The sequence below is a fragment of the Enterobacter sp. KBR-315C3_2022 genome, assembly GCF_041399425.1.
Classification (GTDB): Bacteria; Pseudomonadota; Gammaproteobacteria; order Enterobacterales; family Enterobacteriaceae; genus Enterobacter.
The window spans coordinates 1-57,671 of sequence record NZ_JBGKEB010000024.1 but is presented as its reverse complement, the minus strand read 5'-3'; the positions used below and the strand labels follow the sequence as shown (position 1 = coordinate 57,671).

Annotated in this window: 44 protein-coding genes (1 of these 44 running past the window's edge); 17 read left to right on the top strand and 27 right to left on the bottom strand. The window is 57.9% G+C overall.

Annotated features, from left to right (window positions below; translation table 11 throughout):
* The 15 genes from cpsG to AB8804_RS19665 all read right to left on the bottom strand — a co-directional run.
* Positions 1-1,112 carry the 5' portion of a colanic acid biosynthesis phosphomannomutase CpsG gene (cpsG, locus tag AB8804_RS19735; protein WP_371189527.1) on the bottom strand. It extends 259 nt beyond the left edge of the window, so the window shows 1,112 of its 1,371 coding nt (coding positions 1-1,112); the start codon lies at positions 1,110-1,112; its stop codon lies off the left edge, out of view.
* Positions 1,113-1,223: 111 nt separating this feature from the next.
* Entirely contained in the window at positions 1,224-2,660 is a 1,437-nt protein-coding gene (gene cpsB, locus AB8804_RS19730; protein ID WP_371189523.1) for a mannose-1-phosphate guanyltransferase, read from the bottom strand.
* A gap of 3 nt (positions 2,661-2,663) precedes the next feature.
* Positions 2,664-3,887 (bottom strand): colanic acid biosynthesis fucosyltransferase WcaI, encoded by a 1,224-nt coding sequence (gene wcaI, locus AB8804_RS19725; protein WP_371189521.1) that lies wholly within the window; start codon positions 3,885-3,887, stop codon positions 2,664-2,666.
* Positions 3,884-4,363, bottom strand: coding sequence for a GDP-mannose mannosyl hydrolase (locus AB8804_RS19720; RefSeq protein WP_371189519.1), 480 nt, complete (start codon positions 4,361-4,363; stop codon positions 3,884-3,886). The genes wcaI and AB8804_RS19720 overlap by 4 nt, the downstream gene beginning before the upstream one ends.
* Positions 4,364-4,365: 2 nt before the next feature.
* Entirely contained in the window at positions 4,366-5,331 is a 966-nt protein-coding gene (locus AB8804_RS19715; RefSeq protein WP_371189517.1) for a GDP-L-fucose synthase family protein, read from the bottom strand.
* A gap of 2 nt (positions 5,332-5,333) precedes the next feature.
* Positions 5,334-6,455: a GDP-mannose 4,6-dehydratase gene (gene gmd / locus AB8804_RS19710; RefSeq protein WP_297121775.1), complete on the bottom strand. Its 1,122-nt coding sequence runs from the start codon at positions 6,453-6,455 to the stop codon at positions 5,334-5,336.
* A 21-nt stretch (positions 6,456-6,476) separates the two neighbouring features.
* A complete protein-coding gene (gene wcaF / locus AB8804_RS19705) occupies positions 6,477-7,031 on the bottom strand; it encodes a colanic acid biosynthesis acetyltransferase WcaF (protein WP_371189511.1) in 555 nt (184 codons plus the stop codon).
* Positions 7,032-7,047: 16 nt separating this feature from the next.
* Positions 7,048-7,794, bottom strand: a complete 747-nt coding sequence (gene wcaE / locus AB8804_RS19700; RefSeq protein WP_371189506.1) for a colanic acid biosynthesis glycosyltransferase WcaE — start codon at positions 7,792-7,794, stop codon at positions 7,048-7,050.
* Positions 7,795-7,810: 16 nt separating this feature from the next.
* A complete protein-coding gene (gene wcaD, locus AB8804_RS19695) occupies positions 7,811-9,031 on the bottom strand; it encodes a colanic acid polymerase WcaD (protein WP_371189502.1) in 1,221 nt (406 codons plus the stop codon).
* Complete coding sequence (wcaC, locus tag AB8804_RS19690) at positions 9,006-10,223, bottom strand: colanic acid biosynthesis glycosyltransferase WcaC (protein ID WP_371189498.1); 1,218 nt, start codon at positions 10,221-10,223, stop codon at positions 9,006-9,008. The genes wcaD and wcaC overlap by 26 nt, the downstream gene beginning before the upstream one ends.
* Positions 10,220-10,711 (bottom strand): colanic acid biosynthesis acetyltransferase WcaB, encoded by a 492-nt coding sequence (gene wcaB / locus AB8804_RS19685; protein WP_371189493.1) that lies wholly within the window; start codon positions 10,709-10,711, stop codon positions 10,220-10,222. Before wcaB ends, wcaC begins: the two co-directional genes overlap by 4 nt.
* Complete coding sequence (gene wcaA / locus AB8804_RS19680) at positions 10,711-11,553, bottom strand: colanic acid biosynthesis glycosyltransferase WcaA (protein ID WP_371189488.1); 843 nt, start codon at positions 11,551-11,553, stop codon at positions 10,711-10,713. The genes wcaB and wcaA overlap by 1 nt, the downstream gene beginning before the upstream one ends.
* 172 nt (positions 11,554-11,725) lie before the next feature.
* Positions 11,726-13,888, bottom strand: coding sequence for a tyrosine-protein kinase Wzc (gene wzc, locus AB8804_RS19675; protein ID WP_371189484.1), 2,163 nt, complete (start codon positions 13,886-13,888; stop codon positions 11,726-11,728).
* A gap of 2 nt (positions 13,889-13,890) precedes the next feature.
* A complete protein-coding gene (wzb, locus tag AB8804_RS19670; RefSeq protein ID WP_371189480.1) occupies positions 13,891-14,334 on the bottom strand; it encodes a low molecular weight protein-tyrosine-phosphatase Wzb in 444 nt (147 codons plus the stop codon).
* Between the two features lie 6 nt (positions 14,335-14,340).
* Complete coding sequence (locus tag AB8804_RS19665) at positions 14,341-15,480, bottom strand: polysaccharide export protein (protein WP_371189475.1); 1,140 nt, start codon at positions 15,478-15,480, stop codon at positions 14,341-14,343.
* Between the two features lie 693 nt (positions 15,481-16,173).
* On the opposite strand from AB8804_RS19665, the gene AB8804_RS19660 reads away from it, so the two are divergent.
* Complete coding sequence (locus AB8804_RS19660) at positions 16,174-17,757, top strand: TerC family protein (protein ID WP_371189470.1); 1,584 nt, start codon at positions 16,174-16,176, stop codon at positions 17,755-17,757.
* 112 nt (positions 17,758-17,869) lie between these two features.
* Here the strand turns inward: AB8804_RS19660 and asmA are convergent, their stop codons facing one another.
* The 3 genes from asmA to udk form a co-directional block, all read right to left on the bottom strand.
* Positions 17,870-19,720, bottom strand: coding sequence for an outer membrane assembly protein AsmA (gene asmA, locus AB8804_RS19655; protein ID WP_371189466.1), 1,851 nt, complete (start codon positions 19,718-19,720; stop codon positions 17,870-17,872).
* A gap of 22 nt (positions 19,721-19,742) precedes the next feature.
* Positions 19,743-20,324, bottom strand: coding sequence for a dCTP deaminase (gene dcd / locus AB8804_RS19650; RefSeq protein WP_112010441.1), 582 nt, complete (start codon positions 20,322-20,324; stop codon positions 19,743-19,745).
* Positions 20,325-20,415: 91 nt separating this feature from the next.
* On the bottom strand, positions 20,416-21,057 hold the full coding sequence (gene udk, locus AB8804_RS19645) for a uridine kinase (protein WP_112010440.1): 642 nt from the start codon (positions 21,055-21,057) through the stop codon (positions 20,416-20,418).
* A gap of 343 nt (positions 21,058-21,400) precedes the next feature.
* Between udk and AB8804_RS19640 the strand changes: the two genes are divergently transcribed.
* On the top strand, positions 21,401-24,730 hold the full coding sequence (locus AB8804_RS19640; RefSeq protein ID WP_371189458.1) for a diguanylate cyclase: 3,330 nt from the start codon (positions 21,401-21,403) through the stop codon (positions 24,728-24,730).
* On the opposite strand, the gene alkA is transcribed toward AB8804_RS19640, so the two are convergent.
* Entirely contained in the window at positions 24,727-25,566 is an 840-nt protein-coding gene (gene alkA / locus AB8804_RS19635; protein ID WP_371189455.1) for a DNA-3-methyladenine glycosylase 2, read from the bottom strand. The genes AB8804_RS19640 and alkA overlap by 4 nt on opposite strands.
* 130 nt (positions 25,567-25,696) lie before the next feature.
* Between alkA and yegD the strand changes: the two genes are divergently transcribed.
* A complete protein-coding gene (gene yegD / locus AB8804_RS19630) occupies positions 25,697-27,052 on the top strand; it encodes a molecular chaperone (RefSeq protein WP_371189450.1) in 1,356 nt (451 codons plus the stop codon).
* A 29-nt stretch (positions 27,053-27,081) separates the two neighbouring features.
* On the opposite strand, the gene AB8804_RS19625 is transcribed toward yegD, so the two are convergent.
* The 8 genes from AB8804_RS19625 to AB8804_RS19590 form a co-directional block, all read right to left on the bottom strand.
* Positions 27,082-28,554 carry an EAL domain-containing protein gene (locus AB8804_RS19625; RefSeq protein WP_371189446.1) on the bottom strand — a complete coding sequence of 491 codons (1,473 nt, stop codon included), beginning with the start codon at positions 28,552-28,554 and terminating at the stop codon, positions 27,082-27,084.
* A gap of 305 nt (positions 28,555-28,859) precedes the next feature.
* Complete coding sequence (locus tag AB8804_RS19620; RefSeq protein ID WP_371189442.1) at positions 28,860-29,390, bottom strand: hypothetical protein; 531 nt, start codon at positions 29,388-29,390, stop codon at positions 28,860-28,862.
* Positions 29,365-30,093, bottom strand: coding sequence for a transcriptional regulator (locus AB8804_RS19615; protein WP_371189438.1), 729 nt, complete (start codon positions 30,091-30,093; stop codon positions 29,365-29,367). The genes AB8804_RS19620 and AB8804_RS19615 overlap by 26 nt, the downstream gene beginning before the upstream one ends.
* A gap of 87 nt (positions 30,094-30,180) precedes the next feature.
* Positions 30,181-30,885 (bottom strand): molecular chaperone, encoded by a 705-nt coding sequence (locus AB8804_RS19610; protein WP_371189434.1) that lies wholly within the window; start codon positions 30,883-30,885, stop codon positions 30,181-30,183.
* The gene (locus AB8804_RS19605; protein ID WP_371189430.1) at positions 30,882-32,489 is read right to left on the bottom strand and encodes a fimbrial protein; all 1,608 of its coding nucleotides are present in this window, start codon (positions 32,487-32,489) and stop codon (positions 30,882-30,884) included. Before AB8804_RS19605 ends, AB8804_RS19610 begins: the two co-directional genes overlap by 4 nt.
* Positions 32,490-32,499: 10 nt before the next feature.
* The gene (locus tag AB8804_RS19600; RefSeq protein ID WP_371189425.1) at positions 32,500-34,992 is read right to left on the bottom strand and encodes a TcfC E-set like domain-containing protein; all 2,493 of its coding nucleotides are present in this window, start codon (positions 34,990-34,992) and stop codon (positions 32,500-32,502) included.
* 53 nt (positions 34,993-35,045) lie between these two features.
* The gene (locus tag AB8804_RS19595; protein WP_371189422.1) at positions 35,046-35,723 is read right to left on the bottom strand and encodes a hypothetical protein; all 678 of its coding nucleotides are present in this window, start codon (positions 35,721-35,723) and stop codon (positions 35,046-35,048) included.
* A gap of 49 nt (positions 35,724-35,772) precedes the next feature.
* Positions 35,773-36,360 (bottom strand): common pilus major fimbrillin subunit EcpA, encoded by a 588-nt coding sequence (locus AB8804_RS19590; protein WP_371189418.1) that lies wholly within the window; start codon positions 36,358-36,360, stop codon positions 35,773-35,775.
* Positions 36,361-37,079: 719 nt separating this feature from the next.
* On the opposite strand from AB8804_RS19590, the gene AB8804_RS19585 reads away from it, so the two are divergent.
* The 14 genes from AB8804_RS19585 to yegS all read left to right on the top strand — a co-directional run bounded on the left by AB8804_RS19585 (position 37,080) and on the right by yegS (position 57,299).
* Complete coding sequence (locus AB8804_RS19585) at positions 37,080-38,309, top strand: MdtA/MuxA family multidrug efflux RND transporter periplasmic adaptor subunit (protein ID WP_371189414.1); 1,230 nt, start codon at positions 37,080-37,082, stop codon at positions 38,307-38,309.
* Positions 38,309-41,431 carry an MdtB/MuxB family multidrug efflux RND transporter permease subunit gene (locus tag AB8804_RS19580; protein WP_371189410.1) on the top strand — a complete coding sequence of 1,041 codons (3,123 nt, stop codon included), beginning with the start codon at positions 38,309-38,311 and terminating at the stop codon, positions 41,429-41,431. The genes AB8804_RS19585 and AB8804_RS19580 overlap by 1 nt, the downstream gene beginning before the upstream one ends.
* Entirely contained in the window at positions 41,432-44,509 is a 3,078-nt protein-coding gene (gene mdtC, locus AB8804_RS19575) for a multidrug efflux RND transporter permease subunit MdtC (protein WP_371189407.1), read from the top strand.
* Positions 44,510-45,925, top strand: coding sequence for an MFS transporter (locus AB8804_RS19570; protein ID WP_371189403.1), 1,416 nt, complete (start codon positions 44,510-44,512; stop codon positions 45,923-45,925).
* A complete protein-coding gene (gene baeS, locus AB8804_RS19565) occupies positions 45,922-47,325 on the top strand; it encodes a two-component system sensor histidine kinase BaeS (RefSeq protein WP_371189399.1) in 1,404 nt (467 codons plus the stop codon). The genes AB8804_RS19570 and baeS overlap by 4 nt, the downstream gene beginning before the upstream one ends.
* A complete protein-coding gene (gene baeR / locus AB8804_RS19560; RefSeq protein ID WP_371189394.1) occupies positions 47,322-48,044 on the top strand; it encodes a two-component system response regulator BaeR in 723 nt (240 codons plus the stop codon). The genes baeS and baeR overlap by 4 nt, the downstream gene beginning before the upstream one ends.
* A gap of 122 nt (positions 48,045-48,166) precedes the next feature.
* Positions 48,167-48,724, top strand: a complete 558-nt coding sequence (locus tag AB8804_RS19555) for a tyrosine-type DNA invertase (protein WP_371189389.1) — start codon at positions 48,167-48,169, stop codon at positions 48,722-48,724.
* 375 nt (positions 48,725-49,099) lie between these two features.
* Complete coding sequence (locus AB8804_RS19550; RefSeq protein WP_297121839.1) at positions 49,100-49,621, top strand: fimbrial protein; 522 nt, start codon at positions 49,100-49,102, stop codon at positions 49,619-49,621.
* Positions 49,622-49,673: 52 nt separating this feature from the next.
* Positions 49,674-50,351: a molecular chaperone gene (locus AB8804_RS19545; protein WP_371189382.1), complete on the top strand. Its 678-nt coding sequence runs from the start codon at positions 49,674-49,676 to the stop codon at positions 50,349-50,351.
* 11 nt (positions 50,352-50,362) lie between these two features.
* Positions 50,363-52,858, top strand: a complete 2,496-nt coding sequence (locus tag AB8804_RS19540; protein ID WP_371189378.1) for a fimbria/pilus outer membrane usher protein — start codon at positions 50,363-50,365, stop codon at positions 52,856-52,858.
* Positions 52,858-53,865 carry a fimbrial protein gene (locus AB8804_RS19535; RefSeq protein ID WP_371189373.1) on the top strand — a complete coding sequence of 336 codons (1,008 nt, stop codon included), beginning with the start codon at positions 52,858-52,860 and terminating at the stop codon, positions 53,863-53,865. Before AB8804_RS19540 ends, AB8804_RS19535 begins: the two co-directional genes overlap by 1 nt.
* Positions 53,866-54,060: 195 nt before the next feature.
* A complete protein-coding gene (locus AB8804_RS19530; RefSeq protein ID WP_371189369.1) occupies positions 54,061-54,663 on the top strand; it encodes a tyrosine-type DNA invertase in 603 nt (200 codons plus the stop codon).
* Positions 54,664-54,789: 126 nt separating this feature from the next.
* Positions 54,790-56,151 carry a tRNA 5-hydroxyuridine modification protein YegQ gene (gene yegQ, locus AB8804_RS19525; RefSeq protein ID WP_371189364.1) on the top strand — a complete coding sequence of 454 codons (1,362 nt, stop codon included), beginning with the start codon at positions 54,790-54,792 and terminating at the stop codon, positions 56,149-56,151.
* A gap of 248 nt (positions 56,152-56,399) precedes the next feature.
* Positions 56,400-57,299: a lipid kinase YegS gene (yegS, locus tag AB8804_RS19520; protein ID WP_371189360.1), complete on the top strand. Its 900-nt coding sequence runs from the start codon at positions 56,400-56,402 to the stop codon at positions 57,297-57,299.
* Positions 57,300-57,671 lie beyond the last annotated feature (372 nt).

Genomic DNA, 57,671 nt, shown 5'->3' with positions numbered 1-57,671 from the left:
GCCATGCGGTCGCGCACCAGTTCGCCCAGGGTCTGGCCCTTCAGGCACAGCAGCTCGGTCACCAGCAGCCACGGGATCATCCCGCTGTCGCAGTAGGCAAAGTCACGGAAGTAGTGGTGGGCGCTCATCTCGCCGCCGTAGATGGCGTCTTCTTCGTGCATGCGCTCTTTGATGAAGGCGTGGCCGGTTTTCGACATCACCGGCTCGCCGCCCGCGGCGCTCACCACGTCAACGGTGTTCCAGGAGAGACGCGGATCGTGAATGATCTTCGCGCCCGGGTTCTTCTCGAGGAACGCCTCCGCCAGCAGGCCGACGATGTAGTAGCCCTCGATGAACTGCCCTTTCTCGTCGAACAGGAAGCAGCGGTCGAAATCGCCGTCAAAGGCGATGCCCATGTCCGCGCCGTGCTCAATCACCGCGTTACGGGTGTCGTCGCGGCACTCGGGCAGCAGCGGGTTAGGAATACCGTTCGGGAAGTTGCCGTCCGGGGTGTTGTGTACTTTGATGAAAGTGACCGGCACGTTCAGCGCCTTAAAGCGCGCTTCCAGGGCGTCCACCACCGGGCCGGCCGCGCCGTTGCCGGAGTTGATCACCAGCTTCAGCGGCTTGAGGTTCGCCACGTTGATGTAGCCCAGCAGGTGGTCGATATACTCGTCTTGCAGGTTAATCTGCCTGTAGCTGCCGCGTTTCGCCTCGTTCACCGGCGGGAAGTCGTTGGCTTCCACCAGGCGCTGCACGTCGCGCAGGCCGGTATCGCCGCTGATCGGACGCGCGCCCTTGCGCACCAGCTTCATGCCGTTGTAGTCCATCGGGTTGTGGCTGGCGGTCACTTCGATACCGCCGTCCACGCCCAGGTGGAAGGTGGCAAAGTAGATCTCTTCGGTGCCGGACAGGCCGATATCCAGCACGTCCACGCCCGCGTCCTGCAGCCCCTTCGCCAGCGCCAGCTTCAGTGACTCGCTGGTCAGACGCACGTCGCCGCCCAGCACGATGGTTTTTGGCTTTAAATATTCGCCGTACGCGCGGCCGATGCGCCACGCGATGTCTTCGTTCAGCTCTTCGCCCAGCTTGCCGCGGATATCGTAGGCTTTAAAACAGGTTAATTTTTCCATGATGACCCCTTTTTCAGGCAACAGTTGGCCCTGGCCACTAAATAGCCAAATTGATTTTTTTGTCATTCGTAGGCCCGGTAGGCGCAGCGCCACCGGGCATGATGCAGAGCGCTACACGCGGCCGTATCGGTCCTGGATGCGCACGATGTCGTCTTCTTCCAGATACGAGCCGGATCGCACCTCAATCAGGTCGAGCGGAATTTTCCCCGGGTTTTCGAGGCAGTGCGTCGCCCCCAGCGGAATGTAGATAGATTCGTTTTCACCGAGCAGCTTCACCTCGCCGTCGATGGTCACTTTTGCGGTCCCGGCCACCACCACCCAGTGCTCGGCGCGGTGATGGTGCATCTGCACCGACAGCCCCTCGCCCGGCTTCACGGTGATGCGCTTCACCTGATAGCGCTCGCCCGCGTCGATGGAGTCGTATTTGCCCCACGGACGATAGACCTCGCGGTGAATGTGGTGCTCGTGGCGGCCGTCGGCCTTGATCTGCTCCACCACTTTCTTCACGTCCTGCACCGCGTTCCGGTCGGCAATCAGCACGGCGTCTTTGGTCTGCACCACCACCAGATCCTTCACGCCCACCGTGGTCACCAGCCCGGATTCCGCATACACGTAGCTGTTCTCCGTTTTATGGCTGATCACATCACCATGGTGGACGTTACCCTCCGGGGTATGCGCGCTGATCTCCCACAGGGATGACCACGAGCCGACGTCGCTCCAGCCCGCGTCCATCGGCACCACCACCGCGTCGGCGGTGCGCTCCATCACGGCGTAGTCGATGGACTCCTCCGGGCAGGCGAGGAAGGATTTTTCGTCGACGCGGATAAAGTCGAGATCCGGGTCGGTCACGTTCATCGCGCGTTCGCAGGCGTGCAGGATATCCGGACGGTATTTCTCCAGCTCCTCGAGGTAGCGCCCGGCGCGGAACAGGAACATGCCGCTGTTCCAGTAATATTCTCCGCTGGCAACGTAGGCCTGCGCGGTTTCCAGATTCGGTTTTTCGACGAACTGCGCCACGTCAAACGCCACGCTGTCGCCCTCGCCCGGCGTCACGTCGCCGCGGCGGATGTAGCCGTAGCCGGTTTCCGGGAGATCCGGCACGATGCCGAAGGTGACCAGCTTGCCGTTTTCGGCATACGGAATGGCCGCGCGCACCGCGTCGCGGAAGGCGTCTTCCTGCTGAATCACGTGGTCAGCGGCGAGCACCAGCATCAGCGGATCGCAGTCCGGGCTGCTGCGCTTTGCCGCCAGCGCCGCGAGGGCGATGGCCGGGGCGGTGTTTCGTCCGGCAGGCTCCAGAATGATATTTTCTGTGAGTTTGTTCAGCTGGCGCAGCTGCTCGGCAACGATAAAGCGGTGCTGTTCGTTACAAATCACCACCGGGCTTTCACACTCCACGCCGTGCAGACGGTTAACCGTCGTTTGCAGCATGGTGAGCTCCCCTTTCAGGCAGAGGAACTGTTTTGGATAGAGCACGCGGGACAGCGGCCACAACCGGCTACCAGAGCCTCCAGCCATCACGACCGGATACAGTTTGCTTTGACTCATGATTTATCCCCGTATATCTGCAATAAATTGGCTCAGCACGCTCTCTTTCTCGAGGGTGCGTTCGGCATATTCACGTGCCACCGTGTTCTCTTTTGGCATGGCAAGCGCCCGTTCGATCCCGGCCACCAGCGCGGAAACCGACTCCGGCTCCACGCAGACGGCGATCCCCGGATAGCTGTCGCACAGCTGGCCCAGCTCGGTCTCGGGTTCTGCCGTAATCACTGCGTTACCGCCCACGGCCAGAATGTTGGTCAGCTTGGACGGCAGTACCGCATCCGCCGCGCCGCGCTTTTGCACCACCAGATGGCAGTCGCCCATCTTCAGCAGCGCGGGCAGCGCGTCATAGGACTGCAGCGGGAAGAATTTCACGTTGGTCAGGCCGCGCTCGCGCGCCATTTTTTCCAGCCGCGCCTTGCCGCCGCCCTGCCCGACGATCGCAAAAGTCAGCGGGTGTGCGCTCAGCTGCTGCGCCGCCTCGATGACGCTCTCCAGCCCCTGCTTTTCACCGATGTTGCCGGAGTAAAGAATGATTTTGTGCTCATCCGGCAGGCCGAGCCGCGCGCGGAGTTCGCGAGCGTCCTGCTCCGTTACGTCGCGAAAGCGCGCCACTTCGGACCAGTTAGGGAAGAAGATCACCTTCTGGGCCGCCACGCCCTTCTCCTGCGCCTTGTTCATCATCGAGCGCGAGATGGTCGAAACGTAGTCGACGTTGTGCAGCCCGCTGCGCTCGAAGGCGCTGGCGAGCTTCGCCACCCTGCCGCCCTTGCCTTTGCCCGCCATGCCCAGGCCGAGCATCGCGTCCACTTCATAATCCTGAATGTGCAGCAGGGTGCGCGCGCCGGAGAGCTTGCCCAGCAGGCGCATGCCCGGCGTGCAGAACAGCGTCGGCACCACGCCGATAATGCGGTCCGGCTTCCAGCGGCGCTGCGCCATCAGCGGGAAGAAGCTGCTGAGGGCAAAGCTGCCCAGGTGCAGCAGCCGCTTGAGCGTTGAAGGCTGCTTCGGCACGTACAGCGGGCAGCGCCAGACGGTCGCAGCCCCCTCCTCGCGGCGGTAGCGCCAGCTCGAGTAGCGCTCCCCAACCTTCCACTCCGGGTAGTACGGCGGCGCGGTAATGACCCGCACCTCGTGCCCCTGGCTCGCCATCCACTCCACCATCTCGCCGGTGTATTTGCCGATACCGGTGAGCTCCGGCGAGTAGTTGATTCCGTACACTAAAATTTTCATAAGCCCGGCACTCCGGACTGGCGATCGGCCAGGAAATAGGCACGGCTGTTGTCATGCACATTGTCGCTGGCAAGCAGCACCTCTGGCGCCAGCCAGCGGTAATCGTCATGCTGAGCATCAGGCAGACGCAGGTCTGCCTGAGTCACCTTCAGGCGGAACCCCAGCACAACGTAGTGCGTGGTGAACCCGGTGCCTGAAAAGTTATCGTCATAGAAGTGCTGCCAGACCCCGTAAAACTGGCCCGCCGCCATCGGCAATTGCAGGCCTAGTTCCGCCAGGGTGAGACGCTCAAAGGCGTTTGCCAGCGTCTCATCCTTCTGCACGCGCCCGCCGGGCACGAACCAAAAGCCCTGTGCGGGACGGTTGGTTCGTTTTCCCAGCAGGAACTCGCCGCGTTCGTTCTCCACGATCAAATCAATCGAGATGAGCGGAGTGGAACGCACCACCGTGGCAAAATCTTCCTGACTTAAAAACATCGTTACCCCCGGAAGCGGTGCTGGTTTTCCAGGAACCACTGGTAGGTGCTGGCCAGCCCCTGCTCCAGCGATACCTCGTGATACCAGCCCAGCTGGTGCAGACGGGTCACGTCCAGCAGCTTGCGCGGCGTGCCGTCCGGTTTGGTGGCGTCAAACACCACGCGTCCTTTGTAGCCCACCACCTGCGCGATGGTCTGCGCCAGCTCGCGAATGGTGCAGTCCACGCCGGTCCCGACGTTGATGTGCGACAGCATCGGCTCGGTGTTCTCCTGCCACACCTCGCGATCCAGCTCCATGACGTGAATGCTGGCCGCAGCCATGTCGTCCACATGCAGAAACTCGCGCATCGGCGTGCCGCTGCCCCACACCACCACGTCCGGCGCGTTCTCGGCGGTCGCCTCGTGGAAGCGGCGCAGCAGCGCCGGGATCACGTGCGAGTTGCTCGGGTGGAAGTTGTCGTGCGGCCCGTACAGGTTGGTCGGCATCACCGAGCGATAGTCGCGGTTGTGCTGACGGTTGTAGGACTCGCACAGCTTGATCCCGGCAATCTTGGCGATCGCGTAGGGTTCGTTGGTGGCTTCCAGCGTGCCCTGCAGCAGCTCGCTTTCGGCAATCGGCTGCTTCGCCATTTTCGGGTAAATGCAGGATGAGCCGAGGAACAGCAGCTTGTTCACGTTGTGCAGGTGCGCCGCGTGAATGATGTTGCTCTCGATCATCATGTTTTCGTAGATGAAATCCGCCGGGTAGGTGTTGTTGGCGACAATGCCGCCCACCTTCGCCGCCGCCAGATACACCTGGTCGATGCGTTCGTTGGCAAAAAAGTCCTGCACCGCTTTGCCGTCGAGCAGGTTCAGCTCGTCGCGCGTGCGAACAATCACCTCGACGTCGCCGCGCTGCTCCAGCTGGCGCACAATCGCCGAGCCCACCATGCCGCGGTGGCCGGCAACAAAAATACGTTGTTTGTTCATTCTCAGGACTCCAGCGCGATGGCAACCTCGTAGCCATGGGACTTCAGCAGGGAGTGTTTTTTCGCCGCTTCGAGATCTTTAGCTACCATCTCGGAAACCATCTCCTGCAGCGTGGTCTCTGGCTTCCAGCCCAGAACCTCGTGCGCTTTGGTTGGGTCGCCCAGCAGGGTTTCCACTTCGGCAGGACGGAAGTAGCGCGGGTCAACCTGAACGATCACGTCGCCCGGCTTCACGCCCGGCGCGTCGTGGCCGGTCACGGATACCACGATGCCTTTCTCATCCACGCCGGTACCTTCAAAGCGCAGCTTGATGCCCAGCTGCGCCGCGGCCATTTCCACGAACTGGCGCACGGAGTACTGCACGCCGGTGGCGATCACGAAGTCTTCCGGCTTTTCCTGCTGCAGCATCATCCACTGCATTTTCACGTAGTCTTTCGCATGGCCCCAGTCGCGCAGGGAATCCATGTTGCCGAGGTGCAGGCAGGACTCCAGGCCCTGAGCGATGTTGGCGATCGCGCGGGTGATTTTGCGGGTGACGAAGGTTTCGCCGCGGCGCGGGGATTCGTGGTTGAACAGGATGCCGTTACAGGCGTACATGCCGTAGGATTCGCGATAGTTGACGGTGATCCAGTAGGCGTACAGTTTGGCAACCGCGTACGGAGAGCGCGGGTAGAACGGCGTGGTCTCTTTCTGCGGGATTTCCTGCACCAGGCCGTACAGCTCGGAGGTGGACGCCTGGTAGAAGCGGGTTTTCTTCTCGAGGCCGAGGAAGCGAATCGCTTCCAGCAGGCGCAGCGTGCCCATCGCGTCAACGTCTGCGGTGTATTCCGGGGATTCGAAGGAGACGGCTACGTGGCTCATCGCGCCCAGGTTGTACACTTCATCCGGCTGCACTTCCTGCAGGATGCGGGTCAGGTTGGAGGTATCGGTCAGGTCGCCGTAGTGCAGGTGGAATTTCGGGTTGGCCGCGTGCGGATCCTGATAGATGTGATCCACGCGCTCGGTGTTGAATGAAGACGCACGGCGCTTAATACCGTGAACTTCATACCCTTTTTCCAGCAGCAGTTCTGCCAGGTAAGAACCATCCTGCCCGGTAACGCCGGTGATGAGAGCGACTTTAGACATGTTTATATTCCTCTGTACTTATCAAAGTTTTTCAGTTTCAACGCGTTCGCGTATCACCACTGCGGGGTTGCCACGGCAAACTTTATTTGCCGGTAGCGATTTAAAAACGCTGCTGCGGGCACCAATAACCGTGCCGTCGCCAACAGAAATTCCGGGTGCCACAAACACATCCGTTGCCAGCCAGCATTTTTCGCCAATCACAACAGGCGCGGCGGTAATATCAAAATGCGGGCTCATAAAGTCGTGGCTGCCGGTACACAAATAACACTTCTGTGACACCACCGAATTTGCGCCAATCGTAATCTCGCCAAGGGTATATAACACCGCGTCATCGCCTACCCAGGCATAATCCCCGAGGGTTAATTTCCACGGGTAGGTAATTTTTACCGACGGGCGAATGACTACGTTTTTTCCTATTTTTGCGCCAAACAGGCGCAGTAAAAATGCGCGCCAGCGGTACAGTATCTGCGGCGACCAGGCAAATAACGTTGCCTGAACCGCCCACCACAGCTGCACCTTAATTCCGCCCGCGCCGCGAAAACCTTTCGGCACGGAGAATCCGTTTAATTCCTGCATTACGTTTCCTTATATCTCAGGCTTTGTTATATAAGGCTTTCGCTTTACCCGTTGTTTTCAGGCGTAAGTAATAAGAGAGCGCCGCCCATAATCCCGGCACGCGCAGTATTTTACGCTGCACGTTTTTTGCGTCCTGGCACAGCTCCAGATTATTCGAGGTTGACACGCCGCCCATTGAAAATTCGGACACCAGCCCTTTAATTCGACGGAACGGATAGCCCGCCTTGTACAGGCTGGCGGTCAGCGCATAATCGGAAGAGACTTTATACTGCAAATCGTAAGGATGTTTTTTCAGACCGTTTACCGGAAAGAAAATGGCCTGATGGCTCGCCGGCAGGCTGTGATAGATATACCAGCCCGGCTTTGCGCTCCGCAGCACCTTATTACCGTCGCCAAAATCGAGCAGCGCATCGCCAATATAGAGCGCCTCTTTTTTCTCGCGGGCCAGCTGGCGAACAAACAGCGCGACATCTTCATGGAACACATCGCCCGAGTTAAGGAAGATGGCATAGCGCCCCTGCGCCATGGCAATGCCCTTATTCATGGCATCGTAGATGCCTTTATCCTTCTCGCTGACGTAGCGTAAGTTGAACTCCCCGTTGAGTTTTTCCAGAAACTCCGCGGTGCCGTCGTTCGAGCCGCCGTCGACCACGATCCACTCAAAGGTGATGCTCGGGTCGCGCGCCAGGTTGCGCAGGGATCGCCAGGTTTTTACCACGCCTTCGTAGTTGCGAAAGGCGACGGTAACCACGCTAAGAAACATAAATCACCTCATTTCGTCATACGCGCGTAATATTGAGCGCCTTGCGCAAAATAAACGGACAGACAATTAAGAATGCATATTCCGGGCTAAATATTGACCCGGTAAAAAACAGCGACACCGGCGTAAAAAGATAAAGCTGCACGCGGAAGTTTTGGTTATCACCAAACGCGTTAATCATCATTTTGAAAACTTTAAACAAATACCAGATCGTCAACAGTACCGCGAACCACGAAAAATAAATAATCAGCAGATACAGACCATTGTCTATGGTTTTTCCGACGTCCGCACCGTTAAAGATTCCGAATGATGCAACATATTCGTAAAGTGAGCCGAATCTTACTACGCCATCAATATGGGTTAAGGAATAACCCACCATCACCAGCGGACCGATGATGCGATAATAAGATGATGACCCTTCCGTTCCCAAATCACCCAGACGTTCTGAGATGTACGGGAAGGCAAATATCACGCCAACTAAAAATACCGTCAGGGAGATAATCGCCAGCGGCAGCTTTTTCTTAATCGCGTCTTTGTTAAGGTACTGAAAGGCCCACTCCAGCAGGTAAAACAGGATAAATGTCATTACCCCGGAGAACGATCCTGACAGAACAATTCCTGCAAGAATCATAGCATCGGTCTTAGGGGTTTTGATACCAAACTGTTTGATGCTGAGCCAAATTGAGATTAACGCCAGAGCGAAGAACGCCGGTTCAAAATAAAGCGCCGTGGTACGCTTCCCGCCAAACTTAATGAAGTTCAGTACATAGCTGTTACTGTATATAAGATATTTCGAAATTATTTCCATCAGGCTGCTGCCGCCGGTCAAAATAATTTGCGCCATCTCCATGGCGGCAAGCATAACTATTAGCCCGACCACAATATAAAAGAACCTGAGGATTTTCCGATAATTGTGCGGAGAAATAGTTTTAAAGCGAATACTCCACACCATGCCGATAATAATCACGATATAGACGAACAGCATGGTGGAGGTGACGTACTTGCTGGCATCCAGCGACTGGCCAAAGACGTAGTTAAACGCCGTCAGGCCAAACCCCAGCCCCAGCGCGATCATCAGCTTCTTGAGGCTGATTTTCTCAACGTAGAGTAAAAGCAGCACCGGCAGGAAGGTCACGATGGTAATCGGGAAGCTTTCCCCCAGCTGGGCAATTTTGACGTTGACCAGCAGGTAGATCAGCGGCAGCAGCAGATAGCTACAGATTCTGATAGAACGAGACATACTCCTCCAGCATCTGTTGTCCACTGTAGGCCTTGCGGCTGCGGTTGCGGAACGATTCCAGGTCAGTGCCAAAAACGATCTCAGCAATCTGCGCCTTCGGCATCTGCACCAGCGGCAGCACCTCGTTTTCCGCGAAGGTTTTACCGCCCGATTTTTCCAGCACCTCGCGCGCCGCGTCGCTGTGGGTCGCAATCACCGGCACGCCGATGGAGAGCGCTTCGCAGAGGATGAGCGGGTAGTTGTCCACGCGCGAGCTGAACACCAGCGCGTCCATTTCGTTAAGGGCGCTCATCAGCTTGCGCTTGTCGGTTTCAAACCCGTGGTTCACCACGTTGGCCCCGTCGAACGGCGAAAATTTGCCGAAGGTGTGCAGCTCAACCTTGTCACCCAGCGCCATGATGTCGCGCACCAGCTGCTGGTTGGTTTTACCGTCGTAGCGCAGGTCGTGCGCCACCACGGCGATTTTAGGCCTGCCCGCGGTCTGCGCCACCGGCGTGAGCTCCGCCAGAATCTCTTCCGTCGCCACGTCGATGCCGTTATTGATGATTTTGCAGCGCCCTGCCCCGTACAGGCTGTTGAAGGCGTCCGCCACGTGCTGGCTCGGAGAGATAAAGGTGCAGCCGAGCGAAAGCATCTCGCGGAACAGCTGGCGCTTGCCGGCCACCAGCTGATGGGCGCGATCCACCTTCACCGGCGGATAGTTGCTGAGCGTCGGGCATTTCCGGCAGTTATCTTTCCAGCCTTCGCAGCCGTCGGTAAAGGCGCAGCGCCCGGTCACGCTCCAGTGGTCGTGCAGCGTCCAGACGAAGCGGGTATCCGGCTTGTGCGCCAGCACGTTTTCGCAGAACGACACCACCTCCTCCAGATTCAGCCAGTAGCTGTGCAGCACGTGGAAGTGCAGCACGACCGGGCCGCTGGTGCGGGTGACGGTGCGGTAAAGGTTGTTGAGGTTGCCAAACAGATCGCGGTTGAACAGGCGAAACAGGGCAATGTTAGCCATTGAGGTCAGGCGCGGCGTCTGCTTTACGACGTGCGGATAGCTGTCGTGGCTGACGCTTTTCCTGCCGCCCTTGCCGTAGCCGTAGACAAAGCGCGACTGAAGTCCCTTTTGCAGCGCGCGCTGGTGGAGATCCAGCGCCACGCCTGCCGCACCGCCTTCTGCGAGGCGGACGTTAAATTGCAGAATGTTCATTTAATCACCTTCACGCGGGCCTTCTCGCCCACCACCAGCGCGTTGTCGGGAACGCTGTCCAGCACCACGCTGCCTGCGCCAATCGTCACGTTATTGCCGATCGCGATGTCGCCAATCATCACCACGTTCGCCCCCAGCTCGACGTTGTTGCCAATCACCGGACAGGCCAGGCTGTCCGGCCCGCGGTTGCCGATGGTCACGGCGTGGCGAATGGTGAAGTCATCCCCCGCGACGACAAACTTGTTGATGACGACGGCATAGCCGTGGTGAATGGTGAAGCGGCGGCCGATGGTGGCGGCGGCCTGAATCTCATAGCCCAAAATGCACTCGGTGACGATGCGGTACAGCACCAGCACCGGCGCGGCCCAAATGTTGTTCAGCACGTTTTTCTTGCGCCATACGGAGCAAAAGTGCGCGATGCGGTAGGCCAGAACCATGCAGCACGGGCGCAGGCTCCAGCTATTGGCGCGGCAATCTTCCAGAAACATTATTTCCCCCGAAGCCCGTCGGCCAGACGCTTGCCGTTGCGCACGGAAAACAGCGTCAGCAGCGTGCGCCAGTTCATGCGCTTGTTGCGGATCTGGTAGAGGGTAAACAGCTGATATTTACGGCTGGCGCGGTCGAACTTGTCCTTGTGCTTGCGGTAAAAGTGGAAGTAGCCGGAGAACTTTTTCGGCGACGAGGTGATCTGCATTTCGCCGTGGTTGATGTGCAGGATCTGCGTGGCTTCCTCCACCTTCCACGGCTCGCCGTACTCCACCACCATGCGCAGGAAGATGTCATAATCCTGCGCCGCCTTCAGCTCGGTATCGAACAGGCACTCCTTAAACCGCCACGCCCAGGTAAAGGCCTGATTGCCAATAATGTTGCGCTTGTAGAACAGGCGGCGGGAGTACGGCGATTTCGGATACAGCGGCAGGGTCGCCGGCTGGGAATACACCTCGCCCTGGCAGACGTAGTCGTTGGCGTATAAAAACGCGTGCGTCACCAGCTGCGCCTTGTGCGACAGGAAGATCGACAGGCGGTTTGGCGTCCATTCGTCGTCATCGTCGATGCCGGTCAGGTACTGGCCCTTCGCCTGCATAATCGCCTGGTTGCGCACCGCGCACGCGCCGGAGTTAATGGCGTTGTGCGTATACATCACGCGCGGGTCGTTGAGGTCGGCGACGAATTGTTGCAGCTGTTCGAAGGACGATGAACAGTCGTCGACGATAATCAGCTCCCAGTTATCGTAATCCTGACGCAGCACCGACTTGATAGCGCGGATCGCCAGCTGCTGACGGTTCCATGTCGGCATGTAGATCGAAATTAAAGGGCGTTGTGTGTTCATAAATTCCCCCTACTCCCCACCCCTCACCCCGGCCCTCTCCCCAGAGGGGAGAGGGAGAAAGACCGCACCGAGCAGTCCCCTCTCCCCAAAGGGGAGAGGGAGAAAGACCGCACCTGGCAGTCCCCTCTCCCCTCAGGGGAGAGGGTTAGGGTGAGGGGTGTGGGGTATTTTGTTATTTGCTGTCAGACTTATATTCGTACTCGTAATACCCGTAATCCTGATACCCGGTCGCGCGGCGGAAGATGGAGTTCAGGATCACCCCTTTCACCTCGATGCCGTTTTGCTCGAAGCGGCTGAGGCTGGTCTCCACTTCCTTCAGGGTGTTCACCGCATAGCGCGCCACCATCAGCGTGGTGCCCGCATGACGGCCCACGACGGCGGCATCGGTCACGGCCAGGATTGGTGGGGTATCGATCAGCACCAGGTCATAATGTTTGCTCGCCCACTCAATCAGCTGCGTGAAGCGCTCGCTCATCAGCAGCTCGGACGGGTTCGGCGGCACCTGGCCGCGCGGGATTAGGTCGAACTTAGGAATCGAGGTCGGCTTGGCGCTTTCGCTGATTTCCCCTTTGCCGAGCAGGATTTCCGACAGGCCGTTAACGTTGTTGGTGCCCAGCAGCTCGTGGGTATAGCCCTTACGCATATCGCAGTCGATCAGCAGCACGCGCTTGTTGGTCTGGCTCACCACCGCCGCCAGGTTGGCGCAGACGAAGGTTTTACCAATCGACGGGCTGACGCCGGTCATCATCAGCACGTTATTTTTGGCCTGCATCATGGCGAAGTGCAGGCTGGTACGCAGGCTGCGCACCGCCTCAATCGCCAGGTCGGTCGGGTTGCCCACGGCAAGGAGCTGGCTCTGCTTGTAGCGCTTGACGCCCTTCACGGTCTTCACGCTATCGCGCGACTTCTGCCACTCGGACAGCGGAATGCTGGCGTACACGCTGATGCCGTTCTCTTCCAGCACCTGCGGGCTTTCGATACCGCGGTTGAACAGGGAGCGCAGCAGCACGCCGACGATGGAGAGCATCAGGCCGAGAATAATGCTGCCGAAAATAATCAGCGCCTTCTTCGGCTTCAGCACGCCGGGTTGGGTGATGGCCGGGTCGACGATGCGCACGTCGCCAACGGTGCTGGCCTCGGTGATCTTCAACTCCTGCTGCTTGTTCAGCAGCTGCATGTAAACCTGCTGGCCGGACTCCACGTCGCGCGTCAGGCGAACGATCTCCTGCTGCGTTTTCGGCATGGCGGTCACGCGGTTGTTAAGCTTTGATTTCTCTTCTTCCAGCGTGCGGCGTTTTTCCAGCAGCGTCCGGTAGGCCGGGTGGCGCTTGGTATAAAGCTTGGAGATCTCCGCTTCCTTAAAGGTCAGCTCGTTCAGTTGGGCGTCAATGTTGACCATCGAGTCGAGAACGGACTTCGCTTCCAGCGGCAGGTCGACGGAGTCTTTATCCTGACGGTAGGCGTTCAGCTTGTTTTCGGCGTCGTCCAGGCGGGCGCGCACTTCCGGGAGCTGCTTGCCGAGGAAGGCCAGGCTTTTCGCGGCTTCGGCCGACTTGCGCTCAACGTTCTGCTCGAGGTAGTTGCGGGTGATGCTGTTGAGGATGTCGCGGATCTGATCCTTATCTTCCCCGGTAAAGGTCATACTCAGCACGCCGGTATCTTTGCCGTTTTCCGTCACGGTCAGGTTGTTTTGCAGGTTATTGATCATCCCGAGCGTGGAGAATTTGGTGACGGTAAACTCGCCGCCCTCCTGCGCGTGGATGGCGCTGACCCGCATGCTCACGCCGTCCTTGGTGAGCATCTGCCCGACCTCACCGCGCGCGCTAAAGCCCGCGTCGCTGGTCAGCTGGTACTGGCTTGGCCCCAGCACGGTGAGGGTGAAGGTCTGGTCCCCTGCCCCTTTCGGCAGCACGAAGTCGCTCACTTTGACCGTGTCGTTGCTGCGGCCCATGAGCCTGTCCCAGCCCGCGCCGAAGATCGGGAAGGTGTTTTTAGTGACGGAGATATCCAGCCCCAGATCGTGAACCGTTTTACCCAGCACCAGGCGCGACTGGATCAGCTGAATCTCAGCGTCCGACGCGGGCGGCTTGTTCGCCAGCGCGGAGCCAATGTCCTGCACCAGCGAGTTGCCGGTGTTTTGTTCGATTTGCACCAGCGCGTCGGCGCTGTAGATCGGGGTGGCGAAAAGCGTATAGACCACCGCCGCGGCGGCAAACACGGCGGTGATCCCAAGCACCCACCACTTCGCTTCGACCACGGTGCCGACCAGGCGGCCAATGTCGATTTCATCACTGCCCGACGTCGGGGCGGCAGAAGGTTTTGTTTTTTCTGTCATTGTTATCCCTGCTGAGCTTTCAGTGCCTGCGCCCACTGTTGGGCAGACTGGTCAAGTAAGGTGTATACCGCCTCAAACGCCTCGCGGCTCTTGCGATACGGATCGGGAATTTCGCGCTCGCCGTCCCAGTGGCCAAACAGCATCACCTTGCCGCGCATCTCGGGTGCGATATCGCAGAGCGCGTGAATGTGGCGTTTTTCCATCGCGAGGATCAGGTCATATTCCCGACACATCCGGCCGGTGACCTGGCGGGCAACGTGCCCGTCGAGGGAGAGGTGATGATCCAGCGCGACGTGTGAGGCGCGTTCGTCGGCCCCTTTGCCGACCAGCGCGCCCAGCCCCGCGGAGTCGACCGTTAACGCAGGCTGGTACTGCTTCAGCAGACGTTCAGCCGTTGGGGAACGGCAAATGTTCCCCACGCATACCACCAAAATTTTGTTAAACATCGCGGCTTACCAGGTGTGAATGTCGCGCGCCGTATCCGTCATGTAGCGAACGCCACTGATGGTTGGCAGCAACTGGTTGATCAGGCGGTTCCAGCGGGCAACCGGCGCGGTAGTGACGTACACCACGTCGTAAGGCTGGAGGCGGAACGAGGTTGCCATCACCAGCGAGGTGGCGTCGGACATATCGAGCTGGTAAATGTTGGCAATCTTGCCTTTGCTGCTGGCGTCGTCCTTCAGCGGGCGGATCACGAAGATGCCACTGGCGTTGGAGGAGGTCAGGTCGATGCCTTCCGCATTGCCCAGCGCTTCGGTCAGGGTCATGCCGCTGAAGTCCATCTTGAGCGTGCTCTGCTTCTTCACTTCGCCCATCACGAACACTTTCAGGTCGTCGTTACGCGGCACGTAGAGAATGTCGCCCGGATACAGCAGGCGGTTTTGCGTCAGATCGCCGTTTTGCATCAGCGCCTGCAGCGAGATGCGCTGCTCTTTGCCGTTGTGCGTCAGCACCACGTTGCGCCAGTCGGCGCCGTCGGTCAGGCCACCGGCGGAGTTAATGGCGTCCAGCACGGTCAGCGGCACGTTGGTGATGGCCTGCTGGCCGGACTTGTTCACCTGGCCGGAAATGTAGGCTTTCTGCGAGCGGAACGCGGCGATATTAACGTCTACCTGCGGGTCGGCGATGTACTGCGCTAAGCGGCCGGTAATATCACTACGGATCTCGGCAAGCGTTTTACCTGCCACGTGCACTTTGCCAATGTACGGGTAGAACATCGTCCCGTCAGACTGCACCCAGTTACCGGTGTCGCTTGAGCTGCGGTACTGGCCCGCTGGCGTGGTGAGCTCCGGGTGGTCCCAGACGGTGACGTTAATGACGTCGCCCGGCCCGACGCGATACTGGTAGGCGGCGATTTCCTGGTCGAGGGACATATTCGGCTGCGCAACGTTTGGACGCGGGCGTAATTGTTCTACCAGACGCGGGGTTAATGGATAAACATTCACCATTTTGTCGAGGTCGAAATCAGCATCCTGCTGTTTAATCACATCCTTTCCCATCGTCGACATATTGCTGCCGGGAAACACCGTGCAACCACTCATCAAGGTCACAGACACCAATAATGGCATCAATTTCATTTTGGATTTCATCATTGATTATTTATCACTTTGGCAGAGTAATTATCCTGTGCAAATTAAATAAGCGCGGATCGTTATGTCATTCAGAATGCAGTTAACGTGAAAGAAATATAACTGGCATCAGTCCTAAAAAAAGCTTATTCATCCATTGGCTATTGACAGAATAATTGAGGCTGACTCACACGCTTTCGGGCACGCTACCGCCCTTGGCTTTCAGTTACCAATCCACTGACTAAACAATGTGTTATGGATAAACTCCCTCTCGGATGAGGTCTTTTGAAAAATTGTTCAGCGACGTTTGCCGTCGGCTGAAAATGAATAACCTTCTCGTCAGACCGAAACAATAATAGCAACTCGGAAATTTAACATTTGATGCTGGAAGAATTGTTGCAGCTAACCTAATAGCAGGCAAGGAGACAACCGTCCTAATATTGGTTTTTAAGAATAATATTAAGCGCAAGTTTTTACGGTTTTAGGATTTTCTTTATATTGACAAAATATTATTAAAAGCCCTTACCTGCGATATTTCCTAAATACGGGACTATGTAATATATTCTGCGCAACTGGCTTATTTACAGACGCATTATTTGGCGATCTTATATCCCGGCAGTATTAAGAGAAATCTCAGCATGGCATTGCATTTTTCCCGCATATTATCCATGATCGAAGTGTGACATTGGTCATATAACAGAAGGTATTGCTATTACTATGGAATGGATTGCCGATCCATCAATCTGGGCCGGGCTGGTTACGCTGGTGGTTCTCGAATTAGTCCTCGGTATCGATAACCTGGTGTTTATCGCTATCCTGGCGGAAAAGCTGCCCCCTTCGCAGCGCGACCGCGCGCGCGTCACCGGCCTGCTGCTGGCGATGGTGATGCGCCTGCTGCTGCTGGCGTCGATCTCCTGGCTGGTGACGCTAACGAAACCCCTCTTTACCGTATATAGCCTGAGCTTTAGCGCCCGGGATCTGATCATGCTGTTCGGCGGGCTGTTCCTGCTGTTCAAAGCCACGGTGGAGCTCAACGAGCGGCTGGAGGGCAAGGACAGCGAAAGCCCGACCCAGCGCCGGGGCGCAAAATTCTGGCCGGTGGTGGCGCAGATCGTGGTGCTGGACGCCGTGTTCTCGCTCGACTCGGTGATCACCGCCGTCGGGATGGTGGACCATCTCGCGGTGATGATGGCCGCCGTGATTATCGCCATCACGCTGATGGTGATGGCCAGCAAAGCGCTGACGCGCTTCGTGAACAGCCACCCGACCATCGTCATCCTCTGCCTGAGCTTCCTGTTGATGATCGGCTTTAGCCTGGTGGCCGACGGGTTCGGCTTCTATATCCCGAAAGGCTATCTGTACGCGGCGATTGGCTTCTCGGTGATTATCGAGGCGCTAAACCAGCTGGCGATATTCAACCGCCGCCGCTTCCTTTCCGCCAACCAGACCCTGCGCCAGCGCACCGCCGACACGGTGCTGCGCCTGCTGAGCGGGAAAAAGGAGGACGCCGAGCTGGATGCGGAGTCCTCGGCGATGCTTGCCGATCACAGCGACGGGCAGATTTTTGACCCGCAGGAGCGGCGAATGATTGAGCGCGTGCTGAACCTTAACCAGCGCTCGGTCAGCAGCATCATGACCTCGCGCCACGACATCGAGCATATCGACCTGACGGCGCCCGAGGAGCACGTCCGCGCCCTGCTGGACAAAAACCAGCACACCCGCGTGGTGGTCACCGGCGGTGAAGAGGAGGAGGAGCTGCTGGGCGTGGTGCACGTGATCGACCTGCTGCAGCAGCAGCTTCACGGCGAGCCGCTCAACCTGCGCGCGCTGGTGCGCCAGCCGCTGGTGTTCCCTGAGGGACTGCCGCTGCTCTCCGCGCTGGAGCAGTTCCGCAACGCGCGCACCCACTTTGCGTTTGTGGTGGATGAATTTGGCTCCGTGGAGGGGCTGGTAACGCTCAGCGACGTGATGGAGACCATCGCCGGGAATCTGCCGAACGAGGTGGATGAGATCGACGCCCGCCACGATATCCAGAAGAACGCCGACGGCAGCTGGACGGCAAACGGCCATATGCCGCTCGAAGATCTGGTGCAGTTTGTCCCGCTGCCGCTTGATGAAAAGCGCGAGTACCACACCATCGCCGGGCTGCTGATGGAGTACCTGCAGCGCATTCCCGCGCCGGGCGAAGAGGTTCAGGTGGGGGATTACATGATCAAGACGCTGCAGGTTGAAAGCCACCGCGTGCAGAAGGTACAGCTTATCCCGCTGCGCAGCGAGGATGACCTGGATTATGAGGTGTAGATAAAAGCAAAACGGCAACTCCGTTGCCGTTTTTAATGTTTGCTCCCTCTCCCCGTGTGAGAGGGCTGGGGTGAGGGCATCAGGCCGCACATCCCACCCGGCACCCGCACTATCAAAGCTTATCCAGCAGCTTCTTCACGTCCTTGCCGTTTTGCGAATCCTTGTTGCGATCCGCCCAGTCGTTCAGGCGACGTTTTGCCTCATCCTGCAGATGCTTACGCAGGATCTGATCGACCTGCAGGCCGTAGTTCAGCGCCTGCCATTTACCGTACACGGTGAGCGGAACCGGCGTGACCTTGAGGAAATCAATCAGCTCGCTTTCCCCTTCCCAGCCCGAGAGCACGCGAACGTTAAAGCGGGTGTCCGCCGTCTCTTTCACCAGATCCATCGTGCCTGAACCGGTCAACGCCAGCAGAGAGGAGGTGCCCTGCATACCGTCCAGGGACAGCTGCCCGTTGTTCAGCGTCAGGTCGGTGCTGAAGCTGTCGAGCCGCGTGGCGCTGTCGTAATTCTCCTGCGCCTTCACGTTGCTGCTGCGCTCTACCGCCTGCTGCACCAGCTGCTGGAAATTAAGCCCTTCCATGCGGGTATCTTTCAGCGCGACGTGCGCCTGGCCCTGCCAGCTGCGGCGGAAGGCCTCGGCGTCGATTTTGGTGCCCGAGAAGTCACCCGCCAGCGACATTTTCCCCGTCAGCGCAATCGGATAGTTGAAGGCGTTGAGGATCGTGCCAATCTCTACGTTTTCAAGGCGCGGCTTGAACTCGGCGCTGGCGGTGTCGGTGCGCACGTCGAGGGTGCCGGGCAGCGAGATGTTACCCGCCCCCATTTTGCCCGCCAGTTCGGAAATCACCAGCAGGCCGCCGTGGTTAAACAGCTGGCCGCTGACGTCGGTGAAGTCGATGCCGCGCCAGCGCACGCTGTTGGCTTTCAGCAGAATATCCGCGGTAAAGCTGCGCAGCCCGTTGTAGTCAGGCTGGTCAAGATTCGAAGAGATCACCGGACGCGACTGCGCCACCGGGGCTTGCCCCGCCTGCCCGCCGTCGCCCGCCGCGGCGCTATCCGGCTCGGGCGGCAGCAGATTCTCCAGGTTCAGCTTGTCGAACTGGAGGTCGAAGACCCATTTAGGGTTATCGGCGAGCGTGACGCTGGCCTTCCCTTTCAGGCTGCTGTCGTTGGCCTGCAGATTGAGCGTGTCCAGCTCCAGCTGTTTTTGTTCTTCATGCCACACGGCCTGAAGCGTTCCCTGGCCGGTAATGCCCTTGGCTGGCAGGTCCGTTCCGGTCAGCTGCCAGTTCATCTGCTGGATGTCCGCCATCAGGCGATGCGGATAATCAGAGGCGTTGATGTTGGCGTTCAGAGATAAGGTCAGGTCGCGCTGGTCGCGGTTAATCCGGCCAGAAAAATCGAGCGTGCCGACGTGGTTGGCGTCCTGGTCCATTTTCAGATTGATATTGCGAACGGTCACCTGCTCGTCGCTTTCGTGCTGGAAGACCAGCACGCTGTCGGCCACCTTGAGGGTCGCGATATCAAACGACCAACCGGTGTCGGACGGCACGTCGGGCAGCGTATTTTCCCGCGGCGCGACCGGTGCGTCCGGCTGGCGAACGGCTTCCGTTTGCGGCGTAAGCTGGATCACCGCCCCTTTCAGCATCACCTGGTTGACCTGAAGCTGATGGGAAAAGAGCGGGATAAGCGCTACGTCAAGACGCATGTTGTCTGCCGCCACGATCGGCTGAGACGCCCCAGGCGCGGTCAACGACATGCGGCCAGAAAGAATGCTGAGCTGGGGCCAAACGTGCCAGCGCAGCGGCCCGTCGAGCTTAAGTTGGTAACCGCTGCGCGCCTCAACCTGCCGCACCATGTAGGTGCGGAAGTCGTTTGGGTTTACCAGCAGAACCAACGCTGAAAGGCCAGCCACCAGCACCACCAGCAAAATCATCAGCGTTGTCAGAACTCTTCTCATGGCATCCTCAATGGACTAGCAATCAGTCTTTATCAATACGACTGGCAACCGCACCCTGCTGGTCGCGGTATTTTGCGTCCTGGCGGCGGTTGTAAGGACGATCCGCCGGGCCGGTCAGCGGTTCAAAGCTGAGCGCGCCAATCATCATGCCCGGGCGCAGCGCCAGCGGCAGTTTACCGGCGTTGAAAAACTCCAGCACAATGCGTCCTGACCAGCCCGGATCGATACGGTGCGCGGTCACGTGAACCATCAGCCCCAGGCGCGCCAGCGAGGAGCGCCCGTCAAGCCAGCCCACCAGATCGGCAGGCAGCGTGACCGATTCAAAGGTCACGGCCAGCGCCAGTTCGCCGGGATGAAGATAAAACGCCTCACCGTCTTCAAGCACAATTTCGTCGCTCATCACGCGGTCGAGCGCGGCGCTGACTTCGTCCTTCGGCCCGCTCAGGTCGATAAACGGCGCGGTATGGCCGCTGAAGGTGCGGAATTTATTGCCCAGACGCACGTCGACGGTGACGCCGTTAATGCGCTCCACCGGCGGACGCGGGGTAATAGACAGGCGGCCTTCATCCAGCCAGGCTTCTATATCGCGGTCACAAAGACGCATGGCACTCTCTCCTTTCGTGCATCGCGCCCTGACGCCGGACAGGCTCAGGGCAAAACCAGGTTATCTCTGAACGGTACACAATTCGCACGGCTTATTCAAAAAACTGGCTGATTTTCGCTTTTAAGATATCAATGGCAATACGGTTTTTGCCGCCACGAGGGACGATAATATCGGCATATTGCTTAGAAGGGTCAATAAATTGCAGGAACATCGGACGCACGGTTTTTTGATACTGCGCCATCACGGAGTCCATCGAACGGCCGCGCTCGTTAACGTCGCGTTTGATACGGCGCATCAGGCAGATATCCAGCGGCGTATCGACGAAGATCGAGAAGTTCATGGATTCACGCAGGCGCGCGTCGGTCAGCAGCAGGATGCCTTCCAGAATAATGACCTTCTTCGGCTCGATGCGAACGGTCTCCTTGAGGCGGGTGTGCTCTACGTAGCTGTAAACCGGCAGCTCAATGGCCTGGCCGCTTTTCAGCGCTTCCAGATGCTGGAACAGCAGGCTGTGATCCATCGCGTTCGGATGGTCATAGTTGGTTTTAACGCGCTCTTCCATCGAAAGATGAGACTGGTCTTTGTAATAGCAGTCTTCGGGTATGACGCCGATATGCTCATCACCAACTTGTTCGCGCAGTTCGCGATAAAGCGTACTGGCAATAAGACTTTTACCTGAAGCTGATGCGCCGGCGATGCCTATGATGACGCACTGATGAGACTTATCAGTCATAAATTTAGCGACCTGATTGACCTGGATGTTAAGGAAGGACGACGCCGTAGCGTCAAACGCGGCAATTATAGGGATTTCGCCTGCGCGATACCAGTCGAATGCGCAGGTATTGCGAGAGGGGCTGCAAAGTCGTTTTTCGCTCCCTGAACGAAATTTTTACGCCTGTTTTTTCAGCAGCGAGGATGAATTTTTAGCAGAGTAACTCTTTAATAAGTCTATGATGTCAAATTATGAGCAGTCGGCATAGGAATTGTAAATTGTTTGTACTAGCATAAACCCCAATCTCACTTTCACGCGTCCGGATTTCGTTCCTGACGGCATGACGTCCCTGGATAACGCGGTAATGAATAAACAACACCAGCGGGTTTTGGTTACCTCCTCACATCCTTTACTGCGACTTGTCTGTCTGGGTCTGGTCACCTTCATTTTTACCCTTTTCTCGCTCGAACTCTCCCGCTTCGGCACCCTTCTGGCGCCGCTGTGGTTCCCCACGTCCATTATGATGGTGGCGTTTTACCGTCACGCCGGCAAAATGTGGCCCGGCATTGCCCTGGCCTGCTCCTTTGGCAACGTGCTTGCCTCGTGGATGCTCTTTTCGTGGGAATCGATAAGCCTCATCTACACGGTCATTAACGTCATCGAGGCCTGCATCGGCGCGCTGCTGCTGCGCAGGCTCCTCCCGTGGTATAACCCGCTGCAAAACCTTAACGACTGGGTGCGGCTGGCCGTCGGCAGCGCCATCGTGCCGCCAGTCGCGGGCGGCATAATGGTTCACCTGCTGGTGCCAAGCGACGAACCCCTGCGCCACTTTCTCGTCTGGGTCCTGTCAGAGTCCGTCGGCGCGCTGGCGCTGGTGCCGTTAGGGCTGCTGTTCAAGCCGCACTACCTGCAGCGCCACCGCAATCCCCAGCTGCTGCTGGAGACGCTGGCAACCATGGCGATCACCCTGGCGCTGAGCTGGGTGTCCATTCTGTGGCTGCCTTGGCCGTTTACCTGCATTATCGTTCTGCTGATGTGGAGCGCGGTGCGCTTGCCGCGCATGGAAGCCTTCCTGATCTTTCTGATGACGGTCATGATGGTTTCGCTGATGATGGCGCACGCCCCCAACCTCCTGACATCGCAGCACCCCAGCGCGATGCTTAACGCGCCGTGGCTGCCGTTTTTGATGATGCTGCTTCCGGCAAACGTCATGACCATGGTGATGTACGCCTTCCGCGCCGAGCGCAAACACATCACCGAGAGCGAAGAGCGCTTTCGCAACGCGATGGAATATTCCGCCATCGGGATGGCGCTGGTGGGAACGGAAGGCCAGTGGCTGCAGGCGAACAAAGCGCTGTGTCAATTCCTCGGCTACAGCCAGTCGGAGCTGCAGTCGCTCACGTTCCAGCAGCTGACCTGTCCGGAGGATCTCAACACGGATCTGGACCAGCTCGAGCAGTTGGTTAACGGCGATATCAACACCTATACCATGGAAAAACGCTACTACACCCGCAGCGGAGAAGTGGTGTGGGCGCTGCTGGCCGTCTCCCTGGTCCGCCACGCGGACGGCTCGCCGCTCTACTTTATCGCCCAGATCGAAGACATCAACGATCTCAAGCAGACGGAATGGGTCAACAAGCGGCTGATGGAGCGTATTACGCTTGCCAACGAGGCGGGCGGCATCGGCATCTGGGAGTGGGACTTAGCGCCGGACGTTATCAGCTGGGACAAGCGGATGTTTGAGCTGTACGACATTCCGCCGCACATCAAGCCGACGTGGCAGCTGTGGCACGATGCCGTCGTGCCGGAAGATCGCGAGCACGCCGAGCGGGTTATTCGCGACTCGCTGACGGCGAGGCAGCCGTTTAAGCTTGAGTTTCGCATTCGCGTCAAAGAGGGCGTACGCCATATCCGCTCGCTGGCGAACCGGGTGTTGAGCAAAGACGGCGACGTGGAGCGCCTGCTCGGCATCAATATGGACATGACCGAGGTGAAGCAGCTCAACGAAGCGCTGTTCCAGGAAAAAGAGCGTCTGCATATTACCCTCGACTCCATCGGCGAAGCGGTGCTGTGTACGGATATCGACATGAACGTCACCTTTATGAACCCGGTGGCGGAAAAAATGAGCGGCTGGCCGCAGGACGAAGCCATCGGCCAGCCCCTCCTCAAGGTGCTGCACATCACCTTTGGGGTGAAAGGCCCGGTCATGGAGAACATCCACAGCGGCGATATGTCGCGCGCGAATATGGAACAGGATCTGGTGCTTAACTGCCGCCACGGGGGCAGCTTCGACATTCACTACAGCATTACCCCGCTGAGCACCCTGGACGGGCACAACATCGGGTCGGTGCTGGTCATTCAGGACGTCACCGAGTCGCGCAAAATGCTGCGCCAGCTCAGCTACAGCGCATCCCACGACGCCCTCACCCGCCTGGCGAACCGCGTCAGTTTCGAAACGCACCTCAAGCGCCTGCTGCAAACCGTGCAGGAGACGCACCAGCGCCACGCGCTGGTCTTTATCGATCTCGATCGCTTTAAGGCCGTCAACGACACCGCGGGGCACGCGGCGGGCGACGCCCTGCTTCGCGAGCTCTCCTCACTCATGCTGACCATGCTGCGCTCAAGCGACGTGCTGGCACGCCTGGGGGGCGATGAGTTTGGCCTGCTGCTGCCGGACTGCAACGTTGAAAGCGCGCGCTATATTGCGGGTCGCCTGATTCAGTCGATCAACAATTACCACTTTATGTGGGAAGGCCGCCTGCACCGTATCGGCGCCAGCGCCGGGATAACGATCGTGGACGATGCCAACTGCCAGGCGGCGGAAGTGATGTCGCAGGCGGACATTGCCTGCTACGCCTCCAAGAATAACGGACGCGGCGTGGTGACGGTCTACACCCCGCAGCAGGAACGCGCCCACAGCGAGCGCAATGTGATGTCGCTGGACGAACAGTGGCACATGATCAAAGACAACCCGCTGGTGATGATGGCCCGCAGCGTCGCCTCTCCGCGCATTCCGGAAACCTGCAGCTTCTGGCTGATTTCGCTGCGCCTGTGGACCAGCCAGGGCGAGATGCAGGAAGAACAGGCTTTCCGCGCCGGGCTGACCGAGCGGGAGCTGCTGCACGCGCTCGACAGGCGTCTGTTCGGCGAATTTTTCCGCACCTTTGCCGCACAGGTCGCCACGAAGGGGCTCGGCGTCGCGCTGCCGCTGTCGGAGGCGGGCTTGTCCAGCGCCACGCTGGTCGATGAGCTGCTTGAGCTGCTGCAAAACGGGCCGCTGCCGGGACGGCTGCTGCACCTGGTCATCCCCGTTAACGTCGTTCGCTCGGATAACCCCAAAATTGAACAGGGGCTGCACAAGCTCCGCTACGCGGGCTGCCGCGTGGTGCTGAGCCATGTCGGGGGGGATATGGACATTTTCAACCACCTGAGCGCCAACGTGGCCGATTACCTGATGCTCGATCCGGACATCGTGACGCACGTCCACGGAAACCTGATGGACGAAATGATGGTGACCATCATTCAGGGTCACGCCCAGCGGCTGGGGATGAAAACGCTGGCCGGGCCGTGCAATCAGCCGATCATGATGGATACGCTTTCCGGTATTGGCATCGACTACATTTACGGCGACACCCTCTCAGAACCACAACCGCTGGAGCTTCTGCTGAACACCAGCTACTTCGCGATTAACTAGGGCTTCCAGCCCTCGGTATACCAGATGTGCAGCAGCGCGTACGAGCGCCAGGGCCGCCAGCGCTCGGCGTAGCGGCGGATTTGCGCGGGCGTCATGCCGTCAAAGCGCTGCTTGATCAGATAATCGTCCGGAAGAAAAACGTCTTTCGCCTGCCAGCCGCGCAGGGCGAGATAGTTCGCGGTCCAGCGGCCAATGCCCGGCCGCTGCTGCAGCGCCTTCATGCCGGCCTCAACGTCCTCGGGCGGCGATAGCGGAAACTCGCCGTCGACTACCGACCGGGCCAGATGAATCAGCGACTCCGCGCGCTTTAGCGGCATGCCGAGGGCCTTTACCGCCAGCGGATCGGCCGCGGCCAGCGCCTGCGGCGTTGGGAAGCAGCGGTATCCCGGCGCGTCCTTTACCGGCTCCCCGCACAGCGCAACCACGCGCGTCGCCAGCTTCGCCGCCATCGCCACGCTCACCAGCTGACCGAGGATCGCCCGCACGCCCTGCTCGTAGGCGTCCATCGCGCCGGGCAGCCGCAGGCCGGGGCGCGCGGCACCGAGTTCCCCCAGCGCCGAGCGGATCGCATCTGGATCGCAGGCCAGATCGAAAAGCCGACCGATGCGCTCGAGGCAGATCGCCGCAACCGGCGTCAGGCCCGGGCTGAGCGTCACCGCAAGCGTTTGGGATTGCTCGTCCGGCGTGACGCGAAATATTCCCTGATGCCCCTCGCAGGTGAAGCTGCGCTCGTAGTACGTTTCGGTGACGGTTTCTACGCCGGACACCGCGCGCGCGCCAAGAAAGCTAAACATCCATTGCCAGTCATAAGGGGGTTGCCAGGTCAGGGTATACATCGTCGCTCCTTTCAGGTTTTCCTGAGTCTAAACGGAAAGCCTCCGTTTCGCCTTGCTTTCATATTCCTGTTGTCGCCAGGCGGACATTTCGCTAAAGTCTCGCCCCTTCTCACCGGCATGGGGATATAACGTGTTTATTGGATTCGACTACGGCACCGCGAACTGCTCGGTGGCGATTATGCAAAACGGCCAGCCTCAGCTCCTGAAAATGGAGAAAGAGAGCACGCTGCTGCCCTCAATGCTCTGCGCGCCAACGCGTGAAGCGGTCAGCGAATGGCTGTATCGCCATCATCAGGTTCCGGCCACCGCGGCGGAAACGCAGGCGCTGCTGCGCCGGGCGGTCAGCTTTAACCGCGATGAGGACATCGAGGTCACGCCGTCCAGCGTGCAGTTCGGCCTCTCCTCGCTCGGGCAGTACATTGACGATCCGGAAGAGGTGTACTTCGTTAAATCACCGAAATCCTTCCTCGGGGCCAGCGGCCTGAAGCCGCAGCAGGTAGCGATGTTTGAGGATCTGGTCTGCGCCATGATGCTGCACATCCGCAACCAGGCGCAGAGCCAGGTGACGGAGGCGATTGACCAGGCGGTGATTGGTCGGCCAATTAACTTCCAGGGGCTGGGCGGCGACGAGGCGAACCAGCAGGCGCAGGGCATCCTTGAGCGTGCGGCGCACCGCGCGGGCTTTCGCGACGTGGTGTTCCAGTACGAGCCGGTCGCGGCGGGTCTGGACTTCGAGGCCACGCTGACGGACGAGAAGCGCGTGCTGGTCGTCGACATCGGGGGCGGAACCACGGACTGCTCGCTGCTGCTGATGGGGCCGCAGTGGCACGCCCGTCGCGACCGCGAAAACAGCCTTCTCGGCCACAGCGGCTGCCGCGTCGGCGGTAACGATCTGGATATCGCCCTGGCGTTCAAAAGCCTGATGCCGCTGCTCGGCATGGGCGGGCAAACTGAAAAAGGCATCGCCCTGCCGATCCTGCCGTGGTGGAACGCCATCGCCATCAACGACGTGCCGGCGCAGAGCGATTTTTACAGCACCGCCAACGGCCGCTTCCTCAACGACCTGGTGCGCGACGCGCAGGACGCGGATAAAGTCGCCCTGCTGTATAAGGTATGGCGTCAGCGCCTGAGCTACCGCGTGGTGCGGACCGCGGAAGAGAGCAAAATCGCGCTTTCCGATCGCCCGGATCACGCGGTGTCCCTGCCGTTCATCAGCGACAACCTCGCCACGGCGATTTCTCAGGAAGGGCTTGAGGCGGCGCTTGCCCAGCCGCTGCAGCGGATTCTGGAGCAGGTGCAGCTGGCGCTCGAAAACGGCAACGAGAAGCCGGACGTGATTTACCTGACCGGCGGCAGCGCCCGCTCGCCGCTCATCAAAAAAGCGCTGGCGGAACAGCTGCCCGGCATTCCCATTGCCGGTGGCGATGACTTTGGCTCGGTAACCGCAGGGCTGGCGCGCTGGGCGCAGGTGGTGTTTGGCGCCTGACCGGCCCCGTTCACCCGAGAGGCTCTCCCCTAAGGGGCGGTGAGCCTCACGCTTTCCTCACCGTAGCGCCAGGCCTTTTCTGCACCAGGGCCGGAGGCGTGTTCAAGCTGGGCATAGTCAGCGAAGTCGTAAAAGCTGACCGGCGGCAAATAATAATACCCCTGCAGCAGGTCGACCTCGCGATCGCTAAGCCACTGGTGCTGCGATTTACGCTCCACGCCTTCCGCCACGATGCCCAGCCCCAGCAGTTTCGCCAGATTAATGATCGACTCCAGCATCGGCAGCGCCTGATCCTCGTGCTTAATGGTATTGATAAAGACCTTATCAATCTTAATAACGTCCAAATCGAGTTCATTCAGATAGCATAAATTGGCATAGCCCGTACCAAAGTCATCAAGCGCAAACAGTACGCCTCTGTTGCGTAAAGAGCGCATGAGCTCTTTCAGGGCAAGATTAACCTGGAGCGTTTGGTTTTCCGTAATTTCGATCATCAGCGTAACCGGCAGCGAGGCCGTAAGCTCGAGGAAATGGAGGCATTCCCAATAAAATACCGGATTGCTTAAATGCGCCGGGCTGACGTTAAACGCGACATAAAGCGATTTATCCCCCCACCCGCGGCAATGGTTAAGATCCTCAGCCACTTTGTTCATCAGGTAGCTGGTGAGCTCGCTCATTAATCCGCTTCGCTCCGCGAGAGGAATAAATTCGCGCTGCGAGATCGCGTAATTATGGCCCATTGGCCAGCGTGCGAGTATTTCCACGCCGCGCACTTCCCCCCGATCGTTAACGATAGGCTGATACCAGGGAATGATTTCGTCATTTTTTAATGCCAGGCTCAACCGCTGGGCCTCAGGACTTCCAGACCCGTTATTTTCCACCGTCGGCGTTTGGACGTGCTCTTTTCCAGGCATGGAGAAGCCAAGCAAATTATTCCGGCAAACAAAAAGGATGCTTTCGTTAAAATGGCTCAGCCCCAGGCGATGGGTAATTTTTTCCCTGTAGCGATACAGCGCCTTTTTGCTCAGCGAGTTGGCGATGCAGAAATCGTCCAGAGCCTCCTTATTAAAGGAAACTCTGAATAATTCCTCTTCAAAATCGGTAAGCTGAAACGTCATTGCGTCCTCACCCTGCGCCACGCTGTTGACCATCGGCTTCAGCGCCCTGCTTTGCAAAAAGCGGATAATACTCTTAATGGTTAAATCGCCGCTTATCGATTCGACGGATTCGTAGCCTCGATTAATACACCGACTTTCACTCATCGTTAACGCGACGCATTTAAAATTGCTGAACTGACTGCTGTTTCGCTGCAGCCATTTATTCGCCCAAAGAACAGGCACGCGCGTATCCACAATCAGCAGGCACGAGCTGAACCGAGGCGTTAATAAGCTCGCGTCCAGAACAAACGTATTTGCATCCACCAGTACCAGATTAGGTATGAATGATTTAATCCCTGAGAAAAGATAAATATCATAGCTTAGGAGAAATATCTTTTTCGCATTCATAATAATTACCACACCGTTATTTATACAACGTGATCCTCTCGCTCGTTAAAAAGCGCCTTTGAATTTGTATTTCATATGGAACGGCTTATGGACGCTACGCGCCAGGCGCAGCGAGAAGTTTAAAGTCGAAATATCGGTGGGCGACCTCCTGAACGTGTGCTTTTTCGCATTATGGGCATAGTAAAATCCTTTTAAGAATCCGGACAGGAGAAAACGCAGTCAGGAGCCAGTACACATAAACGTCCTCACATTCACAATAAGACAGCATAAAATAAATAAATTCTGCATTTAATCGATACTTATGTTCACCACGTCGAGATGGCAGGCGAAAAAATCCTGGTGAACCGTTGCAGGCCCGCAGGCCGATCGGCCCTGCAAACGGCAATCGTGCGGCGCAGATCTCTTATTCCATAAATGTTCCCTGATATCGGCATGATTTTATAAAAAAATAGCGTTTGCTTAGACATCAGAATATCCGTGATGGCATCCGGGAGATCGTCATTCTCATTCTTAACGATCCCCATACGCAGCGTGCGAAGATAACCATCGCTGTCCTTACCGACAAACTGTAGGCTTGTCGTTCGGTTTACCGAATAGCCTTTCTCATTCACTGTTATCACGCCCACCTGTGAAACAAAGCCTTCTGACGTCGAAGCGATGCGAAAAACCTGCAAAACCTCTCCGCTAATAGCGATCCCATCCTGCTGCGTGCCTAAAGCGAGGTGATATCTGCCAGTACACACCAGCGCGCTGGGGTAAGCGTGAATAAACAGAGCCAGCGAAACAATAAGCATAAGCAGCACGCTCAGGCTAATAAACGTAATTTTCGCACGCATACGCCATACCTTTTTTATCCACCGGACACACGCTTAGAAAATGTTCTTTCAGCCTGTTATCGCCTGAAAGGCTGTTGTCATCATAAAAAACGATAACCCGCTGCTTTCCTGAACAGACGGAGCGGATCTTCTGCCATTTGTCCGTCAGCAGGAAATGGGCAATTTTCTCAGGAGGATTATCACGGGTGGTGAATATTTTACAGCCCCCCATTTTCCGAACTAAGGCAATATCGTCATTTTTTAATAACCCAGAGATCAAAAGTCCTAAGGCAACCAGCACGAACACGCCGACGGCTAGCCAGAGAAAAATAACGGACTTTTTTCTGTAGTGAATCCCTCCACGTTTATCCGATGACGTCAACGGCGCGTTTTCAACGGAATCAGAATCCTGGATCCTGATGCTGGCCCGAAAAACAAATCCCTCCCGAGGAATGGTTTCTATTAAATTTAATTCACCAAGTTCAGAAAAGGCTTTACGTAAAATGCTGATATTTTTATTGAGACTGTGTCCAGAGGGGGCCATACCATGCTTTCCCCATACCTCCTCAATAATAGGCTCACGATTAACCTGCTGACCATTATGCACAATAAATAATGCGAGCAATCTTGCCGTTGCCGCGGGTAACGTTACCTTATTAGAATATAAACTCAACGTTCTATTGTTGAAATCATATACGATCCGTTCATTAATCACACATTTCATCTGAATAGGCTCTTATATTCCCTTGAGGATATCATCACCCGATCCAGAGTAATTTTATTGAAAAGAGTTAGCAATATAATATTCTTTTCATTTGATGCTGTTTTGAGCATTAAAACAGGCATTGCCCAGGGGTATATATTTCTTCATGGCAACAATAAATTTTTTATTTTTTTCCTTCAAACTTGCGCTTTCAAATTTTTCGCCGGGCAGCAGATAAATCATCTTTGCCTCATCGTCTGGCGAGTGGCAGCCTTTGTGCACAATGAGCTTAAAAAATGTATTCCCGGTATTTTTTACCACTCCCCGACTCTCGTCCAGCGAATAGCCAAACCTGATTTTTCTGGGACGAACCACCAGTATGGTTTCCATGGCAACGACCGGTACCGCCTCGCTTTTTTTCCCGCCGCGTTGCTCGGGAAACAGCAGCATAGGCATCTCCTTAAACAGGATCCTGTAGTAGCGCTCCTTATCGTCCTGCGGTCCGCGATAGAAAATTTTGAAAAACTCCCCTCCTCCCGGGGATAGCGAAAAGCTCAGCGGGGCAAAGAGAAGCTCTCCGTTTGCGATACGTTCACGATGTTCGCCTCCCGCTCCCGGCCGGTCTATTTTTACGGCTGCAATACCGTACAGATTCTGTTTGCTGCCGTCGTTCACGATTCGCTTACTGATAAACGACGCGTCGGACGCCATTTCATAGATGGTGGAGTCCAGATAAATGGCGTTCGCGCGGGGTAAAAACAGCGCCGCCAGCAGGAGCGCCGTATAAACCATCGCTGCGCGCCCGCGGCTCATTGCGTGACTCCCGCCCAGTTTGCCGTCACCCGCAGCTCGCCGCTTGCGCTGACCACGCCTTCCCAGTCGCTGCCGGAGACCGTGAGCATGGAACGCGAGTCGTTCATAGGAAACAGCAGCGTCAGGTTTGTCGTGAAGAAGCTGCCGTCGTCCGTGTTGTTTGCGTCCCACGGAGCCTGCTGCCATTGCGCATTGTTGAGGCTGATGGCGTCTTCGCCGCAGCTGTTGCGCACCTGCACGGTGCCGCCCGAACTGTCGCTGTAGCGCAGATACGCCGGAATGGGCACATTTATGCCGTCCTGCCCGGACGTAAACAGGCAGTAAGGAACAGAATTGATCGTCGTGCTGTCGCCGATAACCTGCGCCGTAATGCTGTCCGCCTGGCGCGGGCCGGATATCGTAATGACATAATCCATTTCAATGGGCGTTTCGTCGCCAATCGCGCCGCTGCCGCTGGCTGAGGTGGTGTTGTCCGACGTTAATATGCTTATCCCATACTCTTTCGGCACGATATTCAGCTGCAGCGACGGTGAAAACTGATAGTAGCCCGACTCCGGCGTCACGCTATTGGTGAATGCAAACGTAAAGGGCTGCGTGTTCGAAATACTCACGCCAGCATCGACCATATTCTTTAAAAACGTCTTTGAGAGAAAGACATAGATATACTCTCCGCCGCTGCTGAAGAGGTTGCTGTAAATCGCCGTGCTGCTGTAGTTGGTCCAGTTTTGCCCGTCGCCGGAATATTTAATCGTTGCCGCCGCCGGAGAAAAGCCCAGCAGCGCGCTGTCGGCGTACATGCGAATACGCAGCGAATTTGTCAGGTTGCTGGACTGGCTAAAATGATACGAAATCATTTTGCAGATCACGCCGTCGACGTTGCCCACCACGCCCAGCTCGCAGAAGCCGCTGTCTTTGGCGATGCTTGGCGTACCGTCGCTGGCGATCCACAGCTCCTGGAACGCGTTGGTCGATTCAAGCGATAAATGCCCCACCTTGGTCAGCGAATAGGGCCGAATGTACCAGTTGCCGCTGCTTTGATCCTTGCAGCGCGCACCGGCGGCATAATCATATTCAACCGTCGTGCGGCAAAAGTTGAGGTTATAGGTTTCAGTGGCCCCTACGGACATATTGCGGAAATAGTCATAGGCCGAGTCGCTCAGGGACGCGAAGCCGTAATAGCCTCCGCCAATGCCCCCGCCCGTCGCTTTTGTATGATAGAAACCGAGCCGGTCGGTTAAATCAGCGGATATATAGCCTGACGATGGGCAGTTAGCGCCCGTTGTGCAGCGGATCCCGCGGAACGGCTCGCTTATTGGCGAGTTTTCAATCCACATATCCTTATAGTAATTCGTGTTGGCAACCCAGCCGACGATGCCCATATAGCCCAGGCTGTCCTGGTCAGAACCATATTTCACCCACGCGTTCGCGCCGCTGATGCGCGGATCGAGCGACGAGGGCGTGATGAAAAATTCATTATCGACGTTATTCTCGATAAACAAAAACGTGTTGCTCACCGCCGCCTGCGTCGACGCCGTGAGGGCCAGCGCCGGGCCCGAGAGCGACAGCGTGGCGCAGGCAATAAGCAATCCAGGAAGTAACTTCATTATTTTATCCTTACCTTTGGGCCAGCGATTCCTGAGCGTTGCACTGGATATCCCCCACCCACGCGGCACCGCGCGCCTTGTTGAGATCCAAATCGGCTTCGCAAATGTTTCCACTGCGTGAAACGAGGGTGATCACGGGGAATTTTTTATCGATATCAATGGCGAACTCGCCCTTATCGTCGGTACGCGTTTTTCCTATGTGGTTATGAATATCGACGTTCGCCGCGATATTGCCGTCCGGATAGCGGATGCGGCCAAATACCGTCACCATGCTTTTTATATCGGGCGACACGATGCCGACGTTGCCGGGATACAGGTTAAGCGTATCTTTACGCCCGGAAACGATATCAAAGCTGTCTTCCGAATTTTTATCGTTCATTATTTCCAGCTTGTACTGGGCATACGGCGGCAGGGCGATAAAGCTCGAGCTGCCGCTCAACACGTAGTGTTGATTGTTGATTTTCGCCGCCAGCTTTCCGTCGCCCACGCTATCGGTTTTAATGATTATCCCCGAACGCTCCCTTTCTTTACTCAGGCCAAACTCTCCGCCCGCCCACGCGACCGAGCCCTGCGAGGAATAGTTCATGTTGGTAGAGGCATCCCCGGCGCGGGTCACCGAAACGGTGCCGGCGTTGTATTTCGTGTCATACCCCAGGTTGCCGTTGACGGAGTAGCGATTGTCGCCATACTGCTCACCGCTCAGGCGCGTTGATGCAGAAAGCCCCACCGACCTGACCGCCCCCTCTGCGAACTGCTTGCGGGCGCTGATATTCCCCTGCGTGCTGCCGTAACGATCCCTCGAAACGCCCAGGCTCATCCACGACGCCAGCGGGAGGGAGAAATCCAGGCTGACATAGCGCTCCTGGCGTCCGTCATCGTTGACGTTGTTGTAGTAATAGCGCTGTAGCCCCGCGCGCAACCCCACCGTGGCATAACGACCGGAATAGAGCGTCGTGCTGTAGTCGAGATTGCGGTATTTGTTGCCGGAATAGCGGTTCACGGTCTGGCTCACGGTAAGCGAACCGCCGTGGGGCACAAATTTGCTCAGGTTGAGCGTCGCGCCCACCGAGTCGTTATCGCGCTCCTGCACCGGCAAACGCGATCCGATATGGCTATCCTCGCGGGACGCCCACAGCGATCCGAATCCCCCCGGCGATGAGAGCGTAATATTGCTCACGTTTCGCCACGTGCCGTCGTTTGCCACCATTGTCTGGGCGCCCACGCTCACGTGCTCGTTAACGCTGAGCGTCACGTCCGTTTCGTTGACGGCGTTCGCGTCGAAACCGTAAAGCGTCGATTTCACGTTGAGCCCGGACAGCACCGCCAGGGTAGCGGACGCTGCGCCCCCGGCAATCCACGTCTGCTCGCTGCCCTCGTCGCGGTATTGATGACGCCGGTAGCTAATGCGGTCGTAGTCCAGCGATCCGCCAAAAACCTGCCACGAGAATGAACCCGCCCCCGCCTGCTGGCGCCTCGAGAAGATTTTATTGACCCGGCTTACGAGGGTGTTGACCGTGCGGCCATTCACCACAATATCGACCCTGACGTCGTACACGCCGTAGGGGAATTTGCTGGTATCAATTTCATAGCTGCCCATATTGAAGTTTTGGACGCTGAGCAGCCGCCCTTCACGGAAAACGTGCACTTCACCTGCCGCGGGCAGAAATACCTTAATCGGGGTGAGCGCCAGCGACGTATTCTCGATAACCGTGCTGCCTTTATTGCCGTAGCTTACGCCGTAGATTTTTCCGCCGTTAAGCGCGTTAAGGCTGGCAATAGACTGAACGTTCCAGGTATCGAGCATCCCCAGCGCTACGCGGTAGCCACCGACGTCGCGCTCGTACATCGCCCGATAAAGTTTGCCGGTGCTATTGCTGTTGCCAATGCCATAAAGCGAGCCGTTAATATTAAAATGGTGCTCGCGGAGCGCCGTCATATTATCGACGGTTAAATAGCTGCGTGAGCTGCTGCCGTTTTTATAATCGTTGTAATACGAGCCAAAATTATAATTCAGCACGTTGGAGAGGCCGTTAACGCTGGAAGGCCCGAGCAGGGAGCTTCGCGCCACGATTGCCTCCGTCAGCGCATCCTTGCTGACGATCATTTCCAGATGAAACGATGAAACGTTGAGCGTCAGGCTGGCCTCGGGCGTCAGGACGATCGAGGTGTTATCACGAAACTTTACGTCGCGCATTTTATCAACCATCGCGCGCGTTTTATCCGACAGCACGGCGTTATCCGGCAGATCAACCAGCGTAATAGACCTGACGATAATATTCCCGTTATCCAGTGAAATAACCGCATCCGCTATCTTCTGCTGGCTTTTTTCATCTGTTTTCTGATATCGAATATAAACAGGAACGCTCATCCCCTGCTCCAGGGATTGCGCAAAGGCACCGGGAATAACGAATTGACCAATTTTAACAGGCGCGGCATTCAGGTACCCAGGTATTAACGTCAAAGAGAGAATAACGCCTCTCCCTGCCAGAGAGTTAAATGACATATGTATCCTTACGCTTCGCTATTTTAATCCCGACCTGATAACGTCTTCGCTTATTACCTGGCGGAAATAAACTGTTTGCCATGCCAGATGCCGACATGTGAGTTTTTATTCTTCACGTCCGTACGCTGAAGCTTAATTTTCGTCCCCGGCATAACGTAATACCGCTCGCGACAGCCTTTTCCGCGGTCTTGAGAGGGGTCTTTACAGGCACCGTAGGCGATAACGCGAAACGATACGTTTCCTTTATTTTCAATGACGTCATCACGTCGGGCGTAGTCGAAGCGCTCTTTTCGCGGCGCGACGACCAGCAGCGTGCCGATTTCGGCGGAAGCCGTCGCAACGGCGGCCTTGCTGGCATGCGTTACGCCGGTTTCGCTCACCGGCTCGTCGATCCACTGCAGGCGGTAATAGCGCTCCCTGTCATCGGCCGGGCCTTTATAGAAAAAGCGAAATACGTCTTTCGCCTGGCCGGGCAGAATCAGGTTGGCCGGCGTCAGCAAAATCTCGCCCGCATTATTGGGTTTAATTTCCACGCCATCGGGCAGCGGTGAAGAAAGCTGTTTTACCGAGACGCTGACGTAGCGGGCAGCATCGGTGGTATTGGTAATTTCTTTCGATAATGAACTCTGCTCCGAAGTCATTATCGACGTAATATCGCCCACGTTTATTGCCAGGCACGAAAAGGACAGCACCATCCCTGCCAAAAAGGTTATTGGCAAATATCTCTTCATGACATTTCCTCTGAAAACTCGGGGGAGATCTCCCCCGAATTCTGATGCGTTACGCCGTTGGGGTAGTCCAGGTTGCGTTGAACTGTACCTTCACGTCGCCCGTCCAGTAGCCGTCCGGCAGCGAGGAGTAGTCCGTTACGGCCGTCGTGCCGTCAGACGTGGCGGAGGCAATGGTGAACTTGAAGCTGGACTGATCGCTAACGCGCTCCGTGCCGTTGTACGCGCCGTCGGCCATCAGGCTTTCGAGGCCGGAGGTTGACGCACCGTTCACGAGGACGGTTTCAGAAGCGTTTGACAGGGCTTTGCCGTTCCACGCCACGCCAACGCCCAGCGTTGAGGCATCGCCGCTGGCATTGGTCAGCGTGCTGCTAATAACCTGCGCGGTCAGTTCGAAATCCGTTGCGCTGTCCTGGCCCTGGATCGTGACGTCAAACGCCCCGTCCTGCGCGTTAAAGCCATTCAGGCCTTCGGCGTACTGGAACGTCAGAGAGTTCAGAGGGGTAACCACCAGCATGCTGGTCGTGTCTTTCGTCGCGGTCGCATCCCATGATGCGGTTGCCGAAGCGGTGACGTCCGCCAGCGCATTGGCCGTAGCAAATACAGAAGCCAGAGAGGCAACCAGTAATAATTTTTTCATTTTTTCTTCTCCTAAGAACAAACTCGCTGCCTGACATTATTAGGGATATGCCAGGAGCTCCATTAGATGCGAGCAATAACCGCTGCGCGAAAAAATTATTATTTGAATTAAGTTACATAACAACAAACAAAAATACGAAAATTCTCAACTTCTTTAGGAAAAGATATATTCTCAAATCAGTAAAACCTCACAATCTCAGCATTTAAATCCAATTATGTTGTTATTTTAAGCATTAAAAACCATTGATATGCTTTATTTCATCTTTTTTAACTGATTTTGATTTTTAATCCGCATCAAATTACCCACGTCGTCATAAAATGCAAATTTAGCAGATAAATCAACAAACTAGAGCACGATACATAAAAGCCATCTGATTGTTAATAAAATGATACGGAAACGCTATAAAATATTTAATTAGAGAAAATTCCTAAGCCTTTTTAAATAAGCGGGAAATAATCTTATAAAATATTTAATCTTTTTTATTTTTTCTTCTTTTAATTTTCGCATGTCTGTTTCAGAGCTGCGTTTTTCCTCGTATTAATCAAAAGTGCCGTCTGCGTCGCGCAAATGGCAGCGCCGATGGAAACCACGATGCCCCTGGCGGGCGTCCCATTCGGACAATTCCCTACGGTGTTCCACATTTCCTCCATTTTTCTGCCGGGATGCCTGACTAAACTAGTATCATTCCCCGAAGTGTTTCAGGATGAGAACGTATAACGATGAAAGGCCGTAACAAATCCCGCTGGGCCATTGCCGCCGGCATCATTGTGGTGGCCCTTGCCGCCGCCTGGTACTGGCATAACCAATCAGCAAAAACGCCTGCGCCCGCGGGTGCCAGCGGTCATGCGCAGCAGGCCCCGGGCGGACGTCGCGGCATGCGCGGCGGCGCGCTGGCTCCGGTTCAGGCGGCCATCGCGGTAAATAAAGCCGTGCCGCGCTATCTCTCGGGTTTAGGGACGATTACCGCCGCCAACACCGTCACGGTGCGCAGCCGCGTCGACGGCCAGCTGATGGCCCTGCACTTTCAGGAAGGTCAGCAGGTTAAGGCCGGGGATCTCCTCGCCGAAATCGATCCGAGCCAGTTTAAGGTCAACCTTGCGCAGGCGCAGGGGCAGCTCGCCAAGGATAAAGCCACACTCGCCAACGCCCAGCGCGATCTGGCGCGCTACCAGCAGTTGGTGAAAACAAACCTGGTCTCCAGACAGGAGCTGGACACTCAGCGCTCGCTGGTTAGCGAAACGCAGGGCACCATCAAGGGCGACGAAGCCGCCGTTGCCAGCGCGCAGCTCCAGCTCGACTGGAGCCGCATCACCGCCCCGATTGACGGCCGCGTGGGCCTCAAGCAGGTGGACATCGGCAACCAGATTTCCAGCGGCGATACCACGGGCATCGTGGTCATCACCCAGACTCACCCTATCGATCTGGTCTTTACCCTGCCGGAGAGCGACATCGCCACCGTGGTGCAGGCGCAGAAGGCCGGAAAAGGGCTGGTCGTTGAAGCCTGGGACCGCACCAATAAACAGAAGCTCAGCGAAGGTGCCCTGCTCAGCCTGGATAACCAGATCGACACCACCACCGGCACCATCAAGCTGAAGGCGCGCTTTAACAATGAGGATGACGCCCTCTTCCCGAACCAGTTCGTCAATGCGCGGATGCTGGTGGCGACGGAAGAGAACGCGGTGGTGATCCCTACCGCCGCGCTGCAGATGGGCAATGAAGGTAACTTCGTCTGGGTGCTGAACGCCGATAATAAGGTCAGCAAGCATTTGGTGAAAACCGGGATTCAGGACAGCCAGACGGTGGTGATTGCCGCCGGGCTTTCAGCGGGCGACCGCGTCGTTACCGACGGCATTGACCGCCTGACCGAGGGCGCCAAAGTCGAGGTGGTCGACGCGCACGCGGGCGCGGTAGCAGCCGAACAGCCTGCGAAACGGGGAGCGAAAGCCTGATGCAGGTCATGCCGCCAAGCTCTACAGGTGGGCCGTCACGCCTGTTTATTCTGCGCCCCGTTGCCACCACCCTGCTGATGGTGGCGATCCTGCTGGCCGGGATTATTGGCTACCGCTTCCTGCCTGTTTCGGCGCTGCCGGAAGTGGACTACCCGACGATTCAGGTGGTAACCCTCTATCCAGGCGCCAGCCCGGACGTGGTGACCTCCGCCATTACCGCCCCGCTGGAGCGCCAGTTCGGCCAGATGTCCGGCCTAAAGCAGATGTCCTCGCAAAGCTCCGGCGGCGCGTCGGTGGTCACGCTGCAGTTCCAGCTCACGCTGTCGCTGGACGTCGCCGAGCAGGAGGTGCAGGCCGCGATTAACGCCGCCACCAACCTGCTGCCGTCCGACCTGCCCAACCCGCCGGTTTACAGCAAGGTCAACCCGGCGGATCCGCCGATCATGACGCTGGCGGTCACCTCCTCCGCCCTGCCGATGACGCAGGTGGAAGACATGGTCGAAACCCGCGTGGCGCAGAAAATTTCTCAGGTTTCCGGCGTCGGCCTGGTGACGCTGGCGGGCGGGCAGCGCCCGGCCGTGCGCGTGAAGCTGAACGCGCAGGCGATTGCCGCGCTGGGCTTAACCAGCGAGACCATCCGCACCGCCATCACCAACGCTAACGTCAACTCGGCGAAAGGCTCGCTGGACGGCCCTACGCGTGCGGTCACCCTGTCCGCGAACGACCAGATGCAGTCCGCCGACGAATACCGTCAGCTGATCGTCGCCTACCAGAACGGCGCGCCGATTCGCCTGGGCGACGTCGCCACCGTGGAGCAAGGCGCGGAAAACAGCTGGCTGGGCGCGTGGGCCAATAAGCAGCAGGCGATCGTCATGAACGTCCAGCGCCAGCCCGGTGCCAACATCATCGATACCGCCGACAGCATCCGCGCGATGCTGCCGCAGCTGATCGAGAGCCTGCCGAAGTCGGTCAGCGTGAAGGTGCTTTCCGACCGCACCACCAACATTCGCGCCTCGGTCACCGATACCCAGTTCGAGCTGATGCTGGCCATCGCGCTGGTGGTGATGATCATCTATCTGTTCCTGCGCAACGTCCCGGCGACAATCATTCCCGCCGTCGCCGTGCCGCTGTCGCTGGTCGGAACCTTCGCCGTCATGGTGTTCCTCGACTTTTCGATTAACAACCTGACGCTGATGGCGCTCACCATCGCCACCGGCTTCGTGGTGGACGACGCCATCGTGGTGATCGAGAACATCTCGCGCTACATCGAAAAAGGCGAGAAGCCGCTCGCCGCCGCGCTCAAGGGGGCGGGCGAAATCGGCTTTACGATTATCTCGCTGACCTTCTCGCTGATTGCTGTGCTGATCCCGCTGCTGTTTATGGGCGATATCGTCGGGCGACTGTTCCGCGAGTTTGCGGTCACGCTGGCGGTGGCGATCCTGATCTCCGCCGTGGTGTCGCTGACCCTGACGCCAATGATGTGCGCCCGCATGCTGAGCGCGGAATCCCTGCGCAAGCAAAACCGCTTCTCGCGCGCCTCCGAGCGCATGTTCGAGCGTATTATTGCCGCCTACGGCCGCCTGCTGGCGAAGGTGCTGAACCACCCGTGGGCGACGCTCGGCGTGGCGCTCGGGACGCTGGCCCTGAGCGTGATGCTATGGATTTTCATCCCGAAAGGCTTCTTCCCGATCCAGGACAACGGCATTATTCAGGGCACGCTGCAGGCCCCGCAGTCGGTTTCGTTCGCCAGCATGGCCCAGCGCCAGCAGCAGGTTTCGGAGATCGTGATGAAGGACCCGGCGGTGGAAAGTTTAACCGCCTACGTCGGCGTGGACGGCACCAACCCGTCGCTGAACAGCGCGCGGCTGCAAATTAACCTCAAGCCGCTCGACGAGCGTGACGATCGGGTGAACGCGGTGATTGAGCGCCTGCAGCAGGCGGTGGCGAAGGTGCCGGGCACCGAGCTGTACCTACAGCCGATTCAGGATTTGACCATCGATACCCAGGTGAGCCGCACGCAGTACCAGTTTACGCTGCAGGCCAACAGCCTCGACGCGCTCAGCACCTGGGTGCCGCAGCTGGTCAACAAGCTCCAGGCGCTGCCGCAGCTTTCCGACGTCAGCAGCGACTGGCAGGACAAGGGGCTGGCGGCCTACGTCAACGTGAACCGCGACACCGCCAGCCGCCTCGGCATTACTATGGCGGACGTCGATAACGCGCTCTACAACGCCTTCGGCCAGCGCCTGATTTCGACCATTTATACCCAGGCAAACCAGTACCGCGTGGTGCTGGAGCACAACATCGACAGCACGCCGGGGCTCGCCGCGCTGGACTCGGTGCGCCTGACCAGCAAGGACGGGGGCATTGTGCCGCTCAGCGCCATTGCCAGCGTCGAGGAGCGCTACGCCCCGCTCTCCATCAACCATCTGGATCAGTTCCCGTCCACCACCGTTTCGTTTAACGTCGCGGACGGCTATTCGCTGGGCGACGCGGTGGAGGCGATCCAGAACGCGGAAAAAACCATCAGCTTCCCGTCGGATATTCAGACCCAGTTCCAGGGCAGCACGCTGGCGTTTCAGGCCGCGCTGGGCAGCACCGTCTGGCTGATCGTCGCCGCGGTGGTGGCGATGTACATCGTGCTCGGCGTGCTGTACGAGAGCTTTATTCACCCAATCACCATTCTCTCTACCCTGCCGACCGCGGGCGTGGGCGCCCTGCTGGCGCTGATGCTTGCGGGCAGCGAGCTGGACGTGATTGCGATTATCGGGATCATCCTGCTGATCGGCATCGTGAAGAAAAACGCCATCATGATGATCGACTTCGCGCTGGCCGCCGAGCGCGAGCAGGGCATGTCCCCGCGCGACGCCATTTTCCAGGCCTGCCTGCTGCGCTTTCGTCCGATCCTGATGACGACGCTGGCGGCGCTGCTGGGCGCGCTGCCGCTGATGCTCAGCACCGGCGTCGGGGCCGAGCTGCGCCGCCCGCTGGGGATCGGCATGGTAGGCGGGCTGCTGGTCAGCCAGGTGCTGACGCTGTTTACCACGCCGGTTATCTACCTGCTGTTTGACCGCCTGGCCCTGTGGACCAAAAGCCGCTTCCCTCAGCGTGAAGAGGAGGCGTAAATGAAGTTTTTCGCCCTCTTTATTTACCGCCCGGTGGCGACGATTTTAATCTCGGTCGCCATTACCCTGTGCGGCGTGCTCGGCTTCCGGCTGCTGCCGGTGGCCCCGCTGCCGCAGGTGGATTTTCCGGTGATCATGGTTAGCGCCTCGCTGCCGGGGGCGGCGCCGGAGACCATGGCCTCCTCCGTCGCCACGCCGCTTGAGCGCTCGCTCGGGCGCATTGCGGGGGTCAACGAGATGACCTCCAGCAGCTCGCTCGGCAGCACGCGCATCATCCTCGAGTTCAGCTTCGATCGCGACATCAACGGCGCGGCGCGCGACGTGCAGGCGGCCATCAACGCCGCGCAGAGCCTGCTGCCGAGCGGCATGCCGAGCAGGCCGACCTACCGCAAGGCCAACCCGTCCGACGCGCCGATCATGATCTTAACGCTCACCTCGGACACCTATTCCCAGGGCGAGCTGTACGACTTTGCCTCCACCCAGCTGGCGCAAACCATCGCCCAGATCGACGGCGTCGGCGACGTGGACGTGGGCGGAAGCTCGCTGCCCGCCGTGCGCGTGGGCCTCAACCCGCAGGCGCTGTTTAACCAGGGCGTGTCGCTGGACGACGTGCGCAGCGCCATCAGCAACGCCAACGTGCGCAGGCCGCAGGGCGCGATCGAGGACAACAGCCGCCGCTGGCAGCTCCAGACCAACGACGAGCTAAAAACCGCCGCCGAGTATGAGCCGCTGATTATTCACTACAACAACGGCGCGGCGGTGCGGCTGAGCGACGTTGCCAGCGTAACCAACTCGGTGCAGGACGTGCGCAACGCCGGGATGACCAACGCGAAGCCGGCGATTTTGCTGATGATCCGCAAGCTGCCGGAAGCCAACATTATCCAGACGGTGAACAGCATTCGCGCGCGCCTGCCGGAGCTGCAGGAGACCATTCCGGCGGCGATCGACCTGCAGATTGCCCAGGATCGCTCCCCGACGATCCGCGCCTCGCTTGAGGAGGTGGAGCAAACGCTGCTCATCTCCATCGCGCTGGTGATCCTGGTGGTGTTTCTGTTCCTGCGCTCGGGCCGCGCGACGCTGATCCCCGCCGTGGCCGTGCCGGTATCCCTGATTGGCACGTTTGCCGCCATGTACCTGTGCGGGTTTAGCCTTAACAACCTTTCGCTGATGGCGCTGACCATCGCCACCGGCTTTGTGGTCGACGACGCCATCGTGGTGCTGGAGAACATCTCGCGCCACCTTGAGGCGGGCATGAAGCCGCTTCAGGCGGCGCTTCAGGGGACGCGCGAGGTCGGCTTTACGGTGCTGTCCATGAGCCTGTCGCTGGTGGCGGTGTTCCTGCCGCTGCTGCTGATGGGCGGGCTGCCGGGGCGGCTGCTGCGCGAGTTCGCGGTAACGCTCTCGGTGGCGATCGGCATTTCGCTGGTGATTTCGCTGACGCTGACGCCAATGATGTGCGGCTGGATGCTCAAGCGCAGCAGGCCGCACTCTCAGCCGCGCCGCAAAGGCTTTGGCCGCGTCCTTGTGGCGATGCAGGAAGGCTACGGGAAATCACTGCGCTGGGTGCTCAGGCACACCCGCATCGTGGGCCTGGTGCTGATTGGCACCATCGCGCTGAACGTCTGGATGTACATCACCATCCCGAAGACCTTCTTCCCGGAGCAGGACACCGGCGTGCTGATGGGCGGCATTCAGGCCGACCAGAGCATCTCGTTCCAGGCGATGCGCGGTAAATTGCAGGACTTTATGAAGATCATCCGTGAAGATCCGGCGGTGGACAACGTGACCGGCTTTACCGGCGGCTCCCGCGTGAACAGCGGCATGATGTTTATCACCCTCAAATCCCGCGACGAACGCAGCGAAACCGCGCAGCAGGTGATCGACCGCCTGCGCGTCAAGCTCGCCAAAGAGCCGGGGGCGAACCTGTTTTTGATGGCCGTTCAGGATATCCGCGTCGGCGGCCGCCAGGCCAACGCCAGCTACCAGTACACGCTGCTCTCTGACGACCTCGCCGCCCTGCGCGAGTGGGAGCCAAAGATCCGCAAGGCGCTTGCCGCACTGCCGGAGCTGGCGGACGTGAACTCCGATCAGCAGGACAACGGCGCGGAAATGGCGCTCGTCTACGATCGCGAAACCATGTCGCGGCTGGGTATTAACGTCGAGGCGGCAAACAGCCTGCTCAATAACGCCTTTGGCCAGCGCCAGATCTCCACCATCTACCAGCCGATGAACCAGTACAAGGTGGTGATGGAGGTGGACCCGCGCTACACCCAGGACATCAGCGCGCTGGACAAAATGTTTGTGATTAATAACGACGGCAAGGCGATCCCGCTCTCGTACTTCGCCAGCTGGCTGCCGTCGAACGCGCCGCTTTCGGTCAACCACCAGGGGCTGTCCGCGGCGTCGACCATCTCGTTTAACCTGCCAACCGGCTCGTCGCTCTCCGAGGCCAGCGATGCGATTGCGCGCGCGATGACCCAGCTCGGCGTGCCGTCCACGGTGCGCGGCAGCTTTGCCGGCACGGCGCAGGTGTTCCAGGAGACGATGAACTCTCAGGTGATTTTGATTCTGGCGGCGATCGCGACGGTCTACATCGTGCTCGGCGTGCTGTATGAAAGCTACGTGCATCCGCTGACCATCCTCTCCACGCTGCCGTCGGCGGGCGTCGGCGCGCTGCTGGCGCTGGAGCTGTTCGGCGCGCCGTTCAGCCTTATCGCGCTGATTGGGATCATGCTGCTCATCGGCATCGTGAAGAAAAATGCGATCATGATGGTCGACTTCGCGCTGGACGCCCAGCGCAACGGCAGCATGACGCCGGAAGAGGCCATCTTCCAGGCCTGTCTTCTGCGCTTCCGCCCGATTATGATGACCACGCTGGCGGCGCTGTTTGGCGCGCTGCCGCTGGTGATTTCCGGCGGCGACGGCTCCGAGCTGCGACAGCCGCTGGGGATTACCATCGTCGGCGGGCTGGTGATGAGCCAGCTGCTGACGCTGTATACCACGCCGGTGGTCTATCTTTTCTTTGACCGCCTGCGGCTGCGTTTTTCACGTAAAAACAGAACAACGGTGACCGAGTAAATGACCGATCTCCCCAGCAGCGTTCGCTGGCAGCTTTGGATTGTCGCCTTCGGCTTCTTTATGCAGTCGCTGGATACGACCATCGTCAATACCGCCCTCCCCTCCATGGCGAGAAGCCTGGGGGAGAGCCCGCTGCATATGCACATGGTGATTGTCTCCTACGTGCTGACGGTGGCGATCATGCTGCCCGCCAGCGGCTGGCTGGCGGACAAGGTGGGCGTGCGCAATATCTTTTTCACCGCGATCGTGCTGTTCACCGCCGGGTCGCTGTTTTGCGCGCAGGCCAACACGCTCGACCAGCTGGTGATGGCGCGCGTGCTGCAGGGCGTCGGCGGCGCGATGATGGTGCCCGTCGGGCGGCTGACGGTGATGAAGATTGTGCCGCGCGAGCAGTATATGGCGGCGATGACCTTCGTCACCCTGCCCGGCCAGGTCGGGCCGCTGCTCGGCCCCGCCCTCGGCGGCATCCTGGTGGAGTACGCCTCGTGGCACTGGATTTTCCTGATCAACCTGCCGGTCGGCATCATCGGGGCGATTGCCACCCTGACGCTGATGCCGAACTACAAAATGCAGACGCGGCGCTTTGATTTCGTCGGCTTTATTCTGCTGGCGGCGGGGATGGCTACGCTGACGCTGGCGCTCGACGGGCAGAAAGGGCTGGGGATTTCATCGCTCTCGCTTGCCGCGCTGGTGACGATCGGCGTGGTCGCCGTCCTGTGGTATGTCTGGCACGCCAGAGGCAACGAGCGCGCGCTGTTCAGCCTGGCGCTGTTTAAAAACGCCACCTACCGCCTTGGCCTGTTCGGCAGCTTTGCCGGGCGCATCGGCAGCGGCATGCTGCCGTTTATGACGCCGGTGTTTTTACAGATCGGCATGGGCTTTTCGCCGTTCCACGCGGGCTTAATGATGATCCCGATGGTGCTCGGCAGCATGGGCATGAAGCGCATCGTGGTGCAGGTGGTTAACCGCTTCGGCTATCGCCGCGTGCTGGTCGCCGCCACGCTCGGGCTGGCGCTGGTCAGCCTGCTGTTCATGGCCGTGGCGCTGCTGGGCTGGTACTACGCGCTGCCGCTGGTGCTGTTCTGCCAGGGGATCATCAACTCCATGCGCTTCTCGTCGATGAATACCCTGACGCTGAAGGATTTACCCGACGAGCTGGCCAGCAGCGGCAATAGCCTGCTGTCGATGATCATGCAGCTCTCCATGAGCGTGGGCGTAACCGTTGCGGGGCTGCTGCTCGGCATGTACGGCCAGCACCATCTCAGCGTGGATACGCCGGTCGCGCACCAGGTCTTTTTATATACCTATCTCAGCATGGCGGTGATTATCGCCCTGCCCGCGTTTATTTTCGCCAGAGTCCCGCGGGATACCAGCAAGAACGTCGTCATCCGGCGCGGCAAAAGGAGTGCACCATGAAGTTCTGGCGGCCGGGCATCACCGGCAAACTGTTTCTGGCCATTTTAGCCACCTGTATGGTGCTGCTGATCACCATGCACTGGGCGGTGCGGGTGAGCTTTGAGCGCGGCTTTATCGACTACATTAAGCACGGCAACGAGCAGCGTCTGCAGGGGCTGAGCGACGCGCTGGGCGAGCAGTACGCCCTGCACGGCAACTGGCGGTTTCTGCGCAACAACGACCGCTTTGTTTTTCAGATCCTGCGCTCGCTGGAGCACGACGCCGATGACGACAGGCCGGGCCCGAACATGCCGCCGCACGGCTGGCGCACGCAGTTTTGGGTGATCGACCAGGAGAGGCGCGTGCTGGTGGGGCCGCGCGCGCCGGTGCCGCCGGACGGGTCAAAGCGCGCCATTAAGTCGGACGGCGCCATCGTCGGCTGGGTCATCGCCTCCCCGGTGGAGCGCCTGACGCGCAACACCGATATCAACTTTGACCGCCAGCAGCGCCAGACCAGCTGGCTTATCGTCGCGCTTTCCACGCTGCTGGCGGCGCTCGCCACCTTCCCGCTAGCGCGCGGCCTGCTTGCGCCGGTCAAGCGGCTGGTGGAGGGCACGCACAGGCTGGCCGCCGGGGATTTTTCCACCCGCGTGGATACCCAAAGCCAGGACGAGCTCGGCAAGCTGGCGCAGGACTTTAACCAGCTCGCGAGCACGTTGGAGAAGAATCAGCAGATGCGCCGGGACTTTATGGCCGACATTTCGCACGAGCTGCGCACCCCGCTGGCGGTGCTGCGCGGCGAGCTGGAGGCGATTCAGGACGGCGTGCGCCAGTTCACGCCGGAATCCGTTGCCTCCCTGCAGGCGGAGGTGGGCACGCTGACCAAGCTGGTGGACGATCTGCACCAGCTTTCCATGTCCGACGAGGGCGCGCTGGCCTACCAGAAAGCACCCGTGGACGTGATTAACATTCTCGAAGTGGCGAGCGGTGCCTTCCGCGAGCGCTTCGCCAGCCGCAACCTGAAGATTGACCTGTCGCTGCCGGACAGCGCCGTGGTGTTTGGCGACAAAGACCGCCTGATGCAGCTGTTCAACAACCTGCTGGAAAACAGCCTTCGCTACACCGACAGCGGCGGCGGGCTGCACATTTCCGGCGCGCAGCAAAACGGCCGCTTTGCCCTCACCTTTGCCGACTCCGCCCCCGGCGTGCAGGCGGCGCAGCTGGAAAAACTGTTCGAGCGCTTTTACCGCACGGAAGGCTCGCGCAACCGCGCCAGCGGCGGCTCCGGCCTGGGGCTGGCAATTTGCGTCAACATCGTCGAGGCGCACAACGGCACGATCCGCGCCGCCCATTCGCCTTTTGGCGGGGTTAGCATTACAGTAGAATTACCGCTGGAACGGGAGTTATCGAGAGAAGCATGACCGAGTTACCCATTGATGAAAACACGCCGCGCATCCTGATCGTGGAGGACGAGCCCAAGCTCGGGCAGCTCCTGATAGACTATCTGCGCGCGGCAAGCTACGCGCCTTCGCTGATTAGCCACGGCGACCAGGTGCTGCCCTACGTGCGCCAGACGCCGCCGGATCTGATTCTGCTGGATCTTATGCTGCCGGGCACCGACGGCCTGACCCTGTGCCGGGAAATTCGCCGTTTCTCTGAGGTCCCCATCGTGATGGTGACGGCCAAAATCGAAGAGATTGACCGCCTGCTGGGCCTCGAAATTGGCGCGGATGACTACATCTGCAAACCGTACAGCCCGCGCGAGGTGGTGGCCCGCGTGAAGACCATCCTGCGCCGCTGCAGGCCGCAGCGCGATCTGCAGGCGCTGGACGCCGAAAGCCCGCTGATCGTCGACGAAAGCCGCTTCCAGGCAAGCTGGAGCGGAAAGCTGCTGGACCTGACGCCCGCCGAGTTCCGCCTGCTGAAAACGCTCTCCCACGAGCCGGGCAAGGTGTTCTCGCGCGAGCAACTGCTGAACAACCTGTATGACGATTACCGCGTGGTAACCGACCGCACCATCGACAGCCATATCAAAAACCTGCGCCGCAAGCTGGAGGCGCTGGACGCCGAGCAGTCATTTATTCGCGCGGTGTACGGCGTGGGGTATCGCTGGGAAGCGGACGCGTGCAGGATTGTCTAATTATGCGTTAGCCTGCCGAGCGGCGGGCTTTCTTTAATATCTTTACACATTTCTTTGATATAACCTTAGCGGTTTCAGGGTATAAATCTCTTCCCCCGATCATAATTTATGAGGAGATTATTATGGCCCAACGCAAATATTTAACCCGAAAAGAGATTGACGCATTAATTGCTGCAACCAAAACCAGCGCTTATCCTGAAAGGGATCGCTGCATGATTGAGATTTGTTTCAGGCACGGCCTGCGGGTCAGCGAATTAGTTAATCTACAAATCACCGACATTAGCCTTTCCGATAAAACAATCTATATCCAGCGTCTGAAAAACGGCTTCTCCACCATTCAACCTCTGATTCATACCGAAATTGTTGCCCTGGAGCGCTGGCTGGCGTGTCGACGCCACTGGCGGGACGCGTCAAGCACGCGGCTTTTTCTTTCCCGAAATGGCGGAAGCCTTACCCGGCAGTATGTTTACAAGTTACTCAAAAACTGGGGCACGGAAGCCGGTATTACGGTGGCGGTCCATCCGCATATGCTTCGTCATTCCTGTGGCTATGCGCTGGCGGATCTGGGCGCCGATACGCGGCTTATCCAGGACTATCTGGGACACAGAAATATCCGGCACACCGTGATTTATACGGCCAGCAACGCCGAAAGATTTAAGGGGGTGTGGCGGGAAAGGTAGGAGAAAAATATTCCACTTTGACCCAAACTGGAACTGATTTTAAATAAACCCTGACGGATGTCAATCTTCTCAAAATATCGTCAAAAGAAAATCTTACAGGCCTATGAAATTTAACTGCTTTATTTCTTAACCTCATTTCCCCTTTCTGCATCCGACATATCCACATATTTATTCCGACTTTCTACTCATTACCCACGAACTGAATTAACGTGATAAAAACCTGCGCATTAACCACCAGGCAGTGATTACCACCACCACCCGATGATTTTCCGGTCATAAATAAAGTTTACTTTTTGGGTCAAATTGTCATGTTTTTTTCGACACGACATGGCGCGCCCTTTCTGAAGTAATTCTCTAATTTATAAAGGAAAACATATGAAGCGCTTTACACTTCCACTCATCGCATCTGCTCTGGGAGCGACTATCGCCACCAGCCACGCGGCAGACGGCACCATCCGCTTCACCGGCGCGGTTACGGATACCACCTGCACCATCGCAACAGGATCGCAGAACCTCAACGTTGACCTCGGCAAAGTGGCGAAAACGTCCCTGAACGGCGCGGCCGGAATGCAGGCCTCCCCTACCCGTTTCATCATTGCGCTGACGGGCTGCCCGGAAACCGTTAAAAACGCCAACGTCAAATTTGACGGCACGGCGCACAGCGCTAACCCTCGCCTGCTGGCGCTGGACAGCGGCACCGGTATTGCCACCGGCGTAGGCATTCAGATTGCCGATTCAGACGGCAGCGAGATCCCGCTCCACACCGCCACCCGGGACTACGCCCTGGCCACCGGCGCAAACCAGCTCAGCTTCACCGCTCGCTATGTCTCAACTGCAGCCGCCGTCACCACCGGAACGGCCAACGGCACGTCGCAGTTCACCATTAACTACAAGTAAAACGTTACGCGTTTTCAGGTGCAGGGATGCACCGTTTATCAGAGGAAGAGGAATGGAAAAGGTGCTTATGCTGCTGATCGTCGTAACGGCGTTATTCGTGGGCCCAGCGAAAGCCGGTATTGTGATAGGCGGTACCCGGATTATCTTTGACGCTAAAAATAAAGAGGCGTCTGCCTCCATTAAAAATACCAGCAAGGCGGATGTGTTTCTCATTCAGAGCTGGCTGGAAAGCGAGGCTGCCGGGCAAAAACCCCCCTTTATCGTCACCCCTCCGCTGTTCCGCATTAACGCCGGCGAAGAAAACCTGCTGCGTATCGTGCTTACGGACAATTCGCTACCGAAAGACCGGGAATCTGTCTTCTGGTTAAACGTGAAATCAATTCCGGCGCAGGACACCAGCAAATCTGCCAGTAACGTTTTGCAGGTGGTCATTAAGTCTCGCCTCAAGTTTTTCTACCGTCCTGAAGGGCTGGAGGGGACGCCCGAAGACGCGTGGCAACGGTTAACTCCCGCCCGCAGCGGCAGCCAGCTCGAGCTGACCAATCCGACGCCCTATTACGTCTCGCTGTATTCGCTGAAGGTCGACGGGGCGGAGATTAAAGAAGCCGACCTGGTTCCCCCTAAGGGTAAAGTCCGCTTCGCGCTGCCGTCTGCGGCGGCCTCCAGAGTCTCGTGGCAGGCAATTAGCGACTACGGCAGCATCAGTAGTGAAGAACAACGTACATTGTGAGGCCGTGGAACATGCAAAACCCCGATCCACGCCCGTTTATCGTTGTGCTGGCACTGCTCCTGATACTGATAGTGCTTATGGGCTACGTGCAGACGGCGTACTCAACGGAAAAATTCAATATTCACGCGCTGGAAATTGATAACCCCGACCAGCCCATCGCCGATCTCGCCTGGTTTACCCAGGATAACGGCCAAATTCCCGGCGTTTACCCGGTCACGGTGTATGTCAACGGCGAGCGTCAGCGCGACATTCAGCATATCGCCTTTGCGACGGGCCCGGACGGGAAGCTCGTTGCCCGGCTTACGCCCGCCATGCTCACGCAGTGGGGAGTCAACACCGCCGCGTTTCCACCTTTGCAGGCACAGCCGGAGGATAAGCCTCTGGACGATCTCGGCGCGATAATCCCGATGGCGAAAACGGCGTTACGCTTTAACACGCTGCAGCTTGACGTCTCAATCCCGCAGGCGGCGATGAATACCACCGCGCGCGGCTGGGTGGATCCTGCCGAATGGGATAATGGCGTTCCCGCGCTGCTGCTGAACTACAGCGTCACGGGGAATAGCAGCCGTTACCGCGGCAGCGGCAGCAGCCAAAGCCAGTATGCCAACCTAAACAGCGGGCTGAATATTGGCCCCTGGCGCCTGCGCAACTATTCAACGTGGAATTCCGACGACGGGCAAAGCCGCTGGGAGTCCATCAATACCTACGCAGAGCGCAACGTCCCGGCGTTGAAAAGCCAGCTGACGCTGGGGGACAGCTTTACCGCGTCGGATATTTTCGACAGCGTGCAGTTTCGCGGAGCCCAGCTGGCCTCAGACGACGCGATGCTGCCGGACAGCCTGCGCGGGTTTGCCCCCGTCATACGGGGGATTGCGCAGTCTACGGCGCAGGTGACCATCCGCCAGAACGGCTACGTGATTTATCAGTCATCGGTGGCGCCCGGGGCGTTTACCATCGATGACCTTTACCCCACGTCCGGCAGCGGCGATCTCGAGGTCACGATAAAAGAAGCGGACGGCAGCGAGCGAAAATTTACCCAGCCCTTCTCCGCCGTCCCCATTATGCAGCGCGAGGGACGGCTGAAGTACGCGCTGACCGGCGGGAAGTATCGCAGCAGCAGCAGCGACAGCGATAAGCCCGAGTTTATCCAGTCAACGTTCATCTACGGCCTGCCTCGCGCCGTGACGGCCTACAGCGGCGTTCTCTATTCGGGAAATTACCGCGCCGCCGCGCTGGGGCTGGGGTTCGGGTTCGGTACGCTGGGTTCGCTGTCCGCTGACGCTACCACCGCGCACACCTCGCTTGAGGGCGATCGCAACCGTCAGGGCCAGTCGTACCGGGTGCAATACTCAAAGGATATTCAGACCAGCGGCACCAGCTTTACGCTGGCGGCGTATCGCTATTCGACGAAGGGTTTTTATACCTTTCAGGAAGCGAATGATTTCCGCTCCGACAGCGCAAACGGCGGCCTGACAACGTTCGCCAAACGCCAGAAAATGCAGCTCGATATTAGCCAAAATGCGCAAGCCCTCGGCTCGCTATTTCTTTCAGGCTATCAGCAGAGCTACTGGGGCCAGAGCGGGTACGAACGCACCCTCAGCGCGGGCTGGAACAACACCTTCAAGGGCGTGAACCTGAGCGTGGTGTATAGCTACAGCCGCTACCCCGGCAGCGCGCAGCCCGCCGACCAGCAGGTCGCGCTTAACGTACAGGTTCCGCTTTCCCGTTTCCTGCCCAATGCGTGGGCAAGCTACAGCGCGACGGCCTCCCGAGGCGGCGACACGCGCCATCAGCTTGGGATAAACGGCACCGCGCTGCCCGACAACAACCTCAGCTACAGCCTCCAGCAGGGCTACGCCAGCCGGGGCAACGTCAACAGCGGAGCGCTCAGCGCGACCTATCGGGGAACCTACGGCGAGCTTAGCGGAGGCTACAGCTACGACGACAGCATGCAGCAAATCAACTACGGCCTGCGCGGCGGGGTTGTCGCTCATCCGCACGGCGTGACGCTTTCCCAGTCGCTCGGCCAGTCGCTGGCGCTGGTTCGCGCCCCAGGTGCCAGCGGCGTGAAGGTGCAGAACAACACGGGCGTTTATACCGACTGGCGAGGCTATGCGGTCGTACCGTACGTGAATCCCTATAAGAAAAACCGCGTTGCCCTGGCGACGGAAACGCTGGGTGACGATGTGGATCTTGAATCCTCGGTGCAGACCGTCGTCCCGACGCAGGGTGCCGTGGTGCTGGCTAACTTCAACACTCGCACCGGTAAACGCGTGCTGATGACGCTGCTTTATAAGGGGCTGCCGGTGCCGTTTGGCGCGCAGGCGACGCTCAAAAATGGCGACAGCGGCATTGTGGGCGACGACGGACAGGTCTATCTGACGGGCGTTCCCGACAAGGGCGAAATTGCCGTGAGCTGGAGCGGCGCAAAGCGGTGCGTGGTGCGTTATCAGCTGCCGGACAGCGACGCGCAGCCGGTCACCTCAACGGAACAGGAGTGTCTGTAATGAACAGGTTTTTACTCGCGGGTGGGCTGTTGCTGGCCCCCGCTTCTTTGGCTTTTGCCGCAAGCTGTAATTTCATTTCAGGCGGCGCGACGATTAACCCTGGGACTATCACCGTACAGCGGGATGTTGCCGTGGGTGAATCACTAAGCGATTATTTCTTTGTGTCGATTGTTCCAGCTTTCCGTGATTGCGAATTCAATAGTGAATCACCCACGTGGCGAGCAGTAGGGTTACTTTCGGCAAATACTTTTTCTTCTGGGTTAAGCTATCAAGGCCACCGGGTATTCGATACAAATTTACCTGGGGTCGGAATGATTATCATAGGGGAAGCATCGATTGATACTGACTTGTCAAACAAATCTCCGTTGGTAGGGATTTATAGCGGTCAGCGTGAAGTAGTCTTCTGGACGCAGGACGTCATAAAAGGCACGTTATTTCAGGCTAGCGCCAGGGTAGGTATCCGCCTGATAAAAACAGGTACGATAAGTGGAGGCACATTATCGGGAAATATTGGAAGATTTTTCAACCGTATAAGAACACAGCATGTGCTACCCGATGTTCCGATTACGTTTTCCGGAGGATCAATAAGAGTCGTGTCCTGTTCGGTTACCACGCCGAATATCAGCGTGCCCTTGGGTAAACAGGCAAAATCCAGCTTTAAGGGCGTCGGTTCCGGTACGGAGTGGCAAAGTTTTGATATCCAGCTGAACTGCATTAAAGGTGCGCGGATCAACGTCCGCCTTGACGCCACCGCCGCACCGGCAACCACGCGAAAAGATATTATGAGGCTCGATCCAGAAAGCGGAGATATTGCGGCCAAAGGCGTCGGGATCCAGATCGGCTACCGTATGGGTTATGAATTAGAATTAGGTAAGACGCTGCTCTACGAAACGTCTAAATTTGATACGGAATTTATTCTGCTTCGCGCCCGCTATTATCAGACAGAAGAAAATGTTATTGCCGGTAAAGCCAATGGCACCGCCACCTTTACCCTGACGTATAAATAATATAAACGTTGTTTATTACCCGTTTGCCCGGTCCGTGATCCGGGCTTTTTTTGCTGAAACCTTTCCTTCCTGCTAACTGATATTAGCCTACAAATCCATTACCGTAATTTACTTAGAATTGAATTAGTACAGCATTGAAACTAATCAAATTCAATGATATACCCCATTTTAGGTATTTTTTAAAACGGAAAAGTCATGAGCAAGCGAAAGTATTTAACGGCTAACGAAATCGATAAAATTTTGCTTGCGACTCGCCAGGGTAAATATCACCTGCGTGACTATTGCCTGTTTAAAATGTGCTTTGTGCACGGCCTGCGCGTCAGCGAAGCACGTCAGCTCTTTCTCTCCGATATCGATATTCCAGGGCGCACCATTTTTATTCGCCGATTGAAGAACAGCCTCTCAACGCAGCACCCTCTCTTTGACGATGAGATAGAAGCGATTATTAACTGGAAAGAGCAGCGCAATCACTGGCGCGGCGCGGAGAGCGACTGGCTATTCCTGTCGCAAAAGGGCGGCCCGCTTTCCAGACAGCATATTCGTAATTTATTAAAAACGTACGGCGCAGCGTCCGGCATTCGATCTCATCCGCATATGCTGCGCCACGCGTGCGGCTACGCCCTGGCCGATCGCGGCAACGACACCCGCCTGATTCAGGACTATCTGGGCCATAAAAATATCCGTCATACCGTGCTTTACACCGCGACCAACGCCCGGCGCTTTACCACAATCTGGGATTGTCACCAAAAAAAGCGCGACATGTTATTCGCTGAAGAGGGCAAGAATACGGACGGATAAACGGGCGTAATGGTTTACCTCCCCGCCCCGCAGCGCTACAATGCCCGCCCTTAAAGTAGGGGATCATCCCCTCACCGCGGCACCGGGTGCGCGCGGATCTGACCTGTCATCAGAACGAGAACAAACATGTTTAAACCGGAACTCCTCTCCCCGGCGGGAACGCTGCAAAATATGCGTTACGCTTTCGCCTATGGTGCCGATGCCGTTTACGCGGGCCAGCCGCGCTACTCGCTGCGCGTGCGCAACAATGAATTCAACCACGAGAATCTGCAGCTCGGTATCAACGAAGCACATGCCCTGGGCAAGAAATTCTACGTGGTGGTGAATATCGCCCCGCACAACGCCAAGCTGAAAACGTTCATCCGCGACCTGAAGCCGGTGGTGGATATGGGGCCGGACGCGCTGATCATGTCAGACCCGGGCTTAATCATGCTGGTTCGCGAAAACTTCCCGGAGATGGACATCCACCTGTCCGTGCAGGCCAACGCCGTCAACTGGGCGACGGTCAAGTTCTGGAAGCAGATGGGGCTGACCCGCGTCATTTTGTCTCGTGAATTGTCACTTGAAGAGATCGAAGAGATCCGCACCCAGGTGCCGGAGATGGAAATCGAAATCTTCGTTCACGGCGCGCTGTGCATGGCCTACTCCGGCCGCTGCCTGCTCTCCGGCTATATCAACAAGCGCGACCCGAACCAGGGCACCTGCACCAATGCCTGCCGCTGGGAGTACAACGTTCAGGAAGGTAAAGAGGACGACGTCGGCAATATCGTTCACAAGCACGAGCCGATCCCGGTGACCAACGTGGAGCCGACGCTCGGCATCGGTGCGCCGACCGACAGCGTATTTATGATTGAAGAGGCCAAGCGTCCGGGCGAATACATGACCGCCTTTGAAGACGAGCACGGCACCTACATCATGAACTCGAAGGACCTGCGCGCCATTGCGCACGTTGAGCGCCTGACGCAGATGGGCGTGCACTCCCTGAAAATCGAAGGCCGCACTAAGTCCTACTACTACTGCGCGCGCACCGCGCAGGTTTACCGTAAGGCCATCGACGATGCCGCAGCCGGTAAACCGTTTGATACCAGCCTGCTGGAAACCCTGGAAGGCCTTGCGCATCGCGGCTATACCGAGGGCTTCCTGCGCCGTCATACCCACGACGACTACCAGAATTACGAGCACGGCTACTCCGTTTCCGAGCGCCAGCAGTTCGTCGGCGATTTCACCGGCGAGCGCAAAGGCGCGCTGGCGGCCGTGGCGGTGAAAAACAAGTTCACCAAAGGCGACAGCCTGGAGCTGATGACCCCGCAGGGCAACATGAACTTCACGCTGGAGCATCTGGAAAACGGCAAAGGCGAAGCGATTGAGGTTGCGCCGGGCGACGGGCACACCGTCTGGCTGCCTGTGCCGGAAGAGGTTGAGCTGAAATTTGCGCTGCTGATGCGTAACTTCGACGGCGAAAGCACGCGTAATCCGCACGGCAAATAGTTAAGCAGGGAAATTTTTTCACGCTGGGATGATTCTTAGAATCGGATCACACACCGCTTCGTTCAATACGGTTATCATCCCACCCGCTGAAAAACATAACCCATAAATGCTAGCTGTACCAGGAACCACCTCCTTAGCCTGCGTAATCTCCCTTACGCGGGCTTATTTTTTTCCTTTCGTCCTGTTCTTACCCGCTTTTTTCCTTCCTGCGATACACTCTTGATAGAGCTAAAAAAGGAATAATGTAGATGGCAAACTATCCAGACAGTTTATTGATTCTGAATGGCAAAAGTGCGGGCAACGATATTCTGCGCCAGGCAATTACCGAGCTCCGCGAAGACGGCGCCCGCATCCACGTGCGCGTCACGTGGGAGAAAGGCGACGCGGCGCGCTACATCAGAGAAGGCTATCGCCTGGGCGTTGAAACCATTATTTCCGGCGGCGGCGATGGCACTATTAATGAAATCGCCAGCGCCCTGATCGCTCTCCCCGCCGCTGAGCGCCCGGCAATGGGCATACTGCCGCTCGGTACGGCGAACGATTTCGCCACCAGCGCGGGTATCCCGGAGGATTTGGGGAAAGCCCTGCAGCTGGCGATCCTCGGCAAGTCGACCGCCGTGGATATTGCCCAGGTGAATGATAAAACCTGCTTTATCAATATGGCGACGGGCGGTTTTGGCACCCGCATCACCAGCGAAACGCCGGAGAGGCTGAAGGCCGCGCTGGGCGGCGTGTCGTATTTGATTCATGGCCTGATGCGCATGGATACGCTGAAGCCCGACCGCTGCGAGATCCACGGCGAGAATTTTCACTGGCAGGGAGACGCGCTGGTGATTGGGATCGGCAACGGCCGTCAGGCGGGCGGCGGGCAGCAGCTGTGCCCGGAGGCGCTGATCAACGACGGTCAGCTCCAGCTGCGTATTTTTACCGGAGACGGGCTGCTGCCCGCGCTGTTTACTACCCTCACCCAGCCGGAAACCAGCCCGAATATTATCGCCGGGAAATCCGCATGGTTTGAGATTAACGCCCCGCACGGGATGACGTTTAACCTTGACGGCGAGCCGCTGAGCGGCGAGCAGTTCCGCATTGAGGTCATCCCCGGCGCGCTGCAGTGCCGCCTGCCGCCGGACTGCGCGCTGCTGCGCTGATGTTTCACACGGTGCGCGATGATGCCCTCGCTCCAACCCTCTTCCACGGGGCTGAGGGATCCCCACAATTTACAGCCTGGCACAGAATGCTCCCTCTCCATTCAGGGAGAGGGTTGGGGTGAGGGGGAACATACGGCTGTGGTGGTAATTCCGTTCACTTTACGAGCCTTGCTACTCTGAAATCACGTTACTTGTGAACGTGTTAAGAGGGCTCGCCGCCGCCCCCTTAACAATCCGGGCTCCCGGCAGAGAAAATCGCCGCTTCGCGGTGCCCTCAGCTTATTCCTTTCGGCTTTCGGGTCGGGCACCAGCCTGCATCCCTGCAGGCTATGCCCTCGCCGCGCCTCCCGGCGCGGCGCCCCGGCCGTGGCG

Excerpts from the sequence above, each read along its gene's own strand:
- cpsB (WP_371189523.1), bottom strand. The coding sequence starts at position 2,660 with ATGAGTCAAAGCAAACTGTATCCGGTCGTGATGGCTGGAGGCTCTGGT.
- wcaI (WP_371189521.1), bottom strand. The coding sequence starts at position 3,887 with ATGAAAATTTTAGTGTACGGAATCAACTACTCGCCGGAGCTCACCGGT.
- AB8804_RS19720 (WP_371189519.1), bottom strand. The coding sequence starts at position 4,363 with ATGTTTTTAAGTCAGGAAGATTTTGCCACGGTGGTGCGTTCCACTCCG.
- AB8804_RS19715 (WP_371189517.1), bottom strand. The coding sequence starts at position 5,331 with ATGAACAAACAACGTATTTTTGTTGCCGGCCACCGCGGCATGGTGGGC.
- gmd (WP_297121775.1), bottom strand. The coding sequence starts at position 6,455 with ATGTCTAAAGTCGCTCTCATCACCGGCGTTACCGGGCAGGATGGTTCT.
- wcaF (WP_371189511.1), bottom strand. The coding sequence starts at position 7,031 with ATGCAGGAATTAAACGGATTCTCCGTGCCGAAAGGTTTTCGCGGCGCG.
- wcaE (WP_371189506.1), bottom strand. The coding sequence starts at position 7,794 with ATGTTTCTTAGCGTGGTTACCGTCGCCTTTCGCAACTACGAAGGCGTG.
- wcaD (WP_371189502.1), bottom strand. The coding sequence starts at position 9,031 with ATGTCTCGTTCTATCAGAATCTGTAGCTATCTGCTGCTGCCGCTGATC.
- wcaC (WP_371189498.1), bottom strand. The coding sequence starts at position 10,223 with ATGAACATTCTGCAATTTAACGTCCGCCTCGCAGAAGGCGGTGCGGCA.
- wcaB (WP_371189493.1), bottom strand. The coding sequence starts at position 10,711 with ATGTTTCTGGAAGATTGCCGCGCCAATAGCTGGAGCCTGCGCCCGTGC.
- wcaA (WP_371189488.1), bottom strand. The coding sequence starts at position 11,553 with ATGAACACACAACGCCCTTTAATTTCGATCTACATGCCGACATGGAAC.
- wzc (WP_371189484.1), bottom strand. The coding sequence starts at position 13,888 with ATGACAGAAAAAACAAAACCTTCTGCCGCCCCGACGTCGGGCAGTGAT.
- wzb (WP_371189480.1), bottom strand. The coding sequence starts at position 14,334 with ATGTTTAACAAAATTTTGGTGGTATGCGTGGGGAACATTTGCCGTTCC.
- AB8804_RS19665 (WP_371189475.1), bottom strand. The coding sequence starts at position 15,480 with ATGATGAAATCCAAAATGAAATTGATGCCATTATTGGTGTCTGTGACC.
- AB8804_RS19660 (WP_371189470.1), top strand. The coding sequence starts at position 16,174 with ATGGAATGGATTGCCGATCCATCAATCTGGGCCGGGCTGGTTACGCTG.
- asmA (WP_371189466.1), bottom strand. The coding sequence starts at position 19,720 with ATGAGAAGAGTTCTGACAACGCTGATGATTTTGCTGGTGGTGCTGGTG.
- dcd (WP_112010441.1), bottom strand. The coding sequence starts at position 20,324 with ATGCGTCTTTGTGACCGCGATATAGAAGCCTGGCTGGATGAAGGCCGC.
- udk (WP_112010440.1), bottom strand. The coding sequence starts at position 21,057 with ATGACTGATAAGTCTCATCAGTGCGTCATCATAGGCATCGCCGGCGCA.
- AB8804_RS19640 (WP_371189458.1), top strand. The coding sequence starts at position 21,401 with ATGAATAAACAACACCAGCGGGTTTTGGTTACCTCCTCACATCCTTTA.
- alkA (WP_371189455.1), bottom strand. The coding sequence starts at position 25,566 with ATGTATACCCTGACCTGGCAACCCCCTTATGACTGGCAATGGATGTTT.
- AB8804_RS19625 (WP_371189446.1), bottom strand. The coding sequence starts at position 28,554 with ATGAATGCGAAAAAGATATTTCTCCTAAGCTATGATATTTATCTTTTC.
- AB8804_RS19620 (WP_371189442.1), bottom strand. The coding sequence starts at position 29,390 with ATGCGTGCGAAAATTACGTTTATTAGCCTGAGCGTGCTGCTTATGCTT.
- AB8804_RS19615 (WP_371189438.1), bottom strand. The coding sequence starts at position 30,093 with ATGAAATGTGTGATTAATGAACGGATCGTATATGATTTCAACAATAGA.
- AB8804_RS19610 (WP_371189434.1), bottom strand. The coding sequence starts at position 30,885 with ATGAGCCGCGGGCGCGCAGCGATGGTTTATACGGCGCTCCTGCTGGCG.
- AB8804_RS19605 (WP_371189430.1), bottom strand. The coding sequence starts at position 32,489 with ATGAAGTTACTTCCTGGATTGCTTATTGCCTGCGCCACGCTGTCGCTC.
- AB8804_RS19600 (WP_371189425.1), bottom strand. The coding sequence starts at position 34,992 with ATGTCATTTAACTCTCTGGCAGGGAGAGGCGTTATTCTCTCTTTGACG.
- AB8804_RS19595 (WP_371189422.1), bottom strand. The coding sequence starts at position 35,723 with ATGAAGAGATATTTGCCAATAACCTTTTTGGCAGGGATGGTGCTGTCC.
- AB8804_RS19590 (WP_371189418.1), bottom strand. The coding sequence starts at position 36,360 with ATGAAAAAATTATTACTGGTTGCCTCTCTGGCTTCTGTATTTGCTACG.
- AB8804_RS19585 (WP_371189414.1), top strand. The coding sequence starts at position 37,080 with ATGAAAGGCCGTAACAAATCCCGCTGGGCCATTGCCGCCGGCATCATT.
- AB8804_RS19580 (WP_371189410.1), top strand. The coding sequence starts at position 38,309 with ATGCAGGTCATGCCGCCAAGCTCTACAGGTGGGCCGTCACGCCTGTTT.
- mdtC (WP_371189407.1), top strand. The coding sequence starts at position 41,432 with ATGAAGTTTTTCGCCCTCTTTATTTACCGCCCGGTGGCGACGATTTTA.
- AB8804_RS19570 (WP_371189403.1), top strand. The coding sequence starts at position 44,510 with ATGACCGATCTCCCCAGCAGCGTTCGCTGGCAGCTTTGGATTGTCGCC.
- baeS (WP_371189399.1), top strand. The coding sequence starts at position 45,922 with ATGAAGTTCTGGCGGCCGGGCATCACCGGCAAACTGTTTCTGGCCATT.
- baeR (WP_371189394.1), top strand. The coding sequence starts at position 47,322 with ATGACCGAGTTACCCATTGATGAAAACACGCCGCGCATCCTGATCGTG.
- AB8804_RS19555 (WP_371189389.1), top strand. The coding sequence starts at position 48,167 with ATGGCCCAACGCAAATATTTAACCCGAAAAGAGATTGACGCATTAATT.
- AB8804_RS19550 (WP_297121839.1), top strand. The coding sequence starts at position 49,100 with ATGAAGCGCTTTACACTTCCACTCATCGCATCTGCTCTGGGAGCGACT.
- AB8804_RS19545 (WP_371189382.1), top strand. The coding sequence starts at position 49,674 with ATGGAAAAGGTGCTTATGCTGCTGATCGTCGTAACGGCGTTATTCGTG.
- AB8804_RS19540 (WP_371189378.1), top strand. The coding sequence starts at position 50,363 with ATGCAAAACCCCGATCCACGCCCGTTTATCGTTGTGCTGGCACTGCTC.
- AB8804_RS19535 (WP_371189373.1), top strand. The coding sequence starts at position 52,858 with ATGAACAGGTTTTTACTCGCGGGTGGGCTGTTGCTGGCCCCCGCTTCT.
- AB8804_RS19530 (WP_371189369.1), top strand. The coding sequence starts at position 54,061 with ATGAGCAAGCGAAAGTATTTAACGGCTAACGAAATCGATAAAATTTTG.
- yegQ (WP_371189364.1), top strand. The coding sequence starts at position 54,790 with ATGTTTAAACCGGAACTCCTCTCCCCGGCGGGAACGCTGCAAAATATG.
- yegS (WP_371189360.1), top strand. The coding sequence starts at position 56,400 with ATGGCAAACTATCCAGACAGTTTATTGATTCTGAATGGCAAAAGTGCG.